59 protein-coding genes and 2 pseudogenes (1 of these 61 only partly in view) are annotated in these 55785 nt (G+C 57.6%); 25 read left to right on the forward strand and 36 right to left on the reverse strand.

Translation table 11 applies throughout. The features are described from left to right. Positions 1-301: 301 nt before the first annotated feature. The 12 genes from ACSQ36_RS45655 to ACSQ36_RS45710 all read left to right on the forward strand — a co-directional run bounded on the left by ACSQ36_RS45655 (position 302) and on the right by ACSQ36_RS45710 (position 7448). Positions 302-715 carry a hypothetical protein gene (locus tag ACSQ36_RS45655; RefSeq protein ID WP_436187406.1) on the forward strand — a complete coding sequence of 138 codons (414 nt, stop codon included), beginning with the start codon at positions 302-304 and terminating at the stop codon, positions 713-715. Positions 716-718: 3 nt separating this feature from the next. Next, on the forward strand, positions 719-1195 hold the full coding sequence (locus ACSQ36_RS45660; RefSeq protein WP_436187407.1) for a hypothetical protein: 477 nt from the start codon (positions 719-721) through the stop codon (positions 1193-1195). Between the two features lie 15 nt (positions 1196-1210). Then, positions 1211-1909, forward strand: coding sequence for a hypothetical protein (locus tag ACSQ36_RS45665; RefSeq protein WP_436187408.1), 699 nt, complete (start codon positions 1211-1213; stop codon positions 1907-1909). Between the two features lie 15 nt (positions 1910-1924). Beyond that, entirely contained in the window at positions 1925-2194 is a 270-nt protein-coding gene (locus tag ACSQ36_RS45670; RefSeq protein WP_436187409.1) for a hypothetical protein, read from the forward strand. 34 nt (positions 2195-2228) lie between these two features. Continuing rightward, the gene (locus ACSQ36_RS45675; protein ID WP_436187410.1) at positions 2229-3440 is read left to right on the forward strand and encodes a DUF1173 family protein; all 1212 of its coding nucleotides are present in this window, start codon (positions 2229-2231) and stop codon (positions 3438-3440) included. A gap of 70 nt (positions 3441-3510) precedes the next feature. Beyond that, on the forward strand, positions 3511-4011 hold the full coding sequence (locus ACSQ36_RS45680; RefSeq protein WP_436187411.1) for a hypothetical protein: 501 nt from the start codon (positions 3511-3513) through the stop codon (positions 4009-4011). Positions 4012-4032: 21 nt separating this feature from the next. Continuing rightward, positions 4033-4620: a hypothetical protein gene (locus ACSQ36_RS45685; RefSeq protein ID WP_436187412.1), complete on the forward strand. Its 588-nt coding sequence runs from the start codon at positions 4033-4035 to the stop codon at positions 4618-4620. After that, positions 4617-5570, forward strand: a complete 954-nt coding sequence (locus tag ACSQ36_RS45690; protein WP_436187413.1) for a phage Gp37/Gp68 family protein — start codon at positions 4617-4619, stop codon at positions 5568-5570. Before ACSQ36_RS45685 ends, ACSQ36_RS45690 begins: the two co-directional genes overlap by 4 nt. 76 nt (positions 5571-5646) lie before the next feature. Further along, positions 5647-6015 carry a hypothetical protein gene (locus tag ACSQ36_RS45695; RefSeq protein WP_436187414.1) on the forward strand — a complete coding sequence of 123 codons (369 nt, stop codon included), beginning with the start codon at positions 5647-5649 and terminating at the stop codon, positions 6013-6015. A gap of 14 nt (positions 6016-6029) precedes the next feature. After that, positions 6030-6419, forward strand: a complete 390-nt coding sequence (locus tag ACSQ36_RS45700) for a DUF7682 family zinc-binding protein (protein ID WP_213766540.1) — start codon at positions 6030-6032, stop codon at positions 6417-6419. A gap of 117 nt (positions 6420-6536) precedes the next feature. After that, entirely contained in the window at positions 6537-7217 is a 681-nt protein-coding gene (locus ACSQ36_RS45705) for a Lar family restriction alleviation protein (RefSeq protein ID WP_414967941.1), read from the forward strand. 87 nt (positions 7218-7304) lie between these two features. Beyond that, positions 7305-7448 carry a hypothetical protein gene (locus tag ACSQ36_RS45710; protein WP_414967940.1) on the forward strand — a complete coding sequence of 48 codons (144 nt, stop codon included), beginning with the start codon at positions 7305-7307 and terminating at the stop codon, positions 7446-7448. A gap of 367 nt (positions 7449-7815) precedes the next feature. On the opposite strand, the pseudogene ACSQ36_RS45715 reads toward ACSQ36_RS45710, so the two are convergent. The 3 genes and pseudogenes from ACSQ36_RS45715 to ACSQ36_RS45725 form a co-directional block, all read right to left on the reverse strand. Continuing rightward, a pseudogene (locus ACSQ36_RS45715) lies at positions 7816-7926 on the reverse strand (helix-turn-helix domain-containing protein); the annotation flags it as partial. Positions 7927-8045: 119 nt separating this feature from the next. Further along, a complete protein-coding gene (locus ACSQ36_RS45720) occupies positions 8046-8591 on the reverse strand; it encodes a hypothetical protein (RefSeq protein ID WP_436187415.1) in 546 nt (181 codons plus the stop codon). Positions 8592-8745: 154 nt separating this feature from the next. After that, positions 8746-9879, reverse strand: coding sequence for an integrase domain-containing protein (locus ACSQ36_RS45725; RefSeq protein WP_436187416.1), 1134 nt, complete (start codon positions 9877-9879; stop codon positions 8746-8748). A 1298-nt stretch (positions 9880-11177) separates the two neighbouring features. On the opposite strand from ACSQ36_RS45725, the gene ACSQ36_RS45730 reads away from it, so the two are divergent. From ACSQ36_RS45730 to ACSQ36_RS45745, 4 genes are all read left to right on the forward strand, one after another. Further along, the gene (locus ACSQ36_RS45730) at positions 11178-12197 is read left to right on the forward strand and encodes a PRTRC system protein D (RefSeq protein WP_436187417.1); all 1020 of its coding nucleotides are present in this window, start codon (positions 11178-11180) and stop codon (positions 12195-12197) included. After that, entirely contained in the window at positions 12194-12541 is a 348-nt protein-coding gene (locus tag ACSQ36_RS45735; protein ID WP_436187418.1) for a hypothetical protein, read from the forward strand. Before ACSQ36_RS45730 ends, ACSQ36_RS45735 begins: the two co-directional genes overlap by 4 nt. Before the next feature lie 91 nt (positions 12542-12632). Beyond that, positions 12633-12773, forward strand: coding sequence for a hypothetical protein (locus tag ACSQ36_RS45740; protein WP_414967935.1), 141 nt, complete (start codon positions 12633-12635; stop codon positions 12771-12773). Beyond that, positions 12773-13033, forward strand: coding sequence for a hypothetical protein (locus ACSQ36_RS45745; protein WP_436187419.1), 261 nt, complete (start codon positions 12773-12775; stop codon positions 13031-13033). The genes ACSQ36_RS45740 and ACSQ36_RS45745 overlap by 1 nt, the downstream gene beginning before the upstream one ends. Before the next feature lie 60 nt (positions 13034-13093). Here the strand turns inward: ACSQ36_RS45745 and ACSQ36_RS45750 are convergent, their stop codons facing one another. From ACSQ36_RS45750 to ACSQ36_RS45800, 11 genes are all read right to left on the reverse strand, one after another. Beyond that, positions 13094-13318 carry a hypothetical protein gene (locus ACSQ36_RS45750; RefSeq protein ID WP_436187420.1) on the reverse strand — a complete coding sequence of 75 codons (225 nt, stop codon included), beginning with the start codon at positions 13316-13318 and terminating at the stop codon, positions 13094-13096. 102 nt (positions 13319-13420) lie between these two features. Beyond that, positions 13421-14512: a primase-helicase zinc-binding domain-containing protein gene (locus ACSQ36_RS45755; protein WP_436187421.1), complete on the reverse strand. Its 1092-nt coding sequence runs from the start codon at positions 14510-14512 to the stop codon at positions 13421-13423. Positions 14513-15092: 580 nt separating this feature from the next. Next, positions 15093-15800 (reverse strand): hypothetical protein, encoded by a 708-nt coding sequence (locus ACSQ36_RS45760; protein ID WP_436180692.1) that lies wholly within the window; start codon positions 15798-15800, stop codon positions 15093-15095. Next, positions 15760-16179, reverse strand: coding sequence for a hypothetical protein (locus ACSQ36_RS45765; RefSeq protein ID WP_436180691.1), 420 nt, complete (start codon positions 16177-16179; stop codon positions 15760-15762). Before ACSQ36_RS45765 ends, ACSQ36_RS45760 begins: the two co-directional genes overlap by 41 nt. Further along, positions 16157-18049 carry an integrase gene (locus ACSQ36_RS45770; protein WP_436180690.1) on the reverse strand — a complete coding sequence of 631 codons (1893 nt, stop codon included), beginning with the start codon at positions 18047-18049 and terminating at the stop codon, positions 16157-16159. Before ACSQ36_RS45770 ends, ACSQ36_RS45765 begins: the two co-directional genes overlap by 23 nt. A 106-nt stretch (positions 18050-18155) precedes the next feature. Continuing rightward, entirely contained in the window at positions 18156-19769 is a 1614-nt protein-coding gene (locus ACSQ36_RS45775) for a tyrosine-type recombinase/integrase (RefSeq protein ID WP_436180689.1), read from the reverse strand. Then, entirely contained in the window at positions 19687-20991 is a 1305-nt protein-coding gene (locus ACSQ36_RS45780) for a tyrosine-type recombinase/integrase (protein WP_436180688.1), read from the reverse strand. The genes ACSQ36_RS45775 and ACSQ36_RS45780 overlap by 83 nt, the downstream gene beginning before the upstream one ends. Positions 20992-21245: 254 nt before the next feature. Beyond that, positions 21246-21776 (reverse strand): single-stranded DNA-binding protein, encoded by a 531-nt coding sequence (locus ACSQ36_RS45785; RefSeq protein WP_436187422.1) that lies wholly within the window; start codon positions 21774-21776, stop codon positions 21246-21248. A gap of 10 nt (positions 21777-21786) precedes the next feature. After that, complete coding sequence (locus ACSQ36_RS45790) at positions 21787-22596, reverse strand: hypothetical protein (RefSeq protein ID WP_436187423.1); 810 nt, start codon at positions 22594-22596, stop codon at positions 21787-21789. Between the two features lie 8 nt (positions 22597-22604). After that, the gene (locus ACSQ36_RS45795; protein ID WP_436187424.1) at positions 22605-23042 is read right to left on the reverse strand and encodes a hypothetical protein; all 438 of its coding nucleotides are present in this window, start codon (positions 23040-23042) and stop codon (positions 22605-22607) included. A gap of 107 nt (positions 23043-23149) precedes the next feature. After that, on the reverse strand, positions 23150-23470 hold the full coding sequence (locus tag ACSQ36_RS45800) for a hypothetical protein (protein WP_436187425.1): 321 nt from the start codon (positions 23468-23470) through the stop codon (positions 23150-23152). A 331-nt stretch (positions 23471-23801) separates the two neighbouring features. Between ACSQ36_RS45800 and ACSQ36_RS45805 the strand changes: the two genes are divergently transcribed. From ACSQ36_RS45805 to ACSQ36_RS45835, 7 genes are all read left to right on the forward strand, one after another. Further along, positions 23802-24656 carry a nuclease-related domain-containing protein gene (locus ACSQ36_RS45805; RefSeq protein ID WP_436187426.1) on the forward strand — a complete coding sequence of 285 codons (855 nt, stop codon included), beginning with the start codon at positions 23802-23804 and terminating at the stop codon, positions 24654-24656. Positions 24657-25052: 396 nt separating this feature from the next. Continuing rightward, entirely contained in the window at positions 25053-26291 is a 1239-nt protein-coding gene (locus ACSQ36_RS45810; protein WP_436187427.1) for a hypothetical protein, read from the forward strand. A gap of 110 nt (positions 26292-26401) precedes the next feature. After that, positions 26402-27583, forward strand: coding sequence for a FlhC family transcriptional regulator (locus ACSQ36_RS45815; protein WP_436187428.1), 1182 nt, complete (start codon positions 26402-26404; stop codon positions 27581-27583). Further along, positions 27580-27777, forward strand: coding sequence for a hypothetical protein (locus tag ACSQ36_RS45820; protein WP_436187429.1), 198 nt, complete (start codon positions 27580-27582; stop codon positions 27775-27777). Before ACSQ36_RS45815 ends, ACSQ36_RS45820 begins: the two co-directional genes overlap by 4 nt. A gap of 2 nt (positions 27778-27779) precedes the next feature. Further along, a complete protein-coding gene (locus ACSQ36_RS45825) occupies positions 27780-28181 on the forward strand; it encodes a hypothetical protein (RefSeq protein ID WP_436187430.1) in 402 nt (133 codons plus the stop codon). Next, positions 28178-28462 carry a hypothetical protein gene (locus tag ACSQ36_RS45830; protein WP_436187431.1) on the forward strand — a complete coding sequence of 95 codons (285 nt, stop codon included), beginning with the start codon at positions 28178-28180 and terminating at the stop codon, positions 28460-28462. Before ACSQ36_RS45825 ends, ACSQ36_RS45830 begins: the two co-directional genes overlap by 4 nt. Before the next feature lie 158 nt (positions 28463-28620). Beyond that, positions 28621-29739, forward strand: coding sequence for a CAP domain-containing protein (locus ACSQ36_RS45835; RefSeq protein WP_436187432.1), 1119 nt, complete (start codon positions 28621-28623; stop codon positions 29737-29739). 943 nt (positions 29740-30682) lie between these two features. Here the strand turns inward: ACSQ36_RS45835 and ACSQ36_RS45840 are convergent. The 14 genes from ACSQ36_RS45840 to ACSQ36_RS45905 are packed head-to-tail and all read right to left on the reverse strand — an operon-like array spanning position 30683 to position 45530. Next, positions 30683-32155, reverse strand: a complete 1473-nt coding sequence (locus ACSQ36_RS45840; protein ID WP_436187433.1) for a hypothetical protein — start codon at positions 32153-32155, stop codon at positions 30683-30685. Between the two features lie 17 nt (positions 32156-32172). Next, the gene (locus ACSQ36_RS45845; RefSeq protein ID WP_414967921.1) at positions 32173-32763 is read right to left on the reverse strand and encodes a hypothetical protein; all 591 of its coding nucleotides are present in this window, start codon (positions 32761-32763) and stop codon (positions 32173-32175) included. A 15-nt stretch (positions 32764-32778) separates the two neighbouring features. Beyond that, positions 32779-33897 carry a type II secretion system protein gene (locus ACSQ36_RS45850; protein WP_436187434.1) on the reverse strand — a complete coding sequence of 373 codons (1119 nt, stop codon included), beginning with the start codon at positions 33895-33897 and terminating at the stop codon, positions 32779-32781. An 11-nt stretch (positions 33898-33908) separates the two neighbouring features. Further along, the gene (locus ACSQ36_RS45855) at positions 33909-36152 is read right to left on the reverse strand and encodes an ATPase, T2SS/T4P/T4SS family (protein WP_436187435.1); all 2244 of its coding nucleotides are present in this window, start codon (positions 36150-36152) and stop codon (positions 33909-33911) included. Between the two features lie 3 nt (positions 36153-36155). Further along, positions 36156-36764: a hypothetical protein gene (locus ACSQ36_RS45860; protein ID WP_436187436.1), complete on the reverse strand. Its 609-nt coding sequence runs from the start codon at positions 36762-36764 to the stop codon at positions 36156-36158. Next, positions 36751-38031, reverse strand: coding sequence for a hypothetical protein (locus ACSQ36_RS45865; RefSeq protein WP_436187437.1), 1281 nt, complete (start codon positions 38029-38031; stop codon positions 36751-36753). The genes ACSQ36_RS45860 and ACSQ36_RS45865 overlap by 14 nt, the downstream gene beginning before the upstream one ends. An 8-nt stretch (positions 38032-38039) precedes the next feature. Further along, positions 38040-39665, reverse strand: coding sequence for a type II secretory pathway protein (locus tag ACSQ36_RS45870; RefSeq protein ID WP_436187438.1), 1626 nt, complete (start codon positions 39663-39665; stop codon positions 38040-38042). A gap of 4 nt (positions 39666-39669) precedes the next feature. Then, entirely contained in the window at positions 39670-40248 is a 579-nt protein-coding gene (locus tag ACSQ36_RS45875) for a toxin co-regulated pilus biosynthesis Q family protein (protein ID WP_436187439.1), read from the reverse strand. A 5-nt stretch (positions 40249-40253) separates the two neighbouring features. Then, positions 40254-40673, reverse strand: a complete 420-nt coding sequence (locus ACSQ36_RS45880; protein WP_436187440.1) for a lytic transglycosylase domain-containing protein — start codon at positions 40671-40673, stop codon at positions 40254-40256. Continuing rightward, complete coding sequence (locus tag ACSQ36_RS45885) at positions 40670-41908, reverse strand: hypothetical protein (RefSeq protein ID WP_436187441.1); 1239 nt, start codon at positions 41906-41908, stop codon at positions 40670-40672. Before ACSQ36_RS45885 ends, ACSQ36_RS45880 begins: the two co-directional genes overlap by 4 nt. After that, on the reverse strand, positions 41905-42705 hold the full coding sequence (locus ACSQ36_RS45890) for a transglycosylase SLT domain-containing protein (RefSeq protein ID WP_436187442.1): 801 nt from the start codon (positions 42703-42705) through the stop codon (positions 41905-41907). The genes ACSQ36_RS45885 and ACSQ36_RS45890 overlap by 4 nt, the downstream gene beginning before the upstream one ends. Beyond that, the gene (locus ACSQ36_RS45895) at positions 42698-43933 is read right to left on the reverse strand and encodes a TrbI/VirB10 family protein (RefSeq protein ID WP_436187443.1); all 1236 of its coding nucleotides are present in this window, start codon (positions 43931-43933) and stop codon (positions 42698-42700) included. The genes ACSQ36_RS45890 and ACSQ36_RS45895 overlap by 8 nt, the downstream gene beginning before the upstream one ends. 5 nt (positions 43934-43938) lie before the next feature. Further along, positions 43939-44811, reverse strand: a complete 873-nt coding sequence (locus ACSQ36_RS45900) for a TrbG/VirB9 family P-type conjugative transfer protein (protein ID WP_436187444.1) — start codon at positions 44809-44811, stop codon at positions 43939-43941. A gap of 5 nt (positions 44812-44816) precedes the next feature. Next, the gene (locus ACSQ36_RS45905; protein ID WP_436187445.1) at positions 44817-45530 is read right to left on the reverse strand and encodes a type IV secretion system protein; all 714 of its coding nucleotides are present in this window, start codon (positions 45528-45530) and stop codon (positions 44817-44819) included. A 903-nt stretch (positions 45531-46433) separates the two neighbouring features. On the opposite strand from ACSQ36_RS45905, the gene ACSQ36_RS45910 reads away from it, so the two are divergent. Then, entirely contained in the window at positions 46434-47210 is a 777-nt protein-coding gene (locus tag ACSQ36_RS45910) for a hypothetical protein (RefSeq protein ID WP_436187446.1), read from the forward strand. Between the two features lie 315 nt (positions 47211-47525). Here the strand turns inward: ACSQ36_RS45910 and ACSQ36_RS45915 are convergent, their stop codons facing one another. The 5 genes and pseudogenes from ACSQ36_RS45915 to ACSQ36_RS45935 all read right to left on the reverse strand — a co-directional run bounded on the left by ACSQ36_RS45915 (position 47526) and on the right by ACSQ36_RS45935 (position 50602). Continuing rightward, positions 47526-47987, reverse strand: coding sequence for an RES family NAD+ phosphorylase (locus ACSQ36_RS45915; protein WP_436187447.1), 462 nt, complete (start codon positions 47985-47987; stop codon positions 47526-47528). Positions 47988-48021: 34 nt separating this feature from the next. Continuing rightward, a pseudogene (locus tag ACSQ36_RS45920) lies at positions 48022-48449 on the reverse strand (antitoxin Xre/MbcA/ParS toxin-binding domain-containing protein). A 641-nt stretch (positions 48450-49090) separates the two neighbouring features. Beyond that, the gene (locus ACSQ36_RS45925; protein WP_436187448.1) at positions 49091-49555 is read right to left on the reverse strand and encodes a hypothetical protein; all 465 of its coding nucleotides are present in this window, start codon (positions 49553-49555) and stop codon (positions 49091-49093) included. 406 nt (positions 49556-49961) lie between these two features. Next, a complete protein-coding gene (locus tag ACSQ36_RS45930) occupies positions 49962-50231 on the reverse strand; it encodes a DUF1488 family protein (RefSeq protein ID WP_436187449.1) in 270 nt (89 codons plus the stop codon). After that, positions 50228-50602, reverse strand: a complete 375-nt coding sequence (locus ACSQ36_RS45935; protein WP_436187450.1) for a hypothetical protein — start codon at positions 50600-50602, stop codon at positions 50228-50230. The genes ACSQ36_RS45930 and ACSQ36_RS45935 overlap by 4 nt, the downstream gene beginning before the upstream one ends. Positions 50603-51030: 428 nt before the next feature. On the opposite strand from ACSQ36_RS45935, the gene ACSQ36_RS45940 reads away from it, so the two are divergent. Continuing rightward, positions 51031-51804 carry an alpha/beta fold hydrolase gene (locus ACSQ36_RS45940; protein ID WP_436187451.1) on the forward strand — a complete coding sequence of 258 codons (774 nt, stop codon included), beginning with the start codon at positions 51031-51033 and terminating at the stop codon, positions 51802-51804. A 1040-nt stretch (positions 51805-52844) separates the two neighbouring features. Here the strand turns inward: ACSQ36_RS45940 and ACSQ36_RS45945 are convergent. The 3 genes from ACSQ36_RS45945 to ACSQ36_RS45955 form a co-directional block, all read right to left on the reverse strand. Next, positions 52845-54137 carry a replication protein O gene (locus ACSQ36_RS45945; RefSeq protein ID WP_436187452.1) on the reverse strand — a complete coding sequence of 431 codons (1293 nt, stop codon included), beginning with the start codon at positions 54135-54137 and terminating at the stop codon, positions 52845-52847. Positions 54138-54416: 279 nt separating this feature from the next. Beyond that, positions 54417-55421, reverse strand: a complete 1005-nt coding sequence (locus ACSQ36_RS45950) for a ParB/RepB/Spo0J family partition protein (RefSeq protein ID WP_436187453.1) — start codon at positions 55419-55421, stop codon at positions 54417-54419. Beyond that, positions 55408-55785 carry the 3' end of a ParA family protein gene (locus ACSQ36_RS45955; protein WP_436187454.1) on the reverse strand. Its footprint extends 840 nt past the window's final position, so 378 of the gene's 1218 nt are visible here — the last part of the coding sequence; its start codon lies beyond the right edge, outside the window — the gene reads right to left on this strand; it ends in the stop codon at positions 55408-55410. The genes ACSQ36_RS45950 and ACSQ36_RS45955 overlap by 14 nt, the downstream gene beginning before the upstream one ends.

The raw sequence follows: 55785 nt of genomic DNA on the forward strand, positions 1-55785 counted from the left end.
GGCCCGCGTGGTCGGGGCTTGAGTCGCGATCGCCGATGTTGCATCAACGAGGTTTTCAGACCTCGTGCGTTCAACATGTTGAAGGCCATAACCCAGAAAGCTCGCGAAAACCATATAGCTTTCGAGCCTTGGGTTACCGGTAGTCTTCGCGAACGGCCTTTGCCACGCGCAAGAACCTGAGTCTGGAAAGAGCGATGATTTCGCGTATGTTTCGTGGCCCTATCGCCTCCGGTTCAACCTGAGAATTCGTGAAGCACTCGCGCGCAAGCGCGACCCTCTTCAACGAACCGAACGCGCGCCGATGAAAACCCAGCAGATCCTCGCCGTCGCAATCCTCGTGCTGGCCAGCTTTGCCTCCATAGCGTCGATCGTGATTCTCCCCGGTCAGATGGGCAAACAGCAATCCGTCCCGCCAGTCATCATTGGAAGCGCCGTCGTTGCACAGACCAACGCTCTGCTTGAAATCGCGGGTTCGCTGCCGACCGACGTGCGCTCCACTGTGTTGCAAACGTACGGCTTCGCTTCGGTGAGCGCGCTCGAGCAAAACCTCCAGGCACAACGCGCAGAACTCGCCGACGCTGAGGAAACTCGATCGGTAGAGATCCAACGAACACAACGCACTACGTTGGTGTTACTCGCGCTCGCCACATTTACTTTCTTCGGGTCTGCCTGCGGCGCCGTCATGTTGGTCAGTCGCATTCGAACCGGTACCTGATACATGGCCCTCACAACCCTTCCCATGAAATCAACTCGCGTTCTCGCCTTCGTTCTTCTAGCGCTCGCAAGCCTCGGCGCGCTCGGTTCCTTTTTCGTTCAAGTCAATCTGATGCGCCGGGAATCCACCCAGTTGGCAACGCTTGCAGAGACCGTCTCTTCTGTCCGGCGCGGCACCGTCTACCAGATCGCGATGGAGCTGCCGTCCGACATATCTACCCGGGTTCTTGCAACGCAAGGCTTTTCGTCAATGTCGGCCCTACAAACAGGCGTTGATGCCGACCGTGTGCGGCGCGCGCAGATGGGCCGGGAGACAGCCGAGGCGTTCAATTCTGTCACCGTGCATATAGCGCTCCTGGTTCTCTGCTGCTTGAACTTCCTCACGGCTTCCGTAGGCGCACTAGCTTTGCTGCGCCGTCCACCAACATCCATCCCACCGGCAGCCGTCAGCACGAACGCCCTGTCAAAAACGCGTAATTAAAATGGAATTTCAATCATGAAAAATTTGCTATTGCCCTCGGAAAACTGGGGCACCGTCGCGCTTCTTTCGGGACCTGTCGCGATCGCTGCCGCGCTCTTGCACGGCAATCCCGAACGCTTTGTCTGGATAGTCGCGGTAACTATCGTATTGGTGTCGTCGCTGCTCGAACTGTCAAGGCGAATGGGCATACGGAGGCTGCGCAAGCGCGTTGAAGCGGCTGACACCACCACGTGGATCATCTACGTGAACGATGTCCGCGCAGGCACGATCAAGGACAGTGACTACGCCCGGGCCAAGCTGGATGCGTGGCTGAGCCCTGGCAACTACTTTTCCCAGGCAAGCAACTATTTGCGCGTCGCTCTGCTTACCATCGGTCGCGTAGGCCTCATCGTGCCCTTGGTCTTCGTGTGGTTACTGGCGCTCAGTGCCTATCTGGATCCAGATAGCGTGGCGCACCTGGCGGCACAGATGACGAACACCAATGCAAAGACGATCGAGGCTTTCGCTCAGCTTTGGACGAGCATTTCTATGCTCACACTGATCATCGTGACCGTCGTCCTGCCGTTCTTCGGAATCAGCCTCGGGCACGTAGACCACTTCGTGCGCGATACACATCGGCGAATCCGTCACTTAATCAATACATCGGCTGACGGCCGCGTCGAGGTTGAACGCGAAGCAACGCCCTCGGAAGCATCATCGGCGACCTTAAGCTAGGCCGAGAAGATGCACTTGCAGATTTCTTTTCACGACTGCACGCAGCGCCCGGCGGGCGTGCGAGCCGGCGCAAAGCCAGCAAAAGGATTGCCCGATAGCTGGCTGGATGCCGTGGTCGGCGTGGGCGCGGTCAAATCACGCGCCTACGCCGCACCCGGAATGCTGTCCCGCACGACAGTCGCCTTTCCGAGCCACGCGCACGGCGAGCAGTTTTGCATCATCGTGCGCCAGATTTCCAATCTGCTCGGAACGCGCGCGGACATTCACGAAATGCCAGCGTGCTGATCGCGCGAGGCACAACTCCCATTTGGCGGCGAAGATGCCCATTATTTCGTTCGATGGAAACAACATAGCGCTCGAAGACGTTCAGGACAATCCCGCTCGCTACGCAACGCGACTCGGACGAGCGAAGGTCGTTCCCGGCTATGCTGTTTGTGGATGCATGCGACCCGTCCCGGGTCGCCCTCTTCGATTGGTAGTTCGTCGTCACGGCACCGTCTTCCATCTTGCGCGCTGGCCAGACGAAGGGCCTCTGCACAATCGCGATACCTGCCCTTTCTTTTCCGATAAGCCCTCGCAGAGCCAAGGCGGCCCAGATCCCGACGACGCCATCCGCATCACGTCCGACGGGCTCGACGTCAAACTGGATGTGTCCTTCAGTATCCGGACTGCGGGGGCCGTCACTCGACGTCCAGGGACCGCCGGCACCGGATCACACTCGCGAAAAGCGGCACCGCTGCTCGCGTTCCTGCAGCGCCTGTGGCTCGATGCTCGGCTAAACCACTGGACAGGCGGAACGCACCGCAACTGGGGCACCTGTAACGCTCAAGTCTTGGCTCAACTCGGTGACGGCAAGATTAACGGCAAGCCGACGCAGGAGGTGCTTCATGTGATGCGCCTTTACGAGAAAGACGCCGCCGCGACGATCAAGGCGGAATTCGACGCGTTTCTTGCCCGCGTTACGCGCACTGACGCCGCCACCGAGCGCGGCATCGTCATCGCTGAATTGAAGTCGGTAGAAAAATCCAAGTACGGTTTCGCTGTAAAGATCCGCCAGACCTACGAAACCTTCTATGCCGCACCGGAGATCATCGATGCGGCCGCCAAGTCGTATCGCCACGCGTGGCCGCAGATCGGCAAATCTGATGCGCGAGTCGTTGCCGTCCTAGTCATCGAGCGGACAAAAGACGGCAACCTCTGGATCGTCGACCTGGCCGCGCAACTGTGCAGCCGCGCTTTCATTCCATGCGATTCGAGCTACGAAGTTGAAATGGCGAATCGACTGGTAGTTGAGCGTCGCCGTTTCGAAAAACCCATGCGCTTTGCCGAAGCGGACGAGGTGCTCCCCGACTTTATTCTGAGCGATACATCCCCGCCAGCCTTTATCGAGGTCTACGGAATGGAATCGAACGCTCAGTACCTCGCGCGCAAGGCAGAGAAGCAGGCGATCTACACCCGCAAGCAAACACGCGTCGTTGAATGGACGCCGCCCGCCGATATCGACACGGTGTCCCTGCCTCGAGCGACTTGACTTCGCCATTTCGCTGCTAGCTTGGAACGGTGCGCTCAGCCGGGCGCGCCTTTCCGAGGAACCAACCACCATGGATGATCGATCATTTCTGCTTAGGCGTGCCATCGCTCGTCCGGCCGATTGGCAGATGCGCTATCCAGCTCTCACCTGCGCCACCACCAACGCGACCGCTGATGAACGCCCCAAAGAGATCGTGGTCGCAGCTGCTAATGCCAGCCGTATCCGCATGGTCTTTTTCAGCTCTCTCGGCTCGATCCTCGACGTTCAGGTTTCGTGGAAGGAGCTTGCCAACGCTCAACGCTGGTTTCAGTTTGCTCTGCGCTGGAGCCGCTGGTGGCTTCCCGAACAGCAGTCACTGACAGCCATCATCGCAGCGGCGGGTAGCCCGGCCGACTCGCGAGTACTGAAGCTGCCGCTCGGCGACACCTTCACGCGGGACGAATCGTTCTGCGAGTACCTCGATATCGTCGAGGCCTTTTATCGGCGCAACCTGCCGACAGCCCTCGCGCTAGCAACCTGGGATGTAGATAGCGTTCGCCGCGAAGAAATCACTCTTCCCGAGCAACCGTAAGATCAAAAAGGAGTGAGCACAGTGGATACGCAGCGAAAAGCTTTTCCCCTACAACTGCACCTAGCCGGTTCCGAACTGCTACATGCACTTGAGCTTATCGCCCCGGACGCGTTCAAAGATGGCTTCGATCGGAACCATCCACAGCTATTGGATGCGATCGTAATTGCCAAGACCGAAGCGCCACCCAACGAGTTGAGCGTCAGCACTCACCGTGTCGTCGGATGGTCGGCGGCGGCACAATGCCCAAACGAATTAAGCGATGCCCTCGCCGAAATCGCCCGACTGAAGGCGATCATCAACACGCCTCAAGCTGACGACTTTATCCGGGCCGTGAGTATTGAGGCCGAGCATCAGCGTCAGCGCTGGAGCGAGAAAGGTGACGCAGGTAAATCGCCAGCCGATTGGTTTTGGCTCGTGGGCTATCTCGCCGGAAAGGCACTGCACCAGCACGCGGACGGAGACCTCGCGAAAAGCGAGCACCACATCACCACCACCGCTGCGGCGTGTGCGAATTGGCATCGCGCGCTGTTCGGAAAAACCGACATGCGACCGGGCCACGAAGAAGGGACCGGCCGCAGCGTTGGTAGCGGGACGAAGGTCCAATCATGAGCGAGAACAGCAGTATCGAATGGACCGATCACACCTTTAATACCCACTGGGGTTGCAGCAAAATCAGCCCCGGCTGCGATGGTTGCTACGCGCAAGCGCTCGCTAAGCGCTTTGGCTATGGTTGGGGCGACGACGCACCGAAGCGCGAGTTCGGTGAAACTCACTGGAACGATCTAATTCGATGGGATCGCAAGGCGGCTGCCGATGGCGTGCGACGCCGCGTCTTCACGAACAGCATGTCCGATTTGTTCGACAAGTTTGCGCCGGCCGGCGTGCGCGAGCGGCACTGGCAGTTCGTTCAGCGGACTCCAAATCTCGATCATCTGCTCTTGACCAAGCGTATTGGGAACGTGCGCGGCATGGTGCCGGCCGCATGGCTCGAACCGGGTGGCTGGCCATCGAATGCCTGGATCGGCGCAACAGTGGTGAATCAGGAAGAGGCCGATCGCGACATTCCGAAGCTGCTGCAATTACCAGCGCCGGTGCGCTTTCTGTCGATGGAGCCGTTACTTGGCCTGGTCGATCTGTCGAAGGAGTGGCTCGTACCCAAGTCGGGCGGAAGGTATCCGTTCTCGTCGCTTCCAGACGAATATCGGACCAGGTCCGTCGACCTTCTCGATTGGGTCATCGTTGGCGGAGAAAGCGGCCGCGGTGCGCGCCCTATGCATCCTTCGTGGGCACATGTTCTACGAGACCAATGCGCAGCCGCGGGCGTGCCATTTCTGTTCAAGCAGTGGGGCGAATGGCAAGTCACCAACGTGGTCTCCGGCGGCGATCTTGGCGCAGACATACGGCGCGATATGGTGCGCATCGTTAAAGCGAACGGGCAACCCGACGGACATTTTCGCCGCGGAGATGTATTGATGCGTCGCGTCGGGAAGAAGGCCGGTGGACGGCTGCTGGCCGGCCTTCAACACGACGGGTTTCCGACGGGCGGACAAGCGGCATGAGTATTCGACGACGCTCTCGGCCCTCAAGATATGCGATGCACAGGCTCGAACTTCGCCGTAGTCAGGGCGCGCACCGATGAACAATATCTTTCCATTTCGTCGGATCCGCATCACGAAGGACGATCGGACGTACCGCCCTTCCGAGTGCACGCATCGGCACATAAAGCTCGATTCCCGCGGTGGAATCGTCACCTGCTCCGATTGTGGCGCGGCGCTGTCGCCATTCTGGGCGCTCACCATGCTCGGCGACCAGTACGCCCTCGCCTTGTCTAGCATCGACTCCCTGCAAGTACGGCTCACCCAAGCCAACGAGCGTATCTTGCAACTGGCGGGGCAGCTCGATGCCACCCGCGCGCAATCGGAAAAGCTACCTCAAAGCGTCGCGATAGATGACTTGACTCACAGCCTGCCCGTGATCCAATCAAAAGACCAACACGAGTCTTAGCGAGGGGAGGGAATATGAAGCGGAAGTTTCAGTGCGGCCACACCGGGAAAGGTCAGTTTTGCCATGCGTGCGCAGCGGCGCAGGCAGTCAAAGCGAACGAGCAACAGGAACGACAGGCTAGACGCGAAGCCAAGCAACTGGCCGCAGCTTCCGACGGCATTGACCTCTCCCCCGTCAATCACCTTAAAGCGGTCCAACGAGAGGCGCGAGCTCTTCTCGAAAAGGTCCGCAGCGGTACCCATCCCTATGCGCTGCGAGGCAAGCCGCTGAAGGCCTCCGCCGGCGCCGTTCTCTCTGTCCCCGTGGGACTTTCCTACCGCATTCTGTTCGACGCACCGACGCTCGCGCCGTTGCGGATTGTGAGCCATGAGGACTACAACCTTCTGGCGGACCGTCGAGCCTGATCGCAAATTCGATCCCATTGCCCGACGAAACGTTTGCGCAACAGAACTGTTTTGTTTTGGCCCCTTCTTATCATCCGGCATAATTCGCGCGAACACTCTCCAATTTTGCGCGCATCCATGACCGACGAACTCTTTCCTTGTCCCCACTGCAACGGCCCATTCAGGATCGGGTATTCGCAAAGAGTCAAAGCGACAATCGGCGAAAAAGGGTTCGACTACTCCAGGTATGGGCGCAATTTCGAAGGCCCGCCCGTGCTCGGAGACACTGAGCATCGCCCGCCCAGTGCCCCTCAAACAGAACGTCTCGTCTGCATCTACTGTCCCGATCCCGATTGCGGCATGCAAACGCCCTGGGTTCCGGTCGGCGACGACGAGGACGCTGCAATGACCAAGGCCGGCAAGATCTGGAACAGGCGAGTCAATAGGCCGCCAGCAATCGAAGGCGATCTTCTCGACATGGTTCGGAAAGAGCTATCGGTTCTCGATTCGCCGTTTGTGATGGACCTGCTCGCGCGCAACACGGAAGATTGGGAGACTCGTGGACCTTTGTTTTCCATGCTCGCGCAGAAGATCAGCGACAGCACGATCAACATCAGCGACTTCTGGCCCATCGATCCCATCTTGCATGACGCATCGCGTTATCGCCGACTCGTGCAGCATGTGAAGTTCATCTACATCGACGGCGTGGAGTCTGTGCAGTTTCCGCGCATCGCAGCGCGCCCGGGTATTGAGCATTGCCCATTTGAAACGCGCATTGCGGCTGCGGTTGACGATCTTCCGTCGCGAAACGCTTGGTAGCCGTCTTGGGTTGCTTGACTTCTCGTTGCGATTGGCAAACTGAGCTTAGGCCATCAATTCGGCATGGCCTCAACCCAGGAGCTACCCATGTCCCCGATCGCATTCGTTCGTCGTCTGTTTTGCCGTCGCGAAGAGGTCGCCTTTCCGCTCGCAGTGTTTGTCTTGCTCTGCATGATCGTTAGCTACCACGCAATGACCGATCCTCGCCTTGCCTGGCTGGCAGGTCGGTAGACGAAAGCCCTTTTTGAGATACGTTTTGATGCCACGTGGTTCACGCGACGCAATATCTAGGAAAATCTGGCAGATCTGGTGCACCTAGATATTCAAGCAATTAAGACCTAAGCCATTGAAAATAAAACCCTTTTGTTTCTTTTGAGGGTCAATTTTACAGTCCAACATGTTGAACGCTCCGCGGGGCGCGATTTTGCGCATATTCGTTTCGCTTTCTCCGGGAGCACCCATTGTGGGCGGACCTCGCTGCTTTAACGTTGTCAAGGACGGCTTGCCGTCCGCACTCTTATCCTCTGCCTGAAGGAAGAGGCTTGCACTCGGTCGAACCGGCAAGCGAACTTTTCCTGGTTCGCTTGCCCTCGCTCACTCAAGCCTCAGTTTTCGTAGCCAACAGGCGATAGAGCGCCTGGCGCGAGATGCCAAGTGCTGCCGCCGCGTGGCTCTTGTTTCCGCCGGCCGCCACCAACGCCGAGGAAGCCTCTTGCGGGCTTACCGTCGGTCTCTCGCGTTGTCCGCTTGCGTCTCCGATTGCATCAGCGCCTCAGCAGCGATCGACACAATGATAGGAAAGGTCAAAGCGGTTTTAGGGTCGTTTCGTCACTTCCCGGCGTTTGCGGCACCGTCTTTCGCCCGACTAATAAGCGCCGCTATATCAATGCGCCGAAATACGCTGGCAAGGGACGCGGCAATCCGAGATAAAGAGGCGCCATCCAATATGTATAGCTCGCCGGCCACGTACACAGAACCGATATCCGTCCATTCCGCACCCGCAGCGCTCAACGCTTCCAGGTCAGCTTCGATGGCACGCTCTAGATCAACCTGAACAATGTCGCTGAGGTAGATACCCGAGTTTGAATTCGAGTCCGCAAACCAGGGATCGCTTTCGATATGAATCTTAAGGCTCTTCAGATCGTCGTCATCCATGGTCGCCGTCACGAAACCCCACGTAGTCCGGATTCCCCTACGCGTGCCTGCAAAATCCGCAATCTCTTTTGCATCGGCTTGCTCATCGCTACGCAGGTTCTCGAGCTCTGCCGCGCACACAGGTGGCGTCACCAATGGCCACGCTGAAAGCGATGTGCGATCAAGGCCGAGCGCAATAATGTCGGCTAATTCTTTGTTCGTGTAGATACGGTCTTCCATTGCTACGACCTCTTAATTTATCGAGTTGTAAATGTGAATGAACTGCCCTGCTTGATGAAACAAACTGCCGTTGCTCCCGCGGCCCGGCGCCAGAACACCTGTACCGTCCGATAGTTGCTCTTACAGATCCGTTCGCCGACCATCCCGAAACAGATCAATTCATTTGAGCCAATAGCCGATAAAGCGACTGCCGCGAGATGCCCAAGGCTGTCGCTGCGTGACTCTTGTTACCGAGCGCCTTCGCAAGCGCCGCATCAGCTTGCTCGAGCGTCACTTTCGGCGTCTGCTTTGCTGCCTGAACCCGATGGGTCGAAAGATACGCATTCGCTTTCGACGCACGGCTATGGCCCGCCGCCTCCACGACACGCTGCATCGCAGCGCGATGAGTGTCGCGGTCCGCCCGTTCATCTGAACCTTTCACCGGTGCCGGAACGCTCGTTATCCGCTCGTACATTTGTTGGAGGTATTGGTGTCGGAGCCCGTGACTCGTTACGCCAAGCCCCTTGTCCGTGATTCCGTGGTTTTTCAACACCCGGTAATAAAGATTCCGCCACTGCTTCTTCGTCAACCCGTGCCGCATCGTTGTACCGGTATAGGGATTCATTAGACGCGCGGCCTCTTCGAGGACTGCATACTTCAATTCAAGCGGAACGACGCGCGCGCGACCGCCTTTCGTTCCATGCGTAACGTTCAAAAAATCCTCGCTGCGCACCGCATCCTGCGGCCTCAGCATAAAACTCTCTTCCACCCTCAGGCCGAACGCCGCCTGCAACTTGAGTTGGACTGCAACGCTGGCGTCCGTGCGACCCACCTGTTCGATGACCGCGACCGCGTCGACGCCATTGCCCTCCCACGACTTATCTTCGAGCGCCACGTAGGACCTGACCAACCCATGCTCTTCGCGATCGGCGTAGTCACCAAGTGTGCCGATCATGTTGAACTTTCCCATCCACTGGGCAAGCGCACGCAGGTAAGTCAACTTGTTTTCTATCGTTCCGCCCGTCTGCCCTTGACGGACCCAGAGATCAACAAGGAATTGCACGTGTTTTGTTTTCAGGGACTGCGGGTATTGCAGCGGATGCCCGTTCTTACGCAATTCTTCGAAGGCCTTGCAGATTGCGCGCGCCCGGAACTCTTGCGTCTTAATCGATAAGGACTTTTTGCTGATCCGCGTGTGACTGTGAACCTGATCGACGTGGTCTAAGAGAAGCCGCTCAAGTGCGCCCTTGAAATCCGACGGCAACTGATAGCCTCGAAGTAAGGCTGATACATTCAAAATCGCAGCCACTGATCATCCCTCTCCAAATCTCGTGCATGCAGCAGCGCGCCAAGCGATCCCTGCACGCAAGATTAAATACGTGGTCACTGACCACAGCTCGCCTTCTGTTTTGCGCGCTTCGCGAGAGCCGGTCGGGAGCCTATCCCCGTCGCTCGATCGCGCTGCGCTTGCGTACCCCGCCGGGCCGTACCTTCCTGTCCTTTAGCGATTCCATTCGATCAACCCAACACGTGGAAGAAACGTGTTCGACTGTCCTGCTGCCTGCTGCCGATCCATTACGCTCACGCGTACAGATCGCCTCCTGACCTGCCGCCACCTCCGGATCCGCGAACCGGCCCCGCCATCGCGGAAACCACTGTCGCTGATGCGGCCGTGCGCTGCTGTCGTTGGTCGAGTGGTCGAGCATCACGCTCTTCAACCCGGCTATGCGGCTGCTACGGCTACCGCGTCGGCCTAGACGCATCCATCTGCGTCGTTGCGTGCTATCGCGATTGCGATCAGCTACACCGTTCGGTCACTCGGTAATGCTTTTTGCGCATTTCTTTTTACGGCTGCGCCTACCGTTCGTCTTCCGTACAGGGACGAGCTATGCCTTGTGGATCGCTCGTTCCCCCACCCTTAAGCACGTTCACTTCGCCGCTGTGTATCGGGCTTCGTGCAACGCGCTCAGCTTCGTATGCTTAAAGGGTGAGTCCATGCGCATTCGAGCGACGTCTTTGTGGTGTCGATTACTGTCCGACTGTCCGCAAACACAGCGTCTCAATGCGCTCATAGGGGCTGAACTGCCCGCAAACCCAATGGATATCGCCTGTCCGTTGTCCTCAATGTAGCTCACGGTGCTTTTGATTTGATTCAGAAAAAGGCCGCATCACTGTGCGGCCGTGGACAAGAGGGAAAAACGCAAGGCATGCGCCTTCCCTTTTCATACAACTTCGTGGTCGATGCGCCTGTGGCGCGGTGTGTAAAAGCGAGGATATAGCGACATGCCCTATTTGGGGCTCGCGAAAGATCGCTGAATGTACTGAGCTTTCGGTGCCTTGACTTCTCCCTACGCTCGATACAGTGGTCCTCGTAGCAATCGTCGTTGTGGCAGTTATCTGACAGATATCTATCAGATAACTGCTGCTTCGAATAACGAAGCATCGAAGCCGTGCCTCCTATCTGTCAGATAAGTAGCAGATAACTGTCAGATACAAATGAGGTTCGAAAACGGGTGCATCGTTGCTGCTATTTATCTAACACTTAAGTATCAGATATCTGTCAGATGCACTGACGGTCTCTGAGCTTCGCTCAACCCGGAGAGTATTTTGAAAGCATCAGTTTTCGCAGCAGACGTCGGATACGGCAACACCAAAAGCGCGTTTCGCATGGGCTCGGATATCGCCACGCAGATGTTCCCATCGCTCGCACCGCTTGCGGTCAGCGATGCAGTCTCGGGATATGGACAAGGCGTATTCGCCTCCCGGAAAGTCGCACCGATCGAAGTGGACGGCACCACCTACGAAGTCGGCCCCGGTGTCGAACTGTCCTCCGCATATGGCAACGCTGGCCGCACGTTGTCGGAAGACTTTTGCCTCACGCCAAACTACGCTGCGCTGCTCGGCGGATCGCTGCACTTCGCCGGCATGACCGAGGTTGACCGTATGGTCCTCGGCCTTCCCGTTCACAGCATCACCAAGTATTCCGCGGATCTGCGCGACCGGTTCACGGGCACGCTGAATTTCGGTCACGGCCCCGTCCGTGTCGGCAGCGTGAAGGTCGTGCCGCAGCCGCTTGGCTCACTGGTTTCCTTCTCCGAGTATGGCGGCGATCGCTTCGACCGCGAGAATGCGCACCTGGTCATCGATGTCGGATACTTCACGACCGACTGGGTGGTGGCCAGCGGCTTCACGATGATCGATCGCCGCAGCGGTGGTGCGCCAGGTGGCGCCTCGCAGATCTACCAGCGCATCGCGTCGTTGATATCAAAACAGGAAGATGAACCGACCGACGACATCGAGCGCATCGACAAATGCTTGCGGGAAAAGAAACCGTTGCTGTTCTACGGCAAGGACGTCGACCTGCGCCCACTGCTCGAACAGTCGCAGGCGGTGATCCTGTCCACGGTCAAGGACATGCAGAACAAGGTCGGGCGCACGGCCGACCTGCGCTCGATTGTGCTGACCGGTGGTGGCGCCGCGCTCTACGAACCGGCCATTCGAGCAGCCTTTCCCCGCGTGCAACTCGATGTCCTCGAAACACCCTGCTTCGCGAACGTCAAAGGCTTCCTCATCGTGGGAGAAGCTACCTTGGCGCGTGAGCGTAAGCAGGCAGGGGCGATTGCGTGACGGGCAAGCTCGACATCAAGGTAACAATCGATGAAGAGATGTTTCCTGATCTATACCGCAGGCTGATGGAGATTCCCAATCCGCGGGCGCGGGCTGGCGTTTTCAAGCGGCTTGCTGACGATCACGTGCGCGGCGTCGGCAGTACCGTACCCGGTCCAGAGGCGGGGCCACCCATCACGCGATCGCCGTTCGAACAGGAAGCTGAAAATCCAACGAGAGTGAGTGTGGTCGTCGAGCGTGCGGCCACGCGTGATTCCACGGCCCTCGACGTGGAGCCGCCCCCCAATGACGCACTGAGCCGCTTTCAGGTCGACGCGATTGCAGACCAGTTTGCAGGGTTTTAGCGCTACAGGTCCGCATGCTTGACTTCGCGCAGGACCTGCCAAGATGGGTTATCGGCATCGGGATTCGATGCCTTCCCTAAAGGAGCTTCACATGGAATTCTTCGATTCGCTGATGCAACTCGATTGGACACGCGCAGCGCGATTCTGGCTGCTGGTTGGCGCAGCAGTCTCGGCCTGGAACGCTGCCGTGTTATTCGGCCGCGCATTTGCAACCCACCGTGCGGGCAAGTAATGCAAGAGATCGCCGTTGCACTTTTCAATCGCTTTATGGCGCTGCCCTTTGTGGTTCGCCGCGGGATTCTCGGCGCAGTGTTCTACCTGCTCATGACCGTGAGTTTTCTCGGCTTCGGATACTCGGATGCCGGCAAGTGGATGACGTTGGTGTTTTTCGCAGCGTGGTCGTGGGCGTGGAATGTCTGGAAGGTGTACGTCTTGTTCGCGCGGGGCTTCTGGGTCTTCATGAAGTTCTGGAACGTTTTCCTGCGCCGCTGATGACGCGTTTGGTAGGGGCGAAAAAAAACCCGGCAAAATTGCCGGGTTTTTTCTTCACGTTTAGTGCAGCAGGATTTCTCCCTTTGCACCTGCAATTCGCTGCACGCAATACGTGACAGCGGTTTCAAAGGTCAGGCCTCGTCGCGCGCGCTCCACACGACCGGCCTTCCTGCGTTCGAGTACGTCGAACTCTTCTGCCTCCGACTTCGAGACCGGAACAGATCCGTTCTTCCTACCCGACGTGGCAATGATTTCAAACCGACCCACCTTGACGCTGAAGCTCATTTCCAACTCCCCTAAAGGAAAAGCCCGGCGGAATGCGGCCCCGGCGGGGACGAATCCCCACCGGGTGGTTTAAAAAATATGCGCGAGGAAAACCCCGCGTAATCAAGCAGGCAATGCAGATCGACCGCTGATCCCACGCCGAACGGCTAACGCCGGTGCTGCTACCACCGCATGCGATGCAAACCATTCGTCGGCGAAGTCGGTTTCCCTTCTTTTCGGACGGTGAATGATCACGGTGTAGCCTTCGGCGCGCAGACGTTTCGCTAGGTGCAATGCGGCTGCCATGCCAGGAGACTGCTTCGTGCGCTGATCGACGGCATCAAAGTCGGCGAAGACGTGGACCACGCGAATACCCAAACCTTCTGGCACCGCGAAGTCCGCCAGCAAAATGCGGTTCAGGCAATACCAGACCGGTACACCGAACTGCATGTGAGCGGCGTAGGCCGTTTCCAGCCCTTCGGCCACGCCTATCTCGCCATTGACCGGGTCCATGAGCCGTACGGCACCGCCGTTGAGCTTGTTCAAGGTCAGGTCGTTCAGCTTGGCGTCGAGGATCTCGCCATCAGCGGACACGATCGCGGCCTTCTCCGGCCGCGACCGCTCGAGGAACGTGCGATGCAAGGTGCCGAGCCGTCCATCTGGCAATGTGAACCGAGCAAGAATCCCCGGCCACTGTCCGATCACCTTCTTCTCGTGCCAGTAATCCAGCATGCCTAAGCGCAACGCAGCCGATGGCTGTACCGATAAGCCCGGCACGCGCGCCTGAAGGTAGCGAGACGCCAGGTCGGACCCCGACAAAGGCAGCGCCCGAGCCCAGGAAGAATTCAGCTTTGCCGCAATCCATTGCGCGTCAGCTTTCCTCTTCGGTATGGCCGCATCGGAAGGCATGCGCGCAGCACGCGTGCGAGCTTCCGCAAGCGTGCCGCCCTCGAGCTCAACCATCAGCTCAAAAAACGTGATGCCGGCGACCTTGCAGATCAATTCAAGACCGTCGGCTGCTTTCGGGTTGCCCTTGTCGCACTTGCGGCATACCCAATCGCCGCGGCCGCGATTGTTATCGTAGGTGAAGCGGTCGTTCCCGCCGCAGATTGGACATGGTGCAGCCTTGCCAGTCAGCGCGCTTTGCGGCACTCCATACTTCTGGAGTAACGCAAGCCACTGAGCTGGCGACAGCTTTAAGTCCTTAGCATTCATATGTCACTCCAGTTTAGGAAGTGGGTTGAGGTCGATGCCTGAGACAGGCGGAGAAACCGTGCTCAAAAAAGAGGTCCGGGCGCACAAAGGCGCGGAACGGCTTTTTTCAGCAAGGGGCGTTACTCAAAAGGCATGCGCGAATGCGCTATGAAGCGGAAGAAGTCAAACAGGAGAAGGGAGAGCGCCGCCCCGCGCATCCGAAATGGATGCGCTAGACGACGAAAGGTGAGGTTATACGGGAGCGACGGTGAGTACGTTCGGGATCAGATCAGTGACCACGCTGCGCGTGCATAGACCTGACGGAACGGTTCTATTTCGTATTGTCGTAAACATTGGCCGCGGGCGTCTGTCGCGCGCGGCATGGCCCGTAGGGACCTGCATGAATCGTCAACTTGGGCTTCCGTGAAGCCTCTTCGTCGATGCGCGTTAGCGCGGGGTATAAAGCTGAGTTTAATTGGTCCGTCGCCCTCCGTTCCGGGCGAATGGTTGAGATTTTGTACTGTCTTTTAAAACGACTCCCCATCATTCCAATAAGTCGTCTGTCGCAGCAACTATGCTGAGTGGGCAGGAATTAGCGCCGTCATTTCCTCGCCTTGCTGATTAAATGCGATAGACCAAGCTCGGTTGCTATCTTCCAGACGTGCATGCGCGAGTACCGAACACCTAAACGGTTTTCTATCGCGACCCTCAGTCGCTCGTTAGTCCAGCGCTCTCCGTCAAGACCTTCGACCTTCGGAGAGTGTCGCAACGCCGCGGCAATCCATGAGAGCGCTTCCGGCGTGAGAACTCGAGAGCGCGAAGTCGTCGTTTTGCCTCGTCGGATTTTCAGTCGGTCAGCAAAGCCCAAATCGATCATGATTTGTCTGACATACACCCGGGAGAAGTCAGTGCCGAACCGATCCCGAATTACTGACTTGAGACGTCCATCGGTCCATTGATCAGAGTCGAAGCCGAAGGCGGCTGGCGAGCCACGAAGCGAATCAGCAATCCATTCAAGTGCCTCCGCGTTGAGCGCGGATTTCCTGCCACCAACGCCCATGGTTTCCAATGCGTCTAGTCCACCGACGTCGATGATCGCCCTATAGCGCTTTGCGCTCGCAGCCGAGATGCCAAGCTGGCGTGAAACAGAGTCAATGGTTTCGCCGGCCACGAGCATTTGACCCGCTCGCAGACGTCGGGCAACACTGGGCAACTGATTCTTTGGTGCGCGCATATTTGCGTCGATTGAGAGATAGGTGGTTGCCCCGTTATCGTCTTGCTTGTGTGTCGATCGGACGGTCGAACTCATCAATGTTCAGTCCGCGACGCGAACAATGATAGGCAATGCATTGCCAACGTTCGAGCCATTTTTGCTCCAGTAACTCATAACGCCTGAGCTCCGCCCGCAAATCCTCGATTGTCTGGTCAAGATATAAGAGCTCTTCATTCCGCGAGCGTGAGCGCGATCGTCGATGAGGAGTCACGAGCGCGCCTTTTGCCGTCTGGTAGGCAGTAACGATCAGGGGATGCCGGCTCAACGCCTGTCGAGTGAACCCTGAGAACGCCTCTATCCGTTCCCAAGTCAGCTTCGTACCAAGCTCGCCGTCTCTCCAACGCTCAAGTTCAGCGATGATGCCCGCTGCCTTGCGCTCGCTGAGTTTTACGTTAGCACGGATCGCTTTTGTCATTATGTCCTCGTCGGTCGATATAGCGCACAAGGTCCGCTTCAACGAAGTCCAGCATCGCCAATTGAACCATCAGTTGGTCGTACCGGGTGCGCAAATGTCGTATCCAGTCCGGCTCAACCAGCGCCTTGTCATCGATTTGACCTTGGACATTTTTTAGGCTTACGAAGACGACGGCCGCTTGTCGCTTGAGTTCGTCTAAACGCGACTCGTCGTGCTTCAGCCATAAGTAGTCGTCGCAGTTGTCCGCGCACTGCAAATGACGCGGACACGGCGACATCTGGAAGTCGTGCAGGCACATGCCCGGACCGACATCGTGAACTGCATGGATCCGTGCAACGAGAAACGTCCGGGCGCGATTGACGGGAAGCACGCCGACGATATCGGGTACCGCCCCTTTCATACGACCACCCATAATCTCGCTGACGACGTGCGCAACTCTTTCTGCTGGGCTCGAATGCTGGTACGCCCCTGTATCAGCTGCATGCTTGCGGCCAAACCACTTTGTCTGGACGAGATCGGGGGCACCACCTTCGTCGAGCATATGATTCAGGAAGTGGCGGAATCCATGCGAGCGGATGTCGATCTGTGCTCCGTCATCGCACACGATCCGACTGCGCTCGAAGATCGAGGAACATTCGCCTCGCCCACCAAGGAAGTCGCTAACACTCTGATCGGTGATGGGGCGCGCCGCATACAACAGAGTGGTCTTGGTACCGCGGTGCATCTGGTTTGCATAGACCACGCATAGCGCCTCATGCAACGCCAATCCAGACCCCAGCGCGCCCGGTATGGTCGGCAACGCCCAGTGATCAAGCTCCAGGCCCTTGAGCAAATCAGCGCGGCTGAACCGTATCCTTCCTTCCACGATCCTGTACGCAATCTTTCGGGCCTGCAGGAACTGGGCGACGTTTTTGCTTCGCAATCCAATCATTGCGGGCAACGCCACGCTATCAAGGTCAGCCTCGGATGGCACAGTAGATAGCAACTCTCCGGTTGACGCATATTGACGCGCAACGTCTCGCGCACCCTCTGTCGCCTCATGCAGTTCCGCCAACACCTCTTCTACCAGTCTTTCCGTTTCTGTTAGCAAAGGCTTAAGCTGCCAATCGACGGTTACGTCGTCAGCGCGGCCCTTCAAGCGCGCATAGCGAAGAACCTTGCTGCCGTCTTCAGCCACCGAAACGGGGCGCTCCGGTAGCGTCAGCATTTCCCCCACGCGCAAGCCGGTGCAGACCATCACCGTCGCAATCAGCACCATGATGCGATCGGCGCTTGCAGGATCGGTTGGAGCGGCATTACGCTCAATGCCTTGGTAAAGCGCACCTATTGCCTGTATAGCTTGTTCGTCCGGCAGACGGCTATAACGACCCGATGTTGTTTCCTCATCTTCCAAGCGCCGCGCATCTGATCGGAAACGAGGACGAATTTTCCGCCGGTATCGCCAATCGAGCCTCAGGCGGCACAAACCGTTACGATCCAGCATGTCGGCGAACTCTTCCATGTGCCCCACGACCTTGTAGGCCGATGATTGCCGTTCGCGGGCAAAGAGTACCGCTGCCGCAACGTCAAGATGATCGGCCGTCAAGTCACCGATATCATCGGCTCGATCCGCCATTGCCTCGACCACGTAACGCGTGGCCCGCACAAATACCATGTGGCTGCTTGCTAACTGGCCTCGTTGACGGTGTCTCAGGCAGACAAGTGCCTTGACTACATCACCAAACGAACCGCTTAGTGGTGCACCGACGTTGCGAGGTGTGCGGCTGTGATGCGTGAACAGCAATCGCTGCGCTGGCGTATCCGCTTTATACGCACGCGTGCGGTGCTCATACGCGCGCGTCACGTCCCAAGTTGCATCTTCCCAGAGCACCCCCGGGAACGGGACGGCAGCCCTCGCTCTTGACACGAGCGTCTCACGATTGATGACCCAGTTTGCCGACGGCATGCCAACCGCGCAGGTCGGCGCCGCCATCGACTTACGTCTGATGACCTTTCCTGCCAACATATTCATCAACCTCGCGGACGACTTGAGCAACCGCGTAGATAACATCGTCGAGCTGAATCGAGAGACGCAAACCATACTTTGTTTGCCGGTACTCGCGACTCGCCAGCAGTTCGTTCAGAACGGCCTGATGATCGGCTTCTACATATGGCTGGAATTTCGGGCAGAGATAGCACGAGAACGGCGGATCAAGCGCGCAGAGCCGATCCTGACCACACGCTCCGATCTCAACAGGCGGTACCGCTGATATGTCGCCTACAAATCGGACGCTTTTTTCTGGGTTCGAGCCGTTCACGGCGGACTCGGCAGAAGGCACCAACGTTCCACGAAAGAGCTTCATCAACGGCGCTATTTTCAGCGCCGCTGCACGGTCCAATATTTTGGTTAGACGCTTTCCTTTGAGCGAGTAGTAGACCTGGACATGCTGCGTATCCGAGTGATCGAGCATCGAAGCCAACACTCGCCGTGAGACGCCCAGTTCGACCATCGACGTTGCAAACGTGTACCGCAGTCGACGAGAGGTGATGTGAAGCGCGCGTCCTGTGCGCGGCGATACCAGATTCATCCGCACCGCGAACTGTTTGATGAGGATGCGGAATTGCTGGACCGTGATGTGATAGCCGTACTCACAGACGCCGGTGGACTGACGCCAGTGGTCAACTTCACTACGCATGAAGAGTGGTCGGGGGCAGGCGCCGCAGTCAATCGAACTGTTGGACGCCACAAGCGATTGCAAATGACCGGCTAGCTCGCCGCTCACGCCCTCTTCAATAAAGGCCTGGCGGGCACCGATACCCGTCTTCTTGATCCTTGGCACCACCAATGTCCATTGCTCCGGTACGTCAAATCCCTTCAGGATATTCTGCAGATCTGCCTCCCGTAGCAGACAGAAGTTGGCAGGATTGCGACCATAGGCAAGACTCAACGCGACTGCAGCACGCTGCATCACATGTACCCGCGACATGGATCCGTCCTCAAGCAACGCACGACGCAATATCGTTACCTCGGTATCCCAAAGCGGGCCGCAGTCCGGGTCTTCAAGTTCAACGGCCATGCGGGACGGTCGAGCCGGAATCCGGACGTCGTCCAGTTCCAGCGCAAATTCCTCGTCGAAACCAAGGCAGTCTAGTGTTTCTGAACACCAGGTGTACCAGTTGCGCAGTACGTAAAAATCGTCCATCGCCTTGCGCGCACGCAAGCACTGAATTGCCTTCTCCATCAATACGCGCATTGCACTCCTCAAGCGCAAGGGCTCATCGATAGCCGACAGTTCGTGCCACACTCCTCTTAATTCGGCCGACGCGGTGTCAACGTCGTTTGGCCGACCATGCAGCGCGCCAAGGACGGCGTCGATCTCGATCGCAACGGTGTTGCCAGACAATTGTGTCAGCAGCAGGATCGCCCAACGTCGCACCGCATAGATCACGTGCAAGTTCCAAACCGTGAGACCCGACCAATCGACAGCTATGTGCTCGGTTGCGACATTGAACTTCCAAACGAGGCCACTAAGGTCCATCCTGCGACCGTCCCGATCGACGATGTAATCGGGCAATTGAGGTAATCCGAACTGGCGCAGACGCGCGGCCATAGCCTGATTCACTTGACTGTTCGTCACATGACGCCCCGACGTTTGACTGGCCAAAGAACGCTGCTTGATACCCCAAACTGATCTGACACGACTCCCGCCTGATTGCGGCATCAATGTACGGCCTCATCGAACTTGATGAGCGCCAGCCGAAGAAGTACATCATGTCCTTCTCGACACGCTCCTCATCCAAGCCGCTATCCAATCCTGTTTTCCGGAAGTTCATGGCGCATGTGCTTCGCAGACAATGCGCATGCAGGTCGTCGTATTCAGGATGAACAGCAGCAACTTGATCGAGCAGCCCGTTCACGCGCATGAGGCTCATCGGCTGACCGCTTCGACTCAGGAACAAGAACGGGCTTTTGTTGGCACCGGGAATGGTCCTGCGCGTCCTGCAGATGTACTCGTTAAGGGATCGAGCGAGTGATGAATCGCAAGGAAGATGTCTAGGCTCGGTCTTGACCTGCGGCTCGTTGATTCGTGGATCAGAGGGATCATCGGGTGAACGTTCAACGCGAATTTCCGGGATCGCTCGGGACAGGCGGCAATCCGAAACCCGTAGCTTGAGCAACTCCCCTCGCCGCACGCCCAAAGTAACCATGATCAGTACGATCAGGAAGTTGCGTTGGCGATAGGGCGTTTTCCACGGATTGTCGGGAGAGTCTGGATGGCAGATCTGCAGCAGCCGTTGCAACCGATCGGCGGACAACGGCGCCGCGTGGACGGCAGACGGTATGCGCACCCGCGCTGCGCTCGCGAAGCTACGCTTCATAAGCAGCAACTTTTCGCGCATGTCGGGGATTTCCGAGCTGCCTACGGACATCGCTGACATTGAGCACTCAAGATGCCACACGACACATTGCGCGACAACGCTCAACCGGAATGCGGTCGTGGCAGGTGAGACCACGAGTTTGCGGACTTTCCCTGTCGTCAGGAAGTTGCGCCGTAGCCATGGATGAAGCCGACCGAAGATTTCTTCTTGCGTCAGGCCTTGTCCAGATCGTAAGCGCGCCTCAAGCGGAAATCCTTCCTGATACGCCCACACCCACAAGTAGCCAAGCACACGCAGCGTCTTGACCAGACTGTTCACAGATAGCCTAAGGCGCAAACGCTGTATCAGATATACGTTAATCCAGGTGACTGGCTGCCGCTCGGCATCGAGCAGGATCGGCAGACGCTCGCCGCTCGGGTGCAGGACCGTCACTACGTGGAATCGAGCATTCATGGATATCTCCCAATGCCTGAATCCAACATAGACGATCTTTACAGTTTTTCCGAGCCAGGACCCTGCGAATGCCCGCCCATGGCCTATCCGAAGTCAATCCGTTGACGGTAAGTGTTACCAACACAAAACCAGCGATCGCCGCGGTACCCCTACGGCAAATGTTGCGGATGTTCAGAGGCCGTAAAGCGCAGATAGAAAAAGGAAAACCCCGCACAAAGGCGGGGTTGATGTTTACACTTTTTGGTTACGGGAATTCAGAACGGAATATCGTCATCCATGTCTGCAAAACCTCCGCCACCGCCATAGCTACCACCTGTTGGTGCCGCCGGTTGTGCCGACTGCGCTGGCTGAGAAGGTCTACGGCCAGCCGGAGCGCGACTGGTTGAACCCGTACGATCATGTGCATTGAAGTCATCGCGTTCGCCGGAGCGCTCGCTTCTGTCTCCGGAGGCACGATTGCCCAACATCTGCATCTGTTCGGCCACGATCTCGGTTGCGTATTTTTCGACGCCGGCCTGGTCCGTGTATTTTCGCGTACGGATGCGGCCTTCGATGTACACCGACGAGCCTTTCTTCAAGTACTCGTTCACGATCTCCGCGAGCCGGCCGAAGAACGAAACACGATGCCACTCGGTCAGCTCCTTCATCTCGCCGGACGTCTTGTCCTTGAAGCGATCTGTCGTTGCCAGTCGAATGTTGGAAACAGCGTCACCGCTTGGGAGATACCGCGTCTCTGGGTCCGCGCCGAGGTTACCAACGAGGATGACCTTGTTTACCGATGCCATATAAAGCTCCTTAAGATTTCTTCTTGATTGACCATTCCCACTTGTCCCAAAGGATCTGCCGTCCGGTTCCGTCCAACTTCGGATGGCCCAACTCATCGACAGCCGGGACCTTTATTTTTCCGAGTCGCCGAACCTCGACCTGATCGCCAATGCTCGCGCTGACCTCCGCTATTGCGTCCTTCAGACCTTCGCCCTGCAGGTCACGCCTGCTGGTACGCGTCTGAAGCGTGAGCGCAAAAGAATCGTAGGTTTTCCCTGGACGCTTGCGATCGGGGAACGTCTTCTCCCCCCACTCGACAATGCGTCCATAAGTAGCGCCTTCGTGACGATGCTGTTCGCGCGGCTCTTTGAAACGAGCAGGGCTTTCCGGCACCGCGGGTTGGCTGACGGACGAGCTACGGACAATCGCCGGTTTCTCACTGAAGTGAGGACCGCTTTCCTTGGCGATGTCGGCTTGACGAGGTTGTTGCCCCCCGGCCTGGATCGCGTTCACGACTGCTTGCGTCATCGAACAACAATGCTCCTCGCACATTTCCCAATGTGGCGTCAAAGACGGAATGAGCTTCATCCCGCACGTCGTCTCTTGCAGGGCGTACTCGAATGCGGGCGTGAACTGCACCACGACATCGCCCTCATCACGAAACAGCACGGGCATACCGTCGATAGTCACGTGCCGCTCATTGGCACCACCCTGCCCGACTACGGCGGGTTGCGCCTTTGCGGGAGGAGGAGAAGTAGGTTGTTGCGCTTGCGCGCGAGCACCAGTGGAAGTTGACGCAAAGATGCCACCGAAGAGGCGACCAAGAGTTGAATTCAACATGGCCGCTCCTACAGCAACGTGCCGAAGCAGTTACGACGCACCTCTTCCATATCACGCTTGAGCAGCGGATTGTTAAGGATGATTTCTTGAAGAAACTCGGGATCGACGCCGTTGACGCGGCACACATAGTCGTAGGACACGGCACCATTCCAGAACTCCATGATCCAGCCGAGGGTCGCCCTGTAGTCTTCCATCTCGAACCGAGCTTTCTGCTTTGGCCTGAGGCGGTCGCTGAGCAGCACACAACAGTCCATCAACGACTCGGGCATCTTGTCGCCGCGTCGACTATCTGTTGCCAGGTCGATCAGTGCGTCTGCCATCTGGTCGCGAATGTCCTGACTCCAGTCAATCGGATCGGGAAGCGGGTCCGGCTTCGAAGGTGTGACGACGATTGCAGCTTCGCCGCCGAACATGTCGAGCTGCCATGCAGCCACGTTCGTTTGCATGAGATTGCTCCGTAAAACGGAAATCCCATGCCCCTGAACGGGATGGGTTCCCGTTGGGGTGAAGGTGCTGGACCTCCCGAGGGAGATCCAGCGATGACGGCGTTCGACTAATCGTCGGTGCCGGTTTTTAAAGGAATCACAACCGCAGACTTTGCGTATTGACGCTTCGGAACTGCGGCTTGAATCGGTTGCGGCTGCGGTGGAACTGCCGCCGATTGAATCGGCGCCGCAGCAGCCGGAGCGTTCTTCGCGTCAAGCGGAGCACTATCCGACTTGGCTTTCGAGATCTTTTTCTTGATGTACGTGCCAACAGCGAGCATGACGAAAATCGCGACGAAGAAAGACTGCGCGGCGATGTAAAGCAGAAAACTTGCTGCAAGCAGCTTCAACAACAACTTCGGTGAAAATTCAAAAGAGTGATCCGGCATTTTTCTCTCCAGAAAAATTAACGCACAAGGGGCTGGCTAGATGAGGTCTAGCGATTTCGATGCTCGAGACGAGCAGGGAAAGCCGGCGCGCGGAGAGGCGCTTTCGTCACGACTCAGAGCAAGACGTGGCGAAAGCGTTCGGCGGGCAAAAAGAGAGACTGGATGGCGAAGCGCGCGGAAGGCGCGCACGGCGAGAGCCGAGTTTTCGCGGATCGATGCGTGGGGAACGCGGGGATAGACACAGATTACGCGCGTGGCAGGCGCACGTGCGCCTCAATGCTCACGAAATCACGGCCGCTTTCAATCGCAATGGTTCTTTGGCGCACGGCGGATGTTCATCGCAAAAACCGCTTTAGGTGCCCTTCGCTCCAACATGTTGAAGGTCAAAACCCAGAAAGCTCGCGAAAAAACGAAGCTTTCCGGGTTGCGGTGTCTTGACTTCGGTTTAGAGCTGACAGGCTGTGCTTATACCTACAGCAGGAGTTCTCATGTCCTTTTCGTTCATCATCATCGCAGCGGGCCCCTCTATATCGCTTGGCGCGTAACCCGAAAAAGTCGACGAGCAGGTCGCAATCCGAACAACGGGTCGGCCCTGCCGCCCACCCGAGCTCAGCAATCCGGCGAACTCGGCGAGCAGCGTACACATGCGGCGCTGCTCGAAGTGCTGCCTCAACTCTGCGGCCAGGATTTCTATCTGCTCGAGGGTGCGCTCATCGTCGAGCACGCCCCGGGGACGGCCTTCCCGACCGCGGAGATCGACCACCTCGCCATTACCCCGTTCGGCGTGTTCGTCTTCGAGACCAAGAACTGGTCCGGTCACATCTCGGCGTCCGAGTCTGATGACCGGCTGGTTCGGACCATGTTCGATGGCACGCGCGAGCTTCGCAAGTCGCCGCTCGCGCAGAACCGCTCGAAAGTCGCGTTTCTCCGAAACCAGTTGCCGCCGTTCTGGCCCGTGAGTCACGCCGGCGTCTTTACGACCGAGAACGTGGCGATCGATCCGACCTTGCCCCTCAACCTCATCAAGGTGGCCAGCCTCGCGCAATGGTTGCGCACCGAGCGCCAGAAGTTCGGCAGCAGGCGACCTGTGGACGTCCGGCGGGCTAAAGACGGTGTGCTCATGTACGCCGATCTGGCGCCCGGCGCGATTGAGCGTCACCAAGAACGCGTACGCCTCTCGCCGTGAACCCTACCAATTTCTTTCTAAAAATTTACAATTACCATAAATTTCTCCGAAGGTTGGCCGATAAGACGACTGCTAGCCAAAAAAGCCGTGGCTTTTTCTTGGCCTTTCGCCGGGTGCGCAAAGTACTGCGTTATGGACTATGCGCAAACCTGATCGATCTCGCAATCGACGCAGTCAGCCCACGTCGAGCATGTTTGCCCAGGGCACCGCCCCTTGGCCGCGACGGTATGCAGGACTACTTGTGCGATAGCCGCGAGCACGCATGTGTGCGGCGAAAGCTGCATGAAAATCGCAGCCTTTCGGCCCGCTCCGCCTCGAATGGCGGCGTAATCTGGCCATCAACGGGCGATCTGGTCGTCACCCTTCGACGTGCCGAACCTAAGTACTGGAGAACATATGAGTAAGCCGCAGAAGCACCTCGCCGTTATAGAGACGAAGTCGCTCGATAGCGACCTCGAATTTGATTTCGAGCTTCCAGACCCGGCCTCTGCTTCAGCAGAAGTTTTGCTGAAGACAGCGCATGACGTATTCGGCACGACCAATGCCGAGTTTATTGGCAACGTCGTGCATGCCGCGCTGCAAATCAAGGCCTCACGCGATCGAATCACGCGTGAATTGATCCTGCTGGGCGCTCACATGTACGAGATTTTTAACCTCGCGCAGACCGAGCAGATTACTGACCATGGCGATACAAGGGCCGTGCGCAACCGTGCTGCGCGCAATGCCTTTGATTTCATCCAGCAGGCTTTCGCGCTCAAGCGTAGTTCGACGCGCCTCTACATGAACTGCTACAGCAAGTTTTCCGATAACTCGGATGCATTGGATGTGCTGAAAATCAGTGAGTTATCGCTGCTGCTCAAGGAGTCCATTACCGACGAGGACGTTGCGGCAGTCGTGGAAGCTCGCAAGGCAGACTCGAACATGACGCGGGCCGAAATCAGCGCGTTGATCAAGAGCCGTGAGCAGTTGAAGGCCCAGCTGCGAGTCAAGGACGATAGCCTCGACGCCATGGAAACCGAGGTCGCCGCGAGCGTGGGCAAGGCAAGCGACTTCGAGCGCGAGAACCGTCGGCTGCAAGAAGAAATCCAGACGCTCAAACGGGCCCAGGCCGCGCGTAACGAAGAACTCGCCCAAGCTCATTCTGACGGTGCTCGCCGCAGCGCGTCCATGTCAGCCATGCAGAAGACTGTGTCGGACCTGACGAATGAAGTCGGCCGGCTCACGGCACAGATCGCCGAGCACGAGTTGGCTGGGCCAAAAGAAATCCAGGTAGAGAAGATCGTCGAAAAGATGCCCGACGGCATCGTGAATATGGAAAACGCCATACGAGCCAAACTCGACGAGTTGGCCGCCGCCAAAGAAAAGCTTGCCGCGGCGGAGAACGAGTACCAGACCCTCGAAGAAAACAAACGCGCGCTGCGCGCAGAGATCGATGCGGGGGCCAAGGCACAACGCCAACTCGACGAACTATTACAAGACTGGTCCAAGTTTTCGGCGAATTTCACGTTGACGCAGCTTGCGGTCCTGGCCGATGGCGATACCGTCCGATACCGACCCACGTTTCAGGCACTGGTCGACACGGTACAGAAATTTCTCGCAGAGATCGAAGCGGCCGCCAACTTCAAGCAAGCCTGATCGGACCACCGGGAAAAGGGCCGCGCGTAATGGGACCCGCGCGCGTCCATGGCACACGACAGACGAACAAACCAAGCCGCGAGGCAGATCACGAAGGTAAGAAATAACAAGTGAAAAATAACTTCAACAGCACCGCAGAACTTCAGATCCAGGATTGGCTTCTTGAACGCGTTCAACGCACAAACTTTATGCTCACCGATTTCATGTCGGTCACGTTGAACGCCCACCCTTCGGCAAGCGTCGCGTTTCAGGTCACCAAAGAGGATCTGGAGCACTCGCGAAACAACGAGCAGTCGCTGTCTATCCTCATGAACAAGCCGTTCCTGGTTCTCGCCCCTAGCTTGACGAAGCCCGACGACTGGCGATGCCTGGTGGACAACAAAGTGCGAACGGCCGCAGTGTCAGCCCTGCAGGAGGCGATGCCAGAGATGGGGCCTGTAACCCGCACGCACCTGTATCACCACAACCGCCAGTACTTCCAGTTGATCAAGGACGTGCTGGCCATGAACGTACTAGCCGCTCCAATCCTTGGGATCAGCATCGAGTTGGCGGACTACTTGCGAGCAACGTCCATCGAGAAGCTCGAGATGGCCGTGCACGACATCGAGTTTCCGCTGTTTAGATGGCGCTTCAGCGCGCGGCGGTTCTGGAACGACTTCACGGCCGGCTGGATCTCCGACGAGTCCGCCTCGCATCATCTGATGCAATCGTCGCCGATGCGCTCGGGCTCCCTACCCTTCAAAAACGTGTGGACTAGCTTGCGGCTCAAGCGCTCGCAAAACGACGCGTTCGCCTACGCGATGATGAGTCAGGGATGTCGCGCGTCGATCGCCTCGGAACTCTTCAACATCGCGCCCACTACGACGCGACTGACGTACCGGGAGATCCACGGGGTGAGCTCCCCGTGCGGCTGCTTGCCGACGTCATTGACATGGTATGTCGAGAACCCGGTCAACCGCGTGCAGGCAACGACTTACACGTGGCTCTATAGATGCGCGCTTGCGGCCGGCGCCAACATACCGGAAGCACTGATCGCCGCGAATGACATCGCCTACAAGCTCTTCGGCAAGAAGCTGCGAATTAACCCGAACCGCGCAATCCACTTGACCGGCGTTATGGCAGTGGATCGGCGCCTCACGGTGCTCCCCTGCCGAACCTGCGACACGCAATACGTGCTCTCGAGTTCGGATTTGAAAATCGAGTTCCCCAACACTTTTTCGTGCCCGGTTTGTACCCAATCGATCACTCCGCGCGACACGGACTCCAAACGCAAGAGGAAAAATTTGGCATGAGCGTTTTCGCAACTTCGCCCAGCTTGTCCTTTCCCTTCCAGATAGAAGCGGGCCTTATCGTTTTCACCCCCGACGGGCATGCTCAGTTCGGTTGGCGTGACCTCGTAACCGGCCTGTTCCACTCCGAAGCCGACGGCCAAGCGATCCTCAATGCTGTGGGCGCGGTCGAGTTCATTTCCGACATCACACACTGAACATGGTCGACTTCGCGTATCTGTTCTCCGACAGCGCTGCCTCGTGGCTCCAGGGCCGTGGCGATGGCCGCTTCGCCGCCTATGAGCAGTTCTATCGGCGGGCGAAGGCGGCGGCCGCCGAAACATTTGACCTTGAGGTATCCAACGAAGCGTACCCGCTCTACCTACAGAGCCGGGCACCTTGGCTCATCGGCGTGTTGAATTCGGGCGCGTTCAGGTATCTCGCCATCGTGTTGATCTTCACGTATGCAGGCGCGCTGTTTGTTCCCAGGATCGCGCAGCTTGCCCCCATTCCAACAGGCGTCGTTCTGGCATGCGTATTCATTGCCATTCGTGTGAAGCGACGCAAGCAGAAGAGAGGAGCAATGCTTTTCAATATTCATAGCAACCAGAGGCCAATATGAGAATCGCAGGCGCGCAGTTCTTCGACACGATCCGGTCCGTTATCCAAGCGGAGAAGGCCCGGGAGAAGGAAAAAAATGGAGCTACGGATCCAAATGACGCAAGCGGCGCTGACGACGTGATTACGCCAGAGGACATCGAAAAATCAACGCTTATGGGCATGCTGTTCCCAGTGGCCAAGCCCGAAGAGATTACTGATAACGACGCGTCTCCCGTCGCTGATGTTCAGGGCTCCGCCGGGGTTAAGCCTAAGCCCTGGGATAGCGTCGATATCTACGTCTGATGGCAAATCTGGTCCGTCCAAAAATCCAACGAGTAAGGGGCATTTCCGAAGATGCGCGGCGTCATTCCGCCGTGTCTTGACTTCGTTTTGCGCTCAATAAGATGGACTTAAGCAGATCGCACAAAGCGACTGCAACAACAACCTACACGGGGTTACGAATGAACAACAAACAAACGATTTCCAAAATGACCGCGCTGGCAATGGCCGCCGCACTTGCTCTTGCTGCATGTGGTGGCGGTGGAGGGGATAGTGGCAGTACCGCCCCTACTCCCGTCGCGGACACGTCGGCACCGACACCTGAGACGCCCAACGCAAGCGTTCCGCCCCAAAGCAGCGTCCCGGCTCCGACCTACGATGCAGGATCGGCCCAAGCCGCGATGTTCCTCGCGATCAACGCGTATCGCTCGAACGTCGGTGTTGGCATGGTTAGCCAAGACGCAAATCTTGATGCCGCAGCTCAAGCACACGCGCTCTACAACCAAGTCAACTTCAACAGCGGTGTCCTTCAGGGCCTCACCCACACAGAGGATGCGGCTAACCCGAGCTTTTATGAGGCCACGCCCTATCAGCGGGCGCGTAAGGCCGGCACGGCGGTAAATCTTTGGGTCAGTGAGGTCGTTGCGGCGAGCTATAGCCCCGCGAACAATCGCACGAGCGACGGAGACGACTGTGCAGGCCAGTGGTTAAATTCGGTCTACCACCTACAAAGCGCCACGGACAATTCAACCTCGGTCGGCTTTGGCTATGTAGCACCGGTGAGCGTTCAGAAGGCGCTCTTCTACTGTGTCGCCAACTTCGGCGCAGTGTCGTCCCCCGCTCCCGAAGGTCCAGCATCGTATAACGCAACACCGTACGACGGCGGCCAACAAATTGCGGCTGGAGCAATTGTCCATGCACCATTCGCCAACGAGTCTAATGTTCCGCTCGCCATGGAACCAGAAAGCCCCAATCCAGCGCCGGACGTGGCAGCACCTGGTCGACCGATTATGGTTCGAGTGAACGCTCAGAAAGGAAACATCCTAACGGTCAATTCCTTCCAACTAGCAGATGCGGCAGGAGCGGTTGTTCCCGCACGCGTTATCGTGGCACCGTCAGCCGTCGCCGGCTCAAAGGCTGCGGCGACAGCAGACGTGAACGATTACCTGAGTGCCGGGGTCGCCTTTCTGTTGCCGTTGGCACCTTTGGCTGCAAACACCGTCTATACCGTTACGTTTACCGGTGCGCGGGATAGCGTAGCAATGGCCGCCACGTGGCAATTTACGACAGCAACAAAGTGACGCCAGCGAAAGCCTCGCGATGAATAAAAAAGCGCTCTCGGGCGCTTTTTTCATGTACCGGTTCGGTTAATTGACGGTCCCGTCACCGCTCGCGCCGTATCCGCCCCATCCTTTTGCCGAGTTCCATAAATTGGCCACCCGGTACATCGGCGTCATTTCAGATGATCGCTGGTACGACGAAATAGTCTTTGCCGAACTCTCGCGCGGGATAGGCGTAGAGAGGCGTATTAGCGATTCGTTGCTCTCACTTCAACCGTTGAAAGCCAACACCACATACACCGTGACGTTCAGTGGCGCGCGGAACGGTACCCCCCGTTCGCCTCAGGCATGGAACTTCGCTACCGCCGCTAACTAAATCGACAACACCAGCTCAAAACAGAAACGCCCCAAGGACCTTGGGGCGTTTTTACCTTTGGTCTCAGGGCTGTGGCTTAACTACCGCCGCCACATCCCACACACGGGGCCGTAAGCCAGTCCACAAAGTAGGGGTTGTTGTAAGGCGGGACGAACTCGCCAGTGGACTTCAAGGTGCTACACACAACCATATATCCGTTTCCTGTTTGATAGGAAATGGGGTCCTGCCATTGAGGCCCAACACTGGTGTCGTGATAAGTTTGGAAGGCTGGTCCTGCTTGCGAATCAAAAGAATATTGGCGTGTAACAGGGCCGAGCGTGATCCCGTCTTGAGCCGCTCTTGCAGTGCACAGCGCTGTTGCCTGCGCAACCGGATCAATGGGCGGCCGTGGTAAATCAACAGGTGCAGGCGCGAGACAGACATACCGCAGCCCGGACTTAGTCCATGACGTACCTGGTGCACAACCGGGCGCTATTGGAGGATTAATCGGGTTCTGGTACCACTGGGCATTCACGATCGTGGCCGAAGCGAACAAGGCGAGCGCAACACAAGCGCGAAACATGGTGTTCATTTACATCCTCATTCTTCTCAATTGTTCGCGAAAGTGCATCCAACATCGATCTCTGCCTGGAGGCCGAGCCGATCGGGCACCAGCGAGTTATTACCATCGGCTAATACGTTGTAGATCTGCAGAACCCACTGGCTTCCGTTCGAACCCATTTGATAGCTCGCTCCGGAGAGCGGTGGATTGCTGTTCGCGTAGTCGGTCGAGATCGTCGCAGGAATAATGCGATACCAGGCTGATCCGCCGGGTCCGCACGCGGGAGGAGTCACGCCCCAGCCAGTGTAGTAGCCCACATAGACAGCGTCTGTCGTCATGTTGCCGACGAGGTTGCTGATGGGGGTCCAGTTCCCGTACTTGTTGCACACCCACATCTGGTTAGCACCGCGCATCGTTACCGTGTTCCATGCACAGTTAGCCGACGCGGGGTCGATATTCATGACCGGCGCGGTGACAGTTCCCGACGAATTGATGTTGCCAACCTGCTGAATCGGTGCCGCCCCACCGGCCATGTCCAGTACGAAAAGACCGTTGCTACCTCGTATTGCTGCACTACCGTTCTGGTCGCCATAAAGACTGACGCCGGCAGAACCAATCCTCAACGAATCGCCATTCGCAGTCAGCGTCGCGGTTGGCGCGTTGATACTGGAAGAAGCGTAGACATTGCCCACGCTCAGATCGGCCGCCGCGGTGCCTGCCTGGTTTTGCAGATAAAGCGCGCCATTGGTCCGAATTGCCGCGTTCACGCTGTCGCCGTAGTAGGTCGCACCCGCGCCGATCCTCAGGCTATTTCCTTCCGGCAACGTGAGTGAATTCGCAGTGACATCCTTCGCGTTCTGGATATCTTGATTGTTCGCATTCATCGTGCCGGTGAGCGGCAAAGCTCCGTCGCGCCGGTAGTACGGTGAATTGCCGTCAGCCCCGAAGCCGTTGATAGCCAGGACCGTTCCGGCCTGCGCTGCCAATGGATTCGTTGCGGTCCACTGCCCGCTAAGACCGGTTATCGTCGCAGGGTTACGATTGGTTGAGTAACCAAACTGAGAGCCGCCGGCCGCCGCGAGAATCCCGGCACCGGCGATATCCGGCGTTCCACGACTCAGCAGGGGCCGGTTCGAATACAACTGCGACGCGATGTGACACGTTCCAGCGGCAACAGAGCAAACGCTTGGAACGACCGTAAGCGTTATCAGATAGCTTCCACCCCAAAATGGGCCGCTGCGAAACGTGACCCGATCGTTGCTCGACGCCGACAATTGAGCGATCGTCGGCGCAGCGAGGGGCGTGGGCGACGTCTGCGAGAAATTCGGTCCCAGCACGGCCATCAAATTGCCGTACTGGGCCGTGATGTAGCTCCCGAGCGCTGCGTTGATCGAAGCCTGATTCTGGCCCTCGATCTGCAGAAGGTTCGTGTGTTTCGCCGCGATGTCTTCCTTGATTCCCTGCATCGTCAGCAAGGCCGATCCGATCAAGACGATCATCATCTCAAGGATGCTGAACATTTACGCGCCCTTATCCCTTACGTCCGCGACGTATAAAGTGACAACGTCGCAGTGGATCCGTTAGCCGCGCATGCGGTCGCGGCCGTGGAACTCAAAAACGGTGTGGCCGGCGCAGACACCACCGTGCCGTTGATCGACACCTGCGTGTAGACGGTCGAGACCGCGGCAGCGCTCATTGAGCACACGGTCGAAGGAACTGGATAGGCCAGGACGATCGAGTCGCTCGCCGTCACCAGCGTGCCGATCGAAATCTCCAGCGCACCGTTGAACAGCCCCTTCACCGCAGACTTGTCGGCTGCCAGCCTCGAACCGGCAGCATCAAACGCATGGTTCTGAGCGAGAATCTGCAGCGTTTCGGCCGAAAAATCCGAGTCGTTCTGGGTCGCGTTCAGAATGCCAGTGTGGAACATCTGAACTTCGCTCTTGAACTGATTTGCGTGGATCAGATCAAGCACGTACTTGCCGCCCGCATAGACCGCGAGCGCAACCAGCGCCGCGCCTGCCATCACCGCACCCGCTTCAATCATCGACAGTTCGCCCTTCTGCTTGCGCCGACTTGCGACCTTTCCTGCGAACGTGCGCCGCGGTTTATCTTTTTGCTCAATCATTTGATTTCCCTTCCTTTATTGAATAGCGACAGCGGGCGCACCCGCAGTCATGCCGATGGCGCCGGTCATCACGTATGAGCCGATCCCGACGGTTAGAAACAGCACGGCCGCGAAGCCGAGCAAGACGTAATGCGTGATGCGAGCGCTGCGTTTGACCAGTTCGACCACGCTATCCAGCGACTTTCGGCCCAGATCCTTGATTGCATCCTCGAACTGGTCACGCCCCGCTGCATCGGTAATGGTGTCAACGATCACCAACGAGAAGAGGCCCGTATCGAGCGCGCGCATCGGTTCGTCGGCGCGCACTGTCAAGCGTCGGCTCATCGCATGCAAATGCCACCGCAGCCAGGGATCGGCCGTCTTCGTTAGTCGGTCAAGCGCCGCACGCAGCGTCAGGTTCGAATCGAAGAGGCCTGCAAGCGAGACGATCAGCAACGCTGCCCGCAAATCCCGGCGGTTACGCCACAGCAGCGGCATGCCATCCAGCCGATTGCGAAACGGTCCCGTCCAGCGCTTGAGGGTGGCGAAGTACGCGAAAACAAGCCCGGCCACGACTGTGGAAGAGAGCCACCAATACTCGTAGCAAAACGTGTCGAAGTAGTAGAGATAGCGGCCCACGTCCGGCCACTGATCCAGCGGTTTTGAATCGAGAACCTGCGGATAAATCGCCCCACCGAACATCATGCAAAAGGCGTAGAGGTAGATCAGCAGAAATGCTGGATACGCCATTTGCAAAGAAGTGGTCGCAGCCAAGACACGTTTCGCACTGGCCGCCATCTCAGCGAGTTCGAAGCCTCGAACCACCGCATCTTGTTGTGATGATTCGTTGGCGATGTCGAGCAGTGCGTACTCATCGCCCGGCACGAAGCGCTTGATCGCGGCCGAGAAGCTATCCCCACGTCCCATCGCGTCGCGCATGCGGGCGAATATCATCCAGACGAGTTTCTTGCGCTTTCGATTACGCTCTTCCAAGGTCGCGAGTCGCTCAGAAAGCGTTTCTGTATTGCGAAGGCCTTTCTTCGCAATATCAAGACGTGTCTCACGGTAGAAGTTTTCACGCACCGCCAAAAACCGCCAGCGCGCGAAGCGCATCTGGCCACTTTCCGGAAGCATCGTCAGAAGTCGATAAAACATAATCTCTCCGGCTAAGCCATCAACCCATCGACGCCGGGCATCACGCGGTACTGCGCGAATGACTGCATCGACCGGTTAATGAATTGTGGGTCAATTAACCCCTGCGAAGCCTTGTAAAGAGCATGTTCATAGAGCGTCTTTCCAGTCATGTCCGCATTATCGAACCCCGTCTTTCGTTCACCTCGCCAAACTCGGCGCGCGCCCTCCCAATCCCGTACCGAGATTCGGTCAAGAAATTCGGGGGTTGGGCGATAAAGTTCCGCGACAAGCGTTGGCCGCTTGGTGCCGCCGGCGACCTTCCCGTTACGCGTGAACAAACCATCGAGGCGGCAGTGCGTGCAGCCGTCCATATTTCGGCAGGCCATCTTGCTCGTGTCGACGCCGAACTTCGAACGCAATATCTCCAGGTCGGGCAGCGACATCACGTCTTCGGCGGGTATCTTGCAGTGCTCGCATAGGGTTGGAATCAGCTTCTGATTCCCCACCGCATTGATAAAGCCCTCGGCGGCCAATTCATCGATCGGCAATTGCAATCGGCCACCGGCCATCCGCATAATCGCGGCAATCACATCACCCGCATGCAGGGAGAACCGGACCGGGTGACCAGTCAACGCGAGTTCCGCGACAAGACCCATCACAACCTTGTCGCGGACTTCGCCAATGGTCAGGTCGTCGGGATCTTGACGCATCAAAGTCCGAATCACTTCCGCGTACTTGCGGTTCGCCTCACCGTCCGTTTCGTCAGGCCGACGGATGATTGAATAGTCGGACAGCCACGGCATCGGGTATTCCGACGGCTCGTTGACTGCAAACTGTTTCTTGAGATCGCGGTCCGGGAGCATGTAGGACAGCGCGCGCAGCGTCGTGGTCTTCCCTGACCCGGTCTCGCCGGTCAGTGCAGTGACCCCGCCACTCACATAGTTGAGCGTGTCTATGACTGCGAGCTGGCTTGCCTCGTAGCCCATGTCCTTGGGCAGCAGCACCTTATAGTTCTTGAAGTTGCCGTCCAGCAGCCGCAACGCCACGTCATAGCCCCCGACCAGCGGCGAAGACTGCCAGCGCAGATTGACGGTGTCAGTCTTCACCACGAGCGGGATCATGGCCGACTGCGGAGCGCTCGGCTGAAAACTGTTGCCCGAATTGGTGTTGCGCTGGACCAGATCGCTGTATGCCGCGAACAGTGCGCGGCGAACGATCGCCTTGGGCATGTGACGGAAGGTATACAGGTCGCTGTTCACACGGAAGCGCACCTCGACTTCACCTTGAAAGTCGCGCGGCTCAAAATGCACGTCGCTCGCACCGTAGGCGTGAGCTGCTTCAATGATGTCGCGGAAGTTGCCAATCGCGCGCGACGCTTCCCGTATTCCTTTCGACAACGCGACGGTCTTACCTGCGTATACGGCAGCGATAACCGCTTCGCTCGCGACCATTTCCTCGCGAACAAAAACGTCATTGTTAGCGAGGTCTTTGATGAAGGTAGCGTACTGCGCCCTCTCGCAGAACTTCGCAGTGGCCACTGAAATCGCGATGCCTGGCTGCAGCTCGAGCGCGATGAATTCCTTGCGGGCAGCCGCAGGAATGCGCAAGGCTGCATCGTCGTCCGCAGAGGTCAAGATTCGCTTGTAATCAGGGAGAGCTTCGGCCGAAACCAACTCTGGGCGACCGGACTCGGCGATGAAGGAATCTGCCTCTTCGACGAACTTTTGGTCTTCGACAGTCTCGAAGCTGTTGCCTTCGGCTGCGCCCGTCAACTCGGTTGCTTCGTTTAAATCCGAGCGCGTCACGGCTGCCGCTGGCGGAACGCTTGACGTCGGCGGCGAAACCGCACCCGGAGCGGGCGCAACAGCTTCGATCGACGGCTCAGCAGCGTGACTACCTACGCCAAAGTGTTTGGCAAGATGCGCGGCGGTTGTACGCGCTGCGAATTCCTCGACCGACGCCCGGTCGAAATCGACAGAGGGGGACTCCCCGCCTGTTTCCGGAATCACGGCGCGGGGTGGCGAGTATTCGAGAGACGACAGCTCAGGCGTTGTGTCCTTCACAGTCGAACTCTCAACGTCCTCGACGTCATCGGCGGTAAGGCTACGGCCAAGGAACGAGGGATGCGCCTTTACCGGCCTCGATGCTTTAGACAGGTACGGCTCCGCCGCCGGCGCCGACTCCACTAACGTTGAATTCTTGGGCGCGCGCAGACGCTTAAAAAAGCTCGACCGAGCTTCCGGTTCATCGTTTTCAATTCCGCCAAATAGACCCATGATTTACTTCCCAAAAGGAATCAGAACCGAAGCACCACCCTTCGCCGGTGCGGGAGCGGGCGCGCCACCGCCAGCGATCGGAAAGGCAGGCGGCAGTGGTCCGCTCAGATCGTTGATCGCCTGAACGCTCGAGCTATCGACTGACACGACCGGGGCTTGCGCAGCGATGACTTCAGTCCATTTGCGTTTGCCTTCCGAAACGTTCACGACGAAACCATCCACGCGGCCTAGCACCCAGCCGTTCAACAGCTTCGAGCCCTGCTTGGCCGGGTAAATCGCGCCTTGGTAGTCGTAGAGAGCGTATGAGCCGGACGCATCCGAATAGGCACCAACGAACGAGACTGCAATAGACCGCTTGAGCGATGGAGATGGCTTTTGGACAGGGGCTTTTTGTGCCGACGTGTCCGGTGCGGGTGCCCCGGTAAGCGGCGCGTTGAGCCCGACGCCCGCAGCGGGTTTGGACGCATCGTTCGACCTGCGCATGGAGTCGACAATGTTCTGACGAGCGAGCCCGTCGATATCGTCGAGCGTGAGATGTTTTTCTTGCGCGTGAACGCCCGCCGACAGCGCGAGCGCGGTGAAACCGGCCAGCGCGGTCTTATTTGAGAACATAGTATTTTCCCTTCGCCGTGAAATGAACGCCCGTGCCGTCTTCCTTCAACTCCACGTCGAGGGTGTCCAGCGCCATGTTGCTTGGCAGGCGCTCAAGGAGCGCGCTTTGCCACTTGTATCCGTTGATCACCCAGACTCCTCGCTGCACGAGCGGTCCGTGCACCTCCCCCGGCAACGGTTGCCGGGCAAGCAACCCCTCCGGTTCCTTGATGTCTACGGTGTACCCGTGGCTATCAAGCGTGTCCGGATTAACCGATAGCTTCTGCGGATCAGTTTGAAGCGCCTTGATGAGCGCCTGGCGCGTTGGCCACGTCTGCTGCTCGTTGAGAGCGACCCGCTCAACGATCGGAATGTCGGGCCCTCGCGTGTCCAGGTGCAGACCATCGGGGTTGAATACGATCGGCCGGATCGAGGACGGTGCCCGTGAATCGAAATCCTTGAAGGTGCCGCCCTTGCGCTTGTACGTGACAGAGCACACGCCCACCGCTCCGCAGCTCGCTTTCGAGAACTGCCAGCCCGAGGAATTGCTTTCCTGACTGCCAAACATGGCGAGCAGCTTCGGTACTAGGACCGAAGCCAGTGGTGCAGGAGCCGCCATCGCACGGATAACCGCGGCCTGATAGTCCTGCATATACGTCGGGGGCGGCGCAGGTGGCGGAGGTGGCGGGTTCATGATGTCGATCGCCTTGCTGACGCCAAAGAATGCCGCGCACGCGATCACCAGAAGCGGAATGAACGTCGGCACCCTGATTGGGATCTTTTTGATCAGGCCGACTTTGCGCGCGGCGAGCAACTCGCGCACTTCGAACGTCTCGTCGACGTCATGCAGTTGCGCTCCGTACCCCAGCGTCACGAGTTGAAGGCCGGACTTTGCACACTGATCTTCGATCGAATCCCGCCGATCTGTAAGCGCCACCAGCGCAACCTCTTCGTCTGCGGTAATGGCGCCGCGCACGACGAGAATCAGGTGAACGTGCTGTTCGTTCTGGATCAACACCAGCACGGCAGGCCGGCTGCGCACCCGCTCGAGCAAAGCAACGCGAGCGGCGGCCGAATAAAGCGTTAGACCTTTGCGCTCGGTTACATCAGGCGCGCAGAAACCGCCAATCGTTTCGCCTTTCGTTTTCAGTTCGACGTAATGGGTCGCATCGAACTCCTCCGCGTATCGGCGTCGTTCAGTCGCCGCCCCCTTGATCGCGTATGCCCGCCATTCGAGACCGAAGACGAGACGAGCGTCCTTTTCACCCGGAATATTTTCGAAGTGCATGCCCGGGCTCACATTGACGGGACAACGGTCGCGGTCAGCATGATGACCTTGAAGGTGCGGGACTTATTCCACGCCCCGCTCGCCCCGCCAATCCCGTTATTGCTCGCGCCGTCGTTGTGATTCGTCACAGCGCCATACAGGACGACCGTCTGGCCATCCGACAAAGCGATGGTTTGATCGTCCTTGTTCCCGATGATGTCCGGCAACTGGATGGTTTGCAGCGTCGCGCCCGACCCCGCGCTGATGGTCTGGAACGGACCGTTCAGCTTCGAGCTATCGCTCCAGTACGAGAGCACGATCTGGTTGTGATCGTTCACCGAAGGCAGGATGTTGACGAAATCGCCCACCGTCACTGAACCCGGCTGAAGACCGACCGAGCCGCCCGAGGAGCCCGTGAGCGAACCCGTCCCCGGTGTCGTCGAGGCGAGATAACCCTTCGTTTCGAACGAACCCACCGACACGGGCAAGCCGTTCAGCGTGAGCTTCGTTTGCGTGCTGTCGTCAATCGTCTTGCCGAACGTATTCAAGCCGTTGATGACGGCATTGGTGCCGCTCAGTGGCGCGTTGGCGCGCAGCACGGAGAGCCCAACGGAACCAGCCGATGTCGCCAGCGAAGTCGGCGAAGCGAAGCTGATCGCGTAGCGAGCCAGGCCGTCCGAAATCTTGTTGAATATGATGTCCGCATTGATGCCAGCCTGCGAGCCTTTGTTCATGTCAATTTCGAGCGTTCGCACACGCAGCGCTACCTGACGCGTGGAAATCGCGTTCTCTCGGGCAAGCATCATGCCCATCCGGTCCACCGCTTCCTTGGTGTCGCGCACGAGCACCAAACGACTCTGCGGATTGACGACAACCTCCCCCATGGGCGTCTTGAGCTTGTTGAGCATGGTCTCGATCGTGGCCATCTGATCGAAGTTGCCATCGCGCCCGGTTTTCGTCACGGCAGAGAATGAACCGGTGTTGCCACCGGTGCTTCCGGTCCCACCCGCCGACTGATTGCCGGTCGAAGTGTCCGTGCCCTTGGACATGGTGGAGTTAAACGAAACCTTGCCCGGAATGGCCGCGATCGTGAACGTCTTGGTGACAAAACGCGAGATTGCGATCGTCGTACCGTCAAACGTCCAGTCCAGACCCAGGTCTTCCGTCACGCCGCGCAGGTACTGCCCGACCTTGCAATCGCACGACTGCCGATAGATCGGCTCGACGCTTGTCTGATCACTTGTGCTAGCCGAAAGACGGGTTGCCTGACCAGCCGCTGTCGAACTCGGCTTCGGAATCAGGGCCTCTCGCGGAATGAATACGTCCGGACTCAGGTGCACCGGATAGCCGGTTGCGTTCGACACCAGCGTACCGATCTTCGTAAGCGGCAAATTGGGCGGAAACGTAACCGTCTTTTCGCGGAAGATCGCCGGCAGCGTCGCTTCATAGGCGACCGGTACGAGGCGATCGCCGAGGAAGGCAGTCAGTACCTCCTCCACCAATTGCATCGATTCCGGACCACTGCCCATCGCATGAGTGGCGTCGGCGTTCGCCGCATCGTACGCACGATTCACGTCCATCTGCGACACAGCGCACCCCGTCAGTGCTGAGGCAACGAGGAGAGCGACAGCGGTCTTGAATTTGGTATGGCGCATAGGATCAGTCTTGGCAGTTAGCGGCGCGTGCGACGACGCGGATTACGTTGTTGGTGTGCTTGCAAACACGTGTGGGTGTGCGCATGTGATTCGTTGCCTGCATGACCTGCGTGAGAACCGACTTGAAGTCACCCGAAAAGGTCGCGTTGAACTCGAGCGGCAAGTCGTCGTCGATCTTCCAGGCCAGTTGCCACCCCTGCACTTGCAGCCAGCGATCGAGCGCGTTACGCAGGTTGATGTCCTGCGGCGTGATCGCTATCGTGAGCACGCCCGTTGGTGCGGCCGCAATGCCGGTAGAAGGCAAGACCACGGGAGCTACAAGGAGGGAGCCGTCAGATGCGGACGTTGGCACAACCACTGTCGCGGTGGGACCCGTAGCCGGCTTCGGGTTGGACGGCACAGACGCGACCGGCGCTGCGGACAGCATTTGCCAGCCATCGCCGGCTGGCGCCACGATGCGCGATTGGTCGGGGTCGATCGCCGCCGCGCACACTGACGCGACGGTGGTGAGCGCGAATACTGCGAATAACTGCGCGACCAGACGGGCGCATCGGTGGCTTTGGATAGTGATTAATGGCGTCATGAGGTTCAGTGCGCAGTGCGTTGAAGGCGGCGATAAATGGCGTTGGCGTACACGATTTGCTTCTTGGTCGAGACCGCGTTGTAGGCCCCAATCGCTTTCCATGTCGCGCCAAACTGCTTGATGTTTGAAGCGAGAATCCACGTGCCGACGTAGGCGTTCACGCACGCATCGAACAAGCGCTCGCGGGAAATTCCATAGCGTGCGAGCTTGGGCAACCAGGACGAGTTGATCTGAAAAAGTCCCACGTCTTCTGAGCCGTCGCGATTGGTGTTGATCGCATTGGCCCGCATGCCTGACTCGTGTTGCGCGATCGCGCGCACCAGTTGCGCGTTGACCCGGTGATAGCGCGCGGCGTCGTCCAGGCAGTCAGCCCGGCACACGCTTGCGGCCGACAGCACGAGTGCGAGCAAGACGGCACGGATCATGACTTCGGCCTATCGAAAAAGCGCACGTCACGCTTGCGTATGACGTTCACGACATTGCCGTCCGCGTTGACGATGAACTGATCGGCCGTACCGCTGAACTTGTAGTACCTGCCCTTCTGTTCGCCAGAACCTAGATTCCGCGCGTCCGACACCGTGACATGTCCGACGGTCTCTGAAAATTTGAAGAACGTCGCGCCATCCTTATCGAAGACTGCCTCGAGCGACGCCGAATTGGCGGTATCAAACTCGTAGACGGTGCCGGCCACGCGTGCGACCTCTACCTGGTCGGTCCCGTCAGAAAAAATAGAACGATCAGAGCGATTGATTGTGAGGACGTTCGAGGCATCGTCCCACTTCGGTTTGAGCGAAGCGCCGGCCGCATCGACAACCTTCAACTCCTTCGATGGCTTCGACGCGAACCGAATTTGCACATGCGTATCGTCGCCGTCCCGGATCGCGAGCGCGCCGAACTTGCTCGCAAGCAAAGAGTCGCGCAGCGGTCCGTTGTTTTGCGCCGCGATCGCCTCGATTGGGTCGCTGGATGACGCAACTGCAGACGAAGCGGACGGCGCGACGTAATTGACGGCGGCGGACTTCGGCGCCATCCGCCGCAGGCTCACGTGCCGCTTGTCAAAATCGACATCGGCGTACAGATCGGTGCCGATCATCAACCGGTCCAGGGATTGCATCCAGTTTTCGCCGTCGCGGGTGGCGAAGCTGGAGGTGGCAGTGAGATCCACCTCTTTCTGCGCAGAACCCGTCCAGCCTTGCGGTACCAGCGCTTTGACAAGCTGCGAGAGCGCCAATGTCGCACTGAGCGCACGCGTGCTATCGAGGCGAGTTCGCGTGCCGATTAGTGCAAGGCGATCGGAGAATCCGACAAAGCCGGATGGCAGGTCGCCGTTGTTCTGCGCCCCTGGCAAGCCTTTGCCGCCCATGAAGTGATTGGCCCTCTTCCACTGAGCACTCGCGCTCGAACCATTCACGGTGTAGCGGATCGTCTCCGGGGTGCCGGATACAACGATGTACGGTCCCTGATTGCGCCCGCCCTCTACTTTGAGGTCTTGGCCAGCGCGCGGTTGAACATACGTCGCGTCGCCATCGTTGAAGACGAGGGCAGGACGTTCCAGAACGTTTCCGGTGATCTCATAATCGAAGTCGAACGGATCGGTGCTGGCGGCTGTCGCGTGCAAAGCGGTAGCCGCCAAAGCGAGAGTGAGGAGCGTGTGCTTCATAGGCCGCGATCGATCTGTGAGAGGTGTTGCTCGAAGCGCGCGAGGTATTCGCGGCCCGGCTGTGGATTGGCGCTGTGGTAGTAGGCGACGGCCTTCACAACCGACTTCGTCCTGCGAAAGTTCTCGTTGAGAATGTCTTCGGCTGCGCGAATATTGTTGGCGGGCGCAAGCGCCTCCCACGGCGAGGCGAAACGCTTCGCGTGGTAGCACCAATTGATCTGCATAAGGCCGACGTCGAAATCACAACGACGATCAGCGAGCAGCACACGGATCGCGCGGTGGGCGTCGTCGCGACTGCGAAAGTAGAAACCCTTTCCCGCGACGTTGAGCGTCCACGGCCACGCCCGGCCCTTGTAGGCGGACTCGTTCAGAGCAATGCCCGCGAGGATTTTTGCGTCAACACTCGAGCGCATCGCATCAAAGGGAGCTCGCGCGGATGCGCACGCCCAGCCCCCGCGCCGTTCGGTCATCGCAGCCTGGGCGTCATCGTCAAGCACGCGCGGGCGCAACCAGCCATCGCGAATCAAGGCCTTCTCGAGCGGCACCGCAGTACCGTCTACGACCACGCTCGGCATCTGATTGCCCCCGAGCGAGATAGCCTGCCCCTCAAGACGCGCGGCCCATTTGGAAAACGGCTTCATGCCGCAGTCGTAGACGGGAGAACCCACGAGGCTGAGTATCGAGCGCGAGCCCGCATCGGCCACGACAACCTGCGTGGGGCTGATGATCGATTCAATGGTCGCGGCGTGAGCGAAGGAGGCGCCGAGCAACAAAGCCACCATGAGACTTTTACTCATGGTACGGCTCCATCACGATGTCCTGCGTCACCTGGATCAGGAACTTCTGACCAGGTTCGACGGTAATCGTGGGTTGAATATTCTGGTTCCGATTCAGGACCGCTTGCGCCGTGGTCGCGGCGACCTGTCCGGCGGTACTGCCGTATGTGGTCACGCCACCAGGACCAGCCGTGGTGCCCGTCGATGAATTCTTGTCGAACGCCTGGAACAACGCGGCGGTAATGAATGCCGCGCCGAAGATCTTGATGAAATGGTTGTTCACATCGCCCGAGAACCCGGCATATCCGTTTTCGTCTGCGCCCTGCATGCCGTTCATCGACACGCTCTTTCCATTGGGCAACCGAAGCGAGGTCGAAGCAACGAGCAAGCGCTCCTGTCCCACCTTGATGTCCGAGCTGTACGCGCCATTGATGAATGCGCCTTTGGGCATCATCAAGCAGTCGCCCGTGAGGCTGTCATAGACGTCTTCATCGACCATGAGGGCAACGCGACCGGGCTTGTCTGAATTCAGGCCTTCAATCGTCTTGACGTGGATGTTGTGCGGCGGCGTCAGCGTGCACCTACCGGCCCGGCCCTTGAACGTGGTGCGCACGATGCCGCCCTGCCCGGCTGCATCCTTCAGAAATGACTTGTCGCGATCTTCGGGCGCTTGACCCTGCCGACCCAACGCGAGTGCCAACTGGTCCGCCGCGCTGCCATTCGCGGCGGCTGCTGCTTGTTGTGCTGCGAGCATTTCCTCGGGACTTTTTACGCCGTACGGCTGGCCCGTCGCGCTATCGAGTGCCGCCTTGTTACGTGCGGCGTTCTGCTTGAACACCGAAGACGTATAAACGTTGTCTTCCTTGTTCCTGTCGCTCAAATTATTCGTACCGGGCTTTTCGAGCTCCGACCGGAAGTCATCTCCGGTGAGGATGGGTTTCGCTGCGGGGCTCGTGGCGGCTCGCGCAGCCGATGCAGCCTCCGCGTCAGCGCGAGCACGCTGGTCGCGCACGATGCGATCCATATCGTCGACGGGCGATGCGTCGGCGGTGCCGGCCTTCAGCATGGCAGCCTTGTTCTCCTTCGCCTCGGCCTCTGCGTTGTTCGATCGCTTGAGCTCGTAGTAGAACGCCATGGTTCCAATGAGCACGGCCGCGGCTAACCCCACGCTCATCAGCGCGTTACGCGGAAGCTTGCCTTTGACGAGGGCTTTTTCTTCGTCGCTCGGAGACGGTGTTTGATTGGCCATCGTGCTCAGAACAATCCAAGAATGCGGCCACGACCGCGCTTGACGGTCACTTCGTCCTTACCTGAGACGAGCACCACTTCATCTGAAAGTCGCTGTAGCACGAGGAAGCTCCCGCGCCGGATAAAGTTGCCCACCAACAGGTCGCCGTGCTCCTTGATCATCGGAACGGGCCATGACTGCGCGTTGGCCGGCATGCGCATCCAGATCGCGTGACCATTGTCGAAAACCACTTCGGGTTTGAACTCGGCGTTGCCGCTGATCGCGTAGTCCCAGTTGAGCTTGTCCGGGGACACGCCGGTGCTACCTGACTCGACGTCGCCAGTCGCGCCGTTATCCGTGCTCTGACGTGAGGCTTGCCGATCGGCGACCTTGGCCATCAACGACTGTGCGTACTGGAAGCGCACGGTTTGATAGAAGAATCCGCCGGCCGGCGACGAGATCAGCGTGAAGTCGTACTCTCGCTTGTTCGTTGTGATGTGAAGGGTGTTGACCAGTCCAGCCTTGTGCGGCTTGATGAACACGTGGTTCGCGCCATCCGTATCGATTTCCCACTGAACGCTGTCGCCCATTGCGGGCTCGCCCACCAATGCCTCACCCTTCTCGAACTCGATCGTGGTCAACTTGAGCGGTGCCGAGAGAACGCGGTAGATCTGATCGCGGCTGTACGGAAAAACGCCAATCCGCGCGTCATCAGGCATCGTCATGGGATCGACGCCACCATTAAACGGATTGACCGGACTCATCGGGTCGGCCGCGAGCAGCGCGAACTGCCTTGACTCGAGCGAAGACTTCTTAGCCTGTGCTAACACTCCGGCGCTCAGCGCGAGCGCGGTGAATCCAACGACGGCAAGCGTCGCGACTCGGGTACCGTTGACCATCGATCTCATGAGCTTTGCCCGGTCCGCTGCAGGACGAAATACGGGACGAAAATGCCGAAAGCGTTAGCCGTCAACGCTGCGTCGGCGGTCGGGGGAACGATCTGGTATCGGATCGTCAAGGCGAAGGTTTTGACGTCAGGCTTTGCCGTGGCCGGCCCTTGCGACGTGGTTTGAGTGAACTCGATGACCGCTGTCGAGTCTTCGAGCAGTGAGACGCTTCGGACCTGAACGTCACGAATGAGTTTGGGATTGGCACTGATCGCCTGGAATGGCGCATCGGAGCGCAGCCAGTCGGCAAACTGATTCACGCCCGCACCGATCATTTGCGCTTTGACCGAATTGATGTTCTTGGTCATACGCGCCGTTTCAAGGCGATCGGTGAGAATCGGCTCAATCGTGAACCAACGAACTGCCATTTCCTTGAAGCTGGTGCGCAGCGCCTGAGAATCAGGCTTGTAGGCGACGAGTTCTGTCGTGATCGGATGCCCGCCTACATCGGCAGATACACCGATCACTCTCGTGACCGAAGGCGGAGGTTGGCGTGTCCATACCGCACCAGCCGCCACGATCGCTAGGACGAATGCAATGAGCTTCCAGTGGTCGGTCTCGATGTTCAGCCGTGTGCTGGTTTCGAAGATGATCTTGCTGGGATCTTCGTCGGCATACATGCCGGGAGCCGTGGCGAGCGCGGCTCGCCGCTTGTTCTTGAAAAGACGCATAACAACCCTTTTTGGATGCGTCTATTGAAACAGCGGCGAGCACGGCGGAACTTGGCGAAAGAGTAGCTATTTTGTGAAGCTTTCACTGGATGTTGGAAGGAGCAGGAGACCGAATGAATGCTGATCTGTCTCGCGTAACGAACCCGCGGCTTCGAGCAAAACTAAGCTCCAGCCCAACATGTTGAAGGCCCCAGGCCGGAAAGCTCGATTAAATGGCCACTCTTTCATGGCCGTTCACAGTCAAGGAAATAGTACGCTCCTCGGAACGGGTCCTCGGTTTCTAATGCTAGCGCAGGTCAATTGAGGTAGGTTTGGCGAATTATCTCTATTAGACGGTGAGATATTTTCGTATTTTGAGCCGAATTGCGCGACAAGAATATTGTGGTGTCGTCTTTGATTTTTCCTTCTCTTACAACGACTTGCGCCAAAAAATATCTGCCGATAACGGTTTTTCTTCGCACCAACATGTTGTGCTGTGCACCCGCGGCACGGGTAGTTGCTTCTCCCAACATGACAAGACTTGAGAGACCTCTGATCTCAGATTCTGCGTCGGTCTAGCTTTGGGCTTTAAGACAACCCGGGAATAAGCGTCGGTAACGTCTGCGTCTCGACGGCGCGGTCCGCTCGATAATCTATCAGCGTTGTCGTGTTCCGCGTACCCGAATTGGGCCGCTAAAATTCGCGCAATTTTTATTGAGGTTCGTTCGCATGAAATTTGCCAGATACACGGACTTAGGGTGCAATGCAAGCCAGAGCGCTACAACGGGCGAAACCCCGGACCGCTGTCCCCTAAGCATTGCCGCGCGATACCAATCTGGCGTCCGCCATGGGTTTTGGGCTACGCAGGCGGAGGCGGCTCCATTCCTAAAGGTAACCCAAGGAGAAGTATCTAATGCACTTGCCGTGGCACGGCTCCCTGACACTATTCTTGATGCGTTTGAAGCTCGAGAAGCAATAGGATTTGGGATTGCTGCGAAACTTGTGACTATCCGCCGGAAAGTCGGGCTTGATGCAATGTGCCTACATGCAGGTGCCCTACATGCGCTGCCCAATAAGTTGCCTGTTAAACGTGTCTTGGCCGTACTGGCCAACGGCGAATTCAGACACGCCGACAATCTCGTGAATGATTTGGAAATCTTCTCCAGCAGGCGCCGCGACGGAGAGTCATTACCTTTGATTGTTGCCGCAAATTATTGCTCGGGAGTTAAAGCCGGCAACTGGACGTCCGCGACTGGAGCCGCAAAGTTTTTGAACCACTCTGCCTCTCGAGTCAGCCTGGCGTTAAGGATTGCAGCCTTACCGGAAGAGGTCATTAACCTGTTTGGCGAGCTTGCGCCGTTGACCTTCGAGGTTGGGAAGAAACTCCTTTCGCTTAAGGCAGCGCTTGGCCCGTCGAAGCTTGGCCAAAATGCTAGATCTCTTTACGAAAAATGCGAAGGTCTGAGCGCGAATGAGCGTGTTGATGCCATAGCTAGCGGTAGAAGGGACCGTGTCGATACTAGCTTCGTGACGTTGACCGTTGGACCCGACGGGCGATCTTTGCGCGTTAGCTCCGACCGAATCGATTTACTGATTGCTGCCCGGGCTGAGATCAAGAGATTCTTGGAAGTTATCGTGCGACGCCCCGCTACTAGCGCCCTCTTTGCCGATGCTCGTAGAAGCCGCACAAGCCAGCGATGAAATGCGTGATGCTTATCACCCGCCGATTATCAGCCCCACGCATCTAGCCCAAGTTTGCCCGCGGCACGAATCGCAGGGGAAAATATTAAATTTGCATCCGATGTTTTGTTCTTAGCCGATGCATTGGCGGTGGACTCGAAATATGTGCGTGAATCACACAAAATATAGCGCGACCGGTCGCGCATCGAGCTACTGGACCTGCCGTTGATCGGACTTCTCGGGTGGGGCGCCTCGGCACGGTCACGTGGTTCCGTCGGCTCATCCGAAGATCGTTTAATTGCGGTGAATCACACGCGTAATCGATAATAATTAAAGTTATTGAGGTTTCGTGAAAAGACGCTCAGGCCACACCACTGGTTGCGGTTCTGTGATCGACAAGTGCTTCGCATCAGGATGCGCCGGATTGACCAATGCATTGAATTCAGCGCGCGCAACCACTGATGGAACAATCAACACCGGGGTTCTGCCCTCCTCTATCCAGCGATCACCTACTGCTCGTACGATCTTCGGGTCCGGCCCATCACAGCCCCTGAGCAGTTCATCCACGTCAATCCGCTCGATCGCAACGGAATTGGGAACCTCAGCGTTCACCCACACGTGCTGACGCGGCACCTTGCCAATACGCGCGTGCACCAGCACTTCGAGCATGGCGCCTGCGAAGCTCAGCGCACCATAGATAACAGGATGACCGGGACTATTAAAACGACCCCCGATCAGCATCGCCCCGGTGCCGCTCCACACCGGATGCCGGCTATCGACAATTCTATAAATCTGCATTAGGCCAGCACTTCAACTGCTGTATCGCGAGAACTCACGCCGGCACCCCGTAGAACAATTTCCAAAGCAGCTCTTCGACCCGTCGCGCGCCAAGCTCCGTCATCGCCACGTCGAGCGGCGTGCGACCATCGAGCAATGGATGCATCGTGTTCAAAAACGCGCGAGCGTCGTCTTCGTCGTCCCACACGTAGTTGGCTGTCGCAAAGATACGTGCGAGGCGCTCAGTCTTCTCCGACTCGTCTGAACTCAGTCGCTCGCGTCGACGCTTAAGGTCGCTTCTGGCACGATACGCGCGAGTAAGGCCTTACGTTCTTCAGGACTGCGCGTCGCGTGTTCCACCCCTTCGCGCAGTGCCGATTTAGGCAAGCCTTCGCGAACGCGATCGTCGAGTTCCGCGACCGAGTGCGGCACAGGAGTGAGCGCCATCACGGCGGCGATCTTTTCCCGCGAGACAAGAATCACAGAATTACCCAAGGATCATTTGATCCTTCATCATAGATCAAATGATACCGAAATGGGAGTCGTCCAGCGGCCAAGCTCCTTTCGCGACATTTTCCTGTATGGAGTGCGTCACGGCTCATCGCCAGAGGGGAGCAGCTAAGTGATTTACAAGCAGCAGAATTCGGTTGCGCAGCGATTAATAAGGGTTTACGCTTACGCTGTCTCCTCCATGTCTCCACTGATATGGATTGTGCCCGCCATCATGAGCGGGCTTTTTTTCGTCTATTGCTGGCGCGGGAGGCACCTGCTCGGGCGATCGTCCAAATGCGGATACGCAGTGCGCTAGGCTTGAGTTTGACAAGCCCAGGCGTCCGATGAGGTCCATGGAAGACATTGACATCTTGCTCGACCGCGCCATTTTGATTGAGAAGTCACCGTCCTTTGCGTGCGTTGGTCCTGGCGTTGCACGCCCAGTTTCCGACACCTACTCGATCCCGCAAACGCGACCTGTGGTGGCACGCACGACGATTCTGCTGCTTAAAACGCGTCGCATCGGATTTCGTCTAGCGTTGGAATCGCTTGGCCGAGACGCCCGATGAGGCGTGTCGGCTCGACGAGACAGAGCGGAGTCTAGCTCCTGCCTCTGTACATCACATCTGCGCTTAGCGCATTCCGCGCAGTCCATCCAATAATTGGACCGTAGCGTAGTCTTGCACTAGCTTTTCGAAACCGCGGACGACATCCGCTTCCATTTCCCGGATGCCCCTCTCCCCGTGCAAATTAGATTTGCCCGTCGCATTGAATCGGCGATTGAAATAGTCGCTCACCTCATCAATTTTTTCAGGGCTGCCCGAGTCGGTGTAAAGGACAGATCGAGGAGACGCGGCATCGTAGAACAGGTTGTATTTCCATTTAGGTACGAACGAGATAGGTTTCGACTCGGTGATTAAAAACGAGCCGATGAGTCGTAGCCGATCTTTCTTCCCCTTCGGGGTCACAAACGTCCATACCTTGCGAGGAAGGCGTTCCCTCAGTTGTTCAAGCAGGGCTCCGTCAGACCCGAGCGTACCGATGCGACCCTCCTTCATATCGAGCGCGAAATCCCTCCAGTGATAGAAGATATCCACGTCTCTCCTAGCTGTTAATCAATGCGACAAAGGGTCTTCCGCGGGAAAATCCGGCGGACAGTTCAACCCATTCTAACGTCCGCGACAGCACTCGTTTTGCATACCTGCCTCGGCAGACAACGGATACTCTTTTTCGCCCTCACCTATTGCCGTCGTCGATGACGACTGCCAAGGCTAACCGAGCATCTTCGAGCTTCCCGGACCGCGGCAGTTAGACGTGCAAGCTCCAGCGCGGATGCTTGCCGGACTCCTACGGCGGTGAAGTGCGCCTCTATCGCAGCAGACGCGGCTTGCACTTCGCGGGCGGCCTCGGCCACTCTTGCCAGTGCCGCTGCTTCGTGAGGATTTGAATTCTCAGCTTTCATGTTTGCATTGTGGATTGCATTGGCGCGCATCACCGTCTCGTCTACCGCTGAAAGTCGGCCGCCTCTAGGTGGATAGAAGCGGCCGCGAGTCGACGCGCCTTGCGTTCGGCGACGGCAACGATTCGCTGGCGTCCGTCATTGAAAATCTTGAGCACGCGTGCATCGTCCGCACTAGGCTGAAGCCAAAAGTAATGTTGCAGCGATTCGCGCGAAACCGTGCATTTCACGACGCGACCCGCAGCGATGAGTTCGAAGGCGACCGCGAGTCCGCCGCCTACGACAGTGGGCTCAACGGAATTGGTTTCGTTCATTGCCATCCTCGTGCGACCTGATGACCCTCTAACGCATGGCGACATACCTCAAGCATCCGCTGAACGACTGTACTGGCCTGGTTCAACTGCATGTCGCCCGTGAAGAGACCCTGAACGTCAGCTTGTTTTAACGCAATGCCTGCGCCGCGCAGATCACGCCGCGCAGTTTGCAACTCTAACTGCCCAAGGTGAACTCGGTCCAGCCATGGCAGACTGAATCGGTTGCGCAAAAGCCACGACCGGCAGGAGATCACCATGAGGTCCACTCGCCAGTCACTGGTTAGCGCATAAGTCGCCGCCGCCGTGGCGACGAGATAGCCCAACAGGTTAGCGCGCGCATCAGGCAAGAGGCTCATTTCACGAATTTTCATACATCCATTTTTACAATAAAACCCTGGAAGACACTAGCCAAGATCTAGCGTTTATTCGGCTGGGGAGCGGTCACTAATGCGCTGCGTCGCAGCGGCTCTTTTATAGACTGCTCCGCTCAACAACATCCCGCGACGGTTCATCAGATCGGAGGTCGCTGCAGACCGGGCGAAGCCCATGGTTCGGCGCTACCTACACCGAAACGACAGCATGCAAGTTCATTCATACGGGTGCCAACTTGTCGAATCAAAAGTAGCGAATGACTGTTTCAATTGCGCGACCCGACGCCTGAAGCGTCGATCGCGCGCGCGGCAACTGCAGCGCTTCAAAAAAGTGTTCGGCGTATTATTCGAAACTCGCGGAACCGCCAGCATGTGTATCGTGCAGGTGCGGCCCCGCTCCCATCGAATAACAAAACAGACGTAGATAAATGACGCAGGCTTTAGCCACATTCCATCTCAGTCATGGACCCAAAAACCGGCCGACCCTCGTCTTCTTGCCGGGCGCCCTCATTCCGCCAAACTCCATCGCGCCCGTCACAAGAATCGTTAAACTTCGCGCGATTGGCGTGGGCTGGCTCGAGGGTGCGGGCCCGCACGACCTTCACTCGGTTGCAGCGCGTGTAGCCATTTTACTAAGAGAGCTTGGACCAACCGTGTTGATAGGGCATTCGGTAGGTACACCTGTCGCGGCGCTCGCCGCTGCGATCGATTTACGCTCGACGAAAAAAAACGTGGTTGGTCTCGTGCTGAGCAATAGCGGAGCAAACACAAAGGGACATGGCGATGTCGAATCAATCATCGAGCGCGTCCTTCATACATGGGGGCCACCGCTGTGGAAAGCCATGACCGAACGCTCGCTTGGAAGCGTCTGCCCCGCCGAGCTTCTGGACTCGTTTATGACATATCCACGCCGCATTACTGCTGAGGCGGCTGCCGAGAGCTTGCGCAGTCTGCAACAGACTGACCTCACAAGCATGCTCAGCGAACTATCACCCCTCCCCACAGCGGTGGTCCATGGAAGTCGCGATCCGGCTCGTACTTTGTCCCATGCACAAAGCCTGAGCAAGGGCATTCAGGATTCCGGGCTGGTGGTGCTCGAAACGGGCCATACGTCATGTGTCGAAGCACCCGACGAGTTCGCCAAAGTAATACGGGCCGTGGTTGAGCAAGGCCTAAGAGCCGGCACCGGAAGCGCAGATTAGCAGTTGGGACGCCGGAATCAGAAAAGGTGCGTGCGAGGCACGACGGCTCCATATCAATGATCGCCCTTCCCTCTTGCTGTCTCGCACTCGCCAAGGTTCGCAGGCCGTCTAATCCCCTCCTTGCACAACACATGCGCGCGGCGGCAATACAAGCTTGCCTCGGAGTGCGAAGCGCAATCTATTCAGCTGAACTTCTGAAACATCACGGGCCTGAGCGATGCCATCCTGCCAAACATTGGAGGCACGATCTCCGGTTTAGCTTTCAGCGACATTCGTTTGCAAGCCGATGCGAGCGCTGAGGATGACCTCTAACGGCGGCTCAGCCGGATTGTTTAAGGGCGAAGGCTTTCTTCGACTGAGTTCCGCTTCAGGGCAAAGCGCTGCGCCACCATCAACGCGGCCCTCTTGAAGCGCTGCGTATCGACGAGGGTCGCATCCCGTCCCGAGGTAGGCTCATCGCTCATTTTTTTAGGATTACTAATTTGTTACTCATGGCTTGCTTATCGCACAGGGTGCCGACTTATTTCTAGTTACGGGAGCGGCAAATAGATCGTCACGTTTGCGTTGTCGAAAGCGGGGTGGGCGTGAGCAAGTTCGTCGGTTTCTGAGGTTGACCTCGGCCTCGGGATGCCGGGACCTTCCCCTCCCCCGTGTCTCTTTTCCTTGTCCGACTCATGATCACCTCCCGGCGATCTTCAATTTTCCGTTACGAGTAGCAAACAATCGAACCGCATTGGGTCGCATGAAAATCGGTGGTCTAACTGGTCCAGCCCAGGAATGAGAGATCTGCATCGTTAGAAGGCGAAGTGCACGTCACCTCTCTTTCGTCCGACCTCCACAACTATGATCAGGCCGCTACGGACACCGTGTCAGTTGCATTTACTGTGTGCTCGCGTGAGTGTCGTTTCTCACTTCCCGCCGTCGCTGTCATCTCCTCAAGTCTGCGGACCAAATGCGGGCTAATCTCGAAGTCCTGTCCGACGACGGGCATGCGCAGCGAGCAGCCCCGAGGTTACTTCTCGCGACCATGCGGCTAGCCATCAGGTTTGGGCATTAGGTTGAGCAGCAACATCTTTTCGAACGCCGGCGCATGTGGCCCGAAGGAGCTGTTTCATGTCCTGAAGGCGTGCGGAAATAGCGGCTGTGGGCGCCGGTTTGATGTTGGACTTAGTAGCGCCTTCGTTCGGATCGCTCTCCGTGCGAACCCTGACGCTGGCGACAGAAGGTACTGACGAGCATTTCTCGGCAAACGAGGCGTCGTGTGACGGTGATGCGTTCAGAAGGCGACCGGCGCGAAGTGCTGCGGCAAAATTGGGTTTCCAACCGGTGGCAGACATGCGAGCGCGAGGCTCACGGTAATCTCGAATGGCAATCTCGCCACCGTCTGCAGAAATTTCAAAACGCCGCTCGATGCCTTCGTCGTAAAAGACTTGCCCGACGTGGCGTGCTACGAGATCGTCGACCGCTTTGGCCTCATTCGCCCGCGCGCGCTGTTCGTGAATCTTTGCGTGATGGGAGCGAAGTTGGTGACCAAAATCGACCGACGAGCGGAGCAAAGACCGGAGATAGCTGATGGGGCGTTTCGCCGCGCTCAGGTGTTCCCAGGTGACTTCGACCACTTCTGTCAGAAGCTTGCCGTGTTGCTTTGCCTCCCGCATGAGTTTGAAAACTAAAAATTTATGAAAACCCAAGCTCAGCAGACGTTGAAGGTCCAGTGGGAGCGTGCCTGGTTGTCTCTTTTGATTCTTAGGGAATAGATCTTTATATATACCTCCGTCTGCCACGGTGGCAGACGGGCGCATGTGCAAAGGATCCTGTTGGGCGTCAGCTTCTGAATTCGTTGGACTTTCACTTGTGGATTTCGATGTTTCGGCCAAGGTCCGTGGATTTTTCTCTTCGACGAATCCCAGCAGCTCGGCTGCTTTTTCCGTGAGATGAATATAGGCACGTCCGAAGAGCCCAGCATCACCATGGCGTTTCTGGGGGGCTCGCACGATGAGGCCGACTTCGGCGAGATCATCAAGACTGCGGTAGAACGTGCGCATGGACTGCAGTGCGCGACCGGTGAGGAGTTCTCGACGGGCGAAGATAGCGGCGTACGGCTTTTGAGCGTCGACGGTACGGGCGAGTGCCGCGAGGAGGGCGCGTGAGCGTGAAGGGATGGCTGCAATGTGATTAGCGCGGTGCGCTGCCCGGAAGACTATCCAGGGCAGGTTGGAGCGATCACACGCGAAGTCTTCGAGCGCCTCGTTGTCGAGGCTTGGAGAGTCTATTTCGAGCGGGGAGGGACGATCATCACCCTCGCCAGCAACAAAGCGTTGCGCGATAAGCATGTCTACACGTCCATTTCTATAAAAATGGAAGAGAAACGCTTGACTGCCGATCGCTATCCGCTACACTTCGAGGTGTGAGTTCTGACCCGATACCAGTCGGGGAAGTACAGCAGTAGGGTGAGCAACAGCAAGCCCAATATTCAAAAGCCTTCGGTACCAGCCGAAGGCTTTTGTTTTTCTGCATTGGTTACATCAAAGTCTCCAATAAGGGCGGCGGCGTTGAGAACTCTATGATTTCATCGAATTCAAAGTGTGAAGCCATTGATTTAAAACGACTTTTCAGCTCGCATCTTGTTTTGAGGTGCTTGCACGCTCTTCCAACACCAACTGAATTGCCCCGCTTACAGCGCGCGCTTCATCGGCATCTTGAAATTCCAGTCGCAGTACGTTCTTTGTCTGCCTCATGTCGCAGTAGGTCGAACGCCCAGCGCGGATCCTTACAGCGGTCGGCTTTTCAGACACTTTCTTATGTTGCGGACTAGTCGCCGCTGCCTTTACTGCGCTGGCTTGGTCCAACTCTCCCTTAGCCAGCCTTGCTGCTGCCAAGCTAACCTGTTCGCCCCGCCCCTCTTTCGTCAATGTCGCCATTGCGTGAGCTGCGTGCGCCCCAAGCATGTTTGGGTGAACCTGGAGCAATTGCTTTACATCGTCGGGCAGCGCTTCAAAGGTCATCAGCATCGACAATAGCGCAGGTGATACTCCTGCTTGCTCGGCGAGTTTGGCTTGCGTGGCGGTGGGGTAGCGCTGCTGTATGTCTCTAAATCCAAGGTATTTCTCGTAGTCTGTTAAATCAGACTGAAAAAGATTGGCATAGAAAGCGCCCAGATCAGCTTGATCATCTGTGCCGTCGTTGATGACCGCACGAATCGTTGGGCGACCTAGCTCTCGGAAGGCATCGATCCGATGATGGCCTGAAACGATCTCGTATCCCCCTGCCGCTCGACCTCTAACTGTAATCGGATGGACTAACTCGTTATGTCTCAAGTTTTCGCGCAATTCTGCGTATTTCACCTCAGACAACATCTTCCGACGGCCAGGGACTTCATGAAGCTCGCCAAGGGGCAATTCGATTGCACCCCCACCTTTCTTCGCATCTTCGAGTTGTTCAGTTAGCGTCTGAATTTGCGCCGCATAACGCTGGGCCTCGAGCCGGAACGCGCCAAGCTGGCCTGGCATGGTCACAGGAGCCTGATCGGCAATAGAAGGGCGCGACGTCGCCGCCACTTTATCTGCGAGATCTGCGGTCTTACCCATGAGACGGTCTCTCAGCTTATTGCTCGCCATCGCCACCCTCCTTCACGAGTTGAAGCTTCCAAGCATTTTGTATTTCATTTTCGATTTCATCGACTACCGAATCGAACGCGTCAATAGCGCGGTTGTAGGTCCGCATGCTTCCTTCATACGTGTGAAGGTCATAGATTGTTTTAAACTCAGCGCTTGCGTTCATTACCAAGTCGCTCTCTAGAACCTCGGAGCGAGCAAGCAATTCGGGATAAGTTTGTTGAATCCACGATTTCACCACGTCAGTAGTCGCGGCCGCCGGTTTGACTTTCGACAATACGATCTTGATAAATCCGAACTGCTTTTCCACCGAGCGGCCCTCACTCAGTGACTTGAACAGCTCTGCAAACTGTCGAAAGAATTGCGT

This window comes from Caballeronia sp. LjRoot34 (genome assembly GCF_964253815.1).
Classification (GTDB): Bacteria; Pseudomonadota; Gammaproteobacteria; order Burkholderiales; family Burkholderiaceae; genus Caballeronia.

Bases quoted from the DNA above. Each gene is read 5' to 3' on its own strand.
- ACSQ36_RS45780 (WP_436180688.1), bottom strand. From the start codon at position 20,991: ATGAATGCTCGATTCCACGTAGTGACGGTCCTGCACCCGAGCGGCGAG.
- ACSQ36_RS45830 (WP_436187431.1), top strand. From the start codon at position 28,178: ATGAGAATCGCAGGCGCGCAGTTCTTCGACACGATCCGGTCCGTTATC.
- ACSQ36_RS45755 (WP_436187421.1), bottom strand. From the start codon at position 14,512: ATGAATGCTAAGGACTTAAAGCTGTCGCCAGCTCAGTGGCTTGCGTTA.
- ACSQ36_RS45700 (WP_213766540.1), top strand. From the start codon at position 6,030: ATGAAGCGGAAGTTTCAGTGCGGCCACACCGGGAAAGGTCAGTTTTGC.
- ACSQ36_RS45885 (WP_436187441.1), bottom strand. From the start codon at position 41,908: ATGAAGCACACGCTCCTCACTCTCGCTTTGGCGGCTACCGCTTTGCAC.
- ACSQ36_RS45845 (WP_414967921.1), bottom strand. From the start codon at position 32,763: ATGATTGAGCAAAAAGATAAACCGCGGCGCACGTTCGCAGGAAAGGTC.
- ACSQ36_RS45705 (WP_414967941.1), top strand. From the start codon at position 6,537: ATGACCGACGAACTCTTTCCTTGTCCCCACTGCAACGGCCCATTCAGG.
- ACSQ36_RS45825 (WP_436187430.1), top strand. From the start codon at position 27,780: ATGGTCGACTTCGCGTATCTGTTCTCCGACAGCGCTGCCTCGTGGCTC.
- ACSQ36_RS45655 (WP_436187406.1), top strand. From the start codon at position 302: ATGAAAACCCAGCAGATCCTCGCCGTCGCAATCCTCGTGCTGGCCAGC.
- ACSQ36_RS45835 (WP_436187432.1), top strand. From the start codon at position 28,621: ATGAACAACAAACAAACGATTTCCAAAATGACCGCGCTGGCAATGGCC.
- ACSQ36_RS45895 (WP_436187443.1), bottom strand. From the start codon at position 43,933: ATGGCCAATCAAACACCGTCTCCGAGCGACGAAGAAAAAGCCCTCGTC.
- ACSQ36_RS45870 (WP_436187438.1), bottom strand. From the start codon at position 39,665: ATGCGCCATACCAAATTCAAGACCGCTGTCGCTCTCCTCGTTGCCTCA.
- ACSQ36_RS45945 (WP_436187452.1), bottom strand. From the start codon at position 54,137: ATGCTTATCGCGCAACGCTTTGTTGCTGGCGAGGGTGATGATCGTCCC.
- ACSQ36_RS45875 (WP_436187439.1), bottom strand. From the start codon at position 40,248: ATGACGCCATTAATCACTATCCAAAGCCACCGATGCGCCCGTCTGGTC.
- ACSQ36_RS45665 (WP_436187408.1), top strand. From the start codon at position 1,211: ATGAAAAATTTGCTATTGCCCTCGGAAAACTGGGGCACCGTCGCGCTT.
- ACSQ36_RS45865 (WP_436187437.1), bottom strand. From the start codon at position 38,031: ATGCACTTCGAAAATATTCCGGGTGAAAAGGACGCTCGTCTCGTCTTC.
- ACSQ36_RS45675 (WP_436187410.1), top strand. From the start codon at position 2,229: ATGCCCATTATTTCGTTCGATGGAAACAACATAGCGCTCGAAGACGTT.
- ACSQ36_RS45790 (WP_436187423.1), bottom strand. From the start codon at position 22,596: ATGTTGAATTCAACTCTTGGTCGCCTCTTCGGTGGCATCTTTGCGTCA.
- ACSQ36_RS45710 (WP_414967940.1), top strand. From the start codon at position 7,305: ATGTCCCCGATCGCATTCGTTCGTCGTCTGTTTTGCCGTCGCGAAGAG.
- ACSQ36_RS45690 (WP_436187413.1), top strand. From the start codon at position 4,617: ATGAGCGAGAACAGCAGTATCGAATGGACCGATCACACCTTTAATACC.
- ACSQ36_RS45800 (WP_436187425.1), bottom strand. From the start codon at position 23,470: ATGCCGGATCACTCTTTTGAATTTTCACCGAAGTTGTTGTTGAAGCTG.
- ACSQ36_RS45750 (WP_436187420.1), bottom strand. From the start codon at position 13,318: ATGAGCTTCAGCGTCAAGGTGGGTCGGTTTGAAATCATTGCCACGTCG.
- ACSQ36_RS45915 (WP_436187447.1), bottom strand. From the start codon at position 47,987: ATGCAGATTTATAGAATTGTCGATAGCCGGCATCCGGTGTGGAGCGGC.
- ACSQ36_RS45680 (WP_436187411.1), top strand. From the start codon at position 3,511: ATGGATGATCGATCATTTCTGCTTAGGCGTGCCATCGCTCGTCCGGCC.
- ACSQ36_RS45660 (WP_436187407.1), top strand. From the start codon at position 719: ATGGCCCTCACAACCCTTCCCATGAAATCAACTCGCGTTCTCGCCTTC.
- ACSQ36_RS45905 (WP_436187445.1), bottom strand. From the start codon at position 45,530: ATGCGTCTTTTCAAGAACAAGCGGCGAGCCGCGCTCGCCACGGCTCCC.
- ACSQ36_RS45900 (WP_436187444.1), bottom strand. From the start codon at position 44,811: ATGGTCAACGGTACCCGAGTCGCGACGCTTGCCGTCGTTGGATTCACC.
- ACSQ36_RS45765 (WP_436180691.1), bottom strand. From the start codon at position 16,179: ATGACAAAAGCGATCCGTGCTAACGTAAAACTCAGCGAGCGCAAGGCA.
- ACSQ36_RS45775 (WP_436180689.1), bottom strand. From the start codon at position 19,769: ATGGCCGCGCGTCTGCGCCAGTTCGGATTACCTCAATTGCCCGATTAC.
- ACSQ36_RS45720 (WP_436187415.1), bottom strand. From the start codon at position 8,591: ATGGAAGACCGTATCTACACGAACAAAGAATTAGCCGACATTATTGCG.
- ACSQ36_RS45935 (WP_436187450.1), bottom strand. From the start codon at position 50,602: ATGAAAATTCGTGAAATGAGCCTCTTGCCTGATGCGCGCGCTAACCTG.
- ACSQ36_RS45740 (WP_414967935.1), top strand. From the start codon at position 12,633: ATGGAATTCTTCGATTCGCTGATGCAACTCGATTGGACACGCGCAGCG.
- ACSQ36_RS45860 (WP_436187436.1), bottom strand. From the start codon at position 36,764: ATGTTCTCAAATAAGACCGCGCTGGCCGGTTTCACCGCGCTCGCGCTG.
- ACSQ36_RS45850 (WP_436187434.1), bottom strand. From the start codon at position 33,897: ATGTTTTATCGACTTCTGACGATGCTTCCGGAAAGTGGCCAGATGCGC.
- ACSQ36_RS45950 (WP_436187453.1), bottom strand. From the start codon at position 55,421: ATGGCGAGCAATAAGCTGAGAGACCGTCTCATGGGTAAGACCGCAGAT.
- ACSQ36_RS45855 (WP_436187435.1), bottom strand. From the start codon at position 36,152: ATGGGTCTATTTGGCGGAATTGAAAACGATGAACCGGAAGCTCGGTCG.
- ACSQ36_RS45695 (WP_436187414.1), top strand. From the start codon at position 5,647: ATGAACAATATCTTTCCATTTCGTCGGATCCGCATCACGAAGGACGAT.
- ACSQ36_RS45890 (WP_436187442.1), bottom strand. From the start codon at position 42,705: ATGAGTAAAAGTCTCATGGTGGCTTTGTTGCTCGGCGCCTCCTTCGCT.
- ACSQ36_RS45880 (WP_436187440.1), bottom strand. From the start codon at position 40,673: ATGATCCGTGCCGTCTTGCTCGCACTCGTGCTGTCGGCCGCAAGCGTG.
- ACSQ36_RS45805 (WP_436187426.1), top strand. From the start codon at position 23,802: ATGTTCATCGCAAAAACCGCTTTAGGTGCCCTTCGCTCCAACATGTTG.
- ACSQ36_RS45840 (WP_436187433.1), bottom strand. From the start codon at position 32,155: ATGTTCAGCATCCTTGAGATGATGATCGTCTTGATCGGATCGGCCTTG.
- ACSQ36_RS45940 (WP_436187451.1), top strand. From the start codon at position 51,031: ATGACGCAGGCTTTAGCCACATTCCATCTCAGTCATGGACCCAAAAAC.
- ACSQ36_RS45810 (WP_436187427.1), top strand. From the start codon at position 25,053: ATGAGTAAGCCGCAGAAGCACCTCGCCGTTATAGAGACGAAGTCGCTC.
- ACSQ36_RS45820 (WP_436187429.1), top strand. From the start codon at position 27,580: ATGAGCGTTTTCGCAACTTCGCCCAGCTTGTCCTTTCCCTTCCAGATA.
- ACSQ36_RS45760 (WP_436180692.1), bottom strand. From the start codon at position 15,800: ATGAGTTCGACCGTCCGATCGACACACAAGCAAGACGATAACGGGGCA.
- ACSQ36_RS45785 (WP_436187422.1), bottom strand. From the start codon at position 21,776: ATGGCATCGGTAAACAAGGTCATCCTCGTTGGTAACCTCGGCGCGGAC.
- ACSQ36_RS45745 (WP_436187419.1), top strand. From the start codon at position 12,773: ATGCAAGAGATCGCCGTTGCACTTTTCAATCGCTTTATGGCGCTGCCC.
- ACSQ36_RS45795 (WP_436187424.1), bottom strand. From the start codon at position 23,042: ATGCAAACGAACGTGGCTGCATGGCAGCTCGACATGTTCGGCGGCGAA.
- ACSQ36_RS45930 (WP_436187449.1), bottom strand. From the start codon at position 50,231: ATGAACGAAACCAATTCCGTTGAGCCCACTGTCGTAGGCGGCGGACTC.